The organism is Actinoplanes sp. NPDC049118 (assembly GCF_040648555.1).
Lineage (GTDB): Bacteria > Actinomycetota > Actinomycetes > Mycobacteriales > Micromonosporaceae > Actinoplanes.
Window position 1 is genome coordinate 1 of the sequence record NZ_JBEZDY010000029.1, and the last position, 56,830, is coordinate 56,830.

General features: G+C 70.3%; 49 protein-coding genes and 1 tRNA gene (1 of these 50 cut by a window edge). 23 read left to right on the forward strand and 27 right to left on the reverse strand.

Features of this window, described 5'->3' with window-relative positions:
- Positions 1–299 precede the first annotated feature (299 nt).
- Both AB0B58_RS34155 and AB0B58_RS34160 read right to left on the reverse strand, forming a co-directional pair.
- Entirely contained in the window at positions 300–1,055 is a 756-nt protein-coding gene (locus AB0B58_RS34155) for an acyltransferase (protein WP_360232441.1), read from the reverse strand.
- A 113-nt stretch (positions 1,056–1,168) separates the two neighbouring features.
- Entirely contained in the window at positions 1,169–2,095 is a 927-nt protein-coding gene (locus AB0B58_RS34160) for a hypothetical protein (RefSeq protein ID WP_360232444.1), read from the reverse strand.
- Positions 2,096–2,590: 495 nt separating this feature from the next.
- On the opposite strand from AB0B58_RS34160, the gene AB0B58_RS34165 reads away from it, so the two are divergent.
- From AB0B58_RS34165 to AB0B58_RS34175, 3 genes are all read left to right on the forward strand, one after another.
- Positions 2,591–2,663, forward strand: a tRNA-Arg gene (locus AB0B58_RS34165).
- 302 nt (positions 2,664–2,965) lie between these two features.
- Positions 2,966–3,169 (forward strand): Uma2 family endonuclease, encoded by a 204-nt coding sequence (locus tag AB0B58_RS34170; RefSeq protein ID WP_360232447.1) that lies wholly within the window; start codon positions 2,966–2,968, stop codon positions 3,167–3,169.
- Positions 3,170–3,178: 9 nt separating this feature from the next.
- A complete protein-coding gene (locus tag AB0B58_RS34175; protein ID WP_360232450.1) occupies positions 3,179–3,550 on the forward strand; it encodes a Uma2 family endonuclease in 372 nt (123 codons plus the stop codon).
- Positions 3,551–4,347: 797 nt separating this feature from the next.
- Here the strand turns inward: AB0B58_RS34175 and AB0B58_RS34180 are convergent.
- Positions 4,348–5,535 carry an acyltransferase gene (locus AB0B58_RS34180; protein ID WP_360232762.1) on the reverse strand — a complete coding sequence of 396 codons (1,188 nt, stop codon included), beginning with the start codon at positions 5,533–5,535 and terminating at the stop codon, positions 4,348–4,350.
- A gap of 690 nt (positions 5,536–6,225) precedes the next feature.
- On the opposite strand from AB0B58_RS34180, the gene AB0B58_RS34185 reads away from it, so the two are divergent.
- Positions 6,226–7,398, forward strand: coding sequence for a calcium-binding protein (locus tag AB0B58_RS34185; RefSeq protein ID WP_360232453.1), 1,173 nt, complete (start codon positions 6,226–6,228; stop codon positions 7,396–7,398).
- Positions 7,399–7,719: 321 nt separating this feature from the next.
- Here the strand turns inward: AB0B58_RS34185 and AB0B58_RS34190 are convergent, their stop codons facing one another.
- Positions 7,720–8,586, reverse strand: a complete 867-nt coding sequence (locus AB0B58_RS34190; RefSeq protein WP_360232456.1) for an AraC family transcriptional regulator — start codon at positions 8,584–8,586, stop codon at positions 7,720–7,722.
- 168 nt (positions 8,587–8,754) lie between these two features.
- Here AB0B58_RS34190 and AB0B58_RS34195 point away from each other — a divergent pair, with 168 nt between their 5' ends.
- Positions 8,755–9,669: an aldo/keto reductase gene (locus AB0B58_RS34195; protein ID WP_360232459.1), complete on the forward strand. Its 915-nt coding sequence runs from the start codon at positions 8,755–8,757 to the stop codon at positions 9,667–9,669.
- Positions 9,670–9,880: 211 nt separating this feature from the next.
- Here the strand turns inward: AB0B58_RS34195 and AB0B58_RS34200 are convergent, their stop codons facing one another.
- The gene (locus AB0B58_RS34200; RefSeq protein WP_360232765.1) at positions 9,881–10,159 is read right to left on the reverse strand and encodes a helix-turn-helix domain-containing protein; all 279 of its coding nucleotides are present in this window, start codon (positions 10,157–10,159) and stop codon (positions 9,881–9,883) included.
- A 62-nt stretch (positions 10,160–10,221) separates the two neighbouring features.
- A complete protein-coding gene (locus AB0B58_RS34205) occupies positions 10,222–11,178 on the reverse strand; it encodes a hypothetical protein (protein WP_360232462.1) in 957 nt (318 codons plus the stop codon).
- 702 nt (positions 11,179–11,880) lie between these two features.
- Here AB0B58_RS34205 and AB0B58_RS34210 point away from each other — a divergent pair.
- Positions 11,881–12,999, forward strand: a complete 1,119-nt coding sequence (locus AB0B58_RS34210; RefSeq protein WP_360232465.1) for a calcium-binding protein — start codon at positions 11,881–11,883, stop codon at positions 12,997–12,999.
- Between the two features lie 91 nt (positions 13,000–13,090).
- On the opposite strand, the gene AB0B58_RS34215 is transcribed toward AB0B58_RS34210, so the two are convergent.
- The 3 genes from AB0B58_RS34215 to AB0B58_RS34225 all read right to left on the reverse strand — a co-directional run bounded on the left by AB0B58_RS34215 (position 13,091) and on the right by AB0B58_RS34225 (position 15,593).
- On the reverse strand, positions 13,091–14,212 hold the full coding sequence (locus tag AB0B58_RS34215) for a hypothetical protein (protein ID WP_360232468.1): 1,122 nt from the start codon (positions 14,210–14,212) through the stop codon (positions 13,091–13,093).
- Between the two features lie 14 nt (positions 14,213–14,226).
- Entirely contained in the window at positions 14,227–14,583 is a 357-nt protein-coding gene (locus AB0B58_RS34220) for a hypothetical protein (protein WP_360232471.1), read from the reverse strand.
- A 230-nt stretch (positions 14,584–14,813) separates the two neighbouring features.
- A complete protein-coding gene (locus AB0B58_RS34225; RefSeq protein ID WP_360232474.1) occupies positions 14,814–15,593 on the reverse strand; it encodes an NUDIX domain-containing protein in 780 nt (259 codons plus the stop codon).
- Between the two features lie 147 nt (positions 15,594–15,740).
- On the opposite strand from AB0B58_RS34225, the gene AB0B58_RS34230 reads away from it, so the two are divergent.
- Positions 15,741–16,271, forward strand: coding sequence for a TIGR03086 family metal-binding protein (locus tag AB0B58_RS34230; protein ID WP_360232477.1), 531 nt, complete (start codon positions 15,741–15,743; stop codon positions 16,269–16,271).
- Between the two features lie 6 nt (positions 16,272–16,277).
- Here the strand turns inward: AB0B58_RS34230 and AB0B58_RS34235 are convergent, their stop codons facing one another.
- Entirely contained in the window at positions 16,278–16,739 is a 462-nt protein-coding gene (locus tag AB0B58_RS34235) for a VOC family protein (RefSeq protein ID WP_360232480.1), read from the reverse strand.
- 81 nt (positions 16,740–16,820) lie between these two features.
- Between AB0B58_RS34235 and AB0B58_RS34240 the strand changes: the two genes are divergently transcribed.
- The 4 genes from AB0B58_RS34240 (at position 16,821) to AB0B58_RS34255 (ending at position 20,383) form a co-directional block, all read left to right on the forward strand.
- The gene (locus tag AB0B58_RS34240; RefSeq protein WP_360232483.1) at positions 16,821–17,609 is read left to right on the forward strand and encodes a TetR/AcrR family transcriptional regulator; all 789 of its coding nucleotides are present in this window, start codon (positions 16,821–16,823) and stop codon (positions 17,607–17,609) included.
- A gap of 66 nt (positions 17,610–17,675) precedes the next feature.
- On the forward strand, positions 17,676–18,362 hold the full coding sequence (locus tag AB0B58_RS34245; protein ID WP_360232486.1) for an alpha/beta family hydrolase: 687 nt from the start codon (positions 17,676–17,678) through the stop codon (positions 18,360–18,362).
- Complete coding sequence (locus AB0B58_RS34250; RefSeq protein ID WP_360232489.1) at positions 18,359–19,105, forward strand: phosphoribosyltransferase family protein; 747 nt, start codon at positions 18,359–18,361, stop codon at positions 19,103–19,105. The genes AB0B58_RS34245 and AB0B58_RS34250 overlap by 4 nt, the downstream gene beginning before the upstream one ends.
- A gap of 111 nt (positions 19,106–19,216) precedes the next feature.
- Entirely contained in the window at positions 19,217–20,383 is a 1,167-nt protein-coding gene (locus AB0B58_RS34255) for a PQQ-binding-like beta-propeller repeat protein (protein ID WP_360232492.1), read from the forward strand.
- Between the two features lie 4 nt (positions 20,384–20,387).
- Here AB0B58_RS34255 and AB0B58_RS34260 read toward each other — a convergent pair whose 3' ends face one another.
- Positions 20,388–23,465, reverse strand: a complete 3,078-nt coding sequence (locus AB0B58_RS34260) for a DUF3427 domain-containing protein (RefSeq protein WP_360232495.1) — start codon at positions 23,463–23,465, stop codon at positions 20,388–20,390.
- Between the two features lie 119 nt (positions 23,466–23,584).
- Here AB0B58_RS34260 and AB0B58_RS34265 point away from each other — a divergent pair, with 119 nt between their 5' ends.
- Positions 23,585–24,421: a phosphoribosylaminoimidazolesuccinocarboxamide synthase gene (locus AB0B58_RS34265; RefSeq protein WP_360232498.1), complete on the forward strand. Its 837-nt coding sequence runs from the start codon at positions 23,585–23,587 to the stop codon at positions 24,419–24,421.
- Between the two features lie 77 nt (positions 24,422–24,498).
- On the opposite strand, the gene AB0B58_RS34270 is transcribed toward AB0B58_RS34265, so the two are convergent.
- Both AB0B58_RS34270 and AB0B58_RS34275 read right to left on the reverse strand, forming a co-directional pair.
- Complete coding sequence (locus AB0B58_RS34270; RefSeq protein ID WP_360232501.1) at positions 24,499–24,687, reverse strand: hypothetical protein; 189 nt, start codon at positions 24,685–24,687, stop codon at positions 24,499–24,501.
- Positions 24,684–25,010 (reverse strand): hypothetical protein, encoded by a 327-nt coding sequence (locus AB0B58_RS34275; protein WP_360232504.1) that lies wholly within the window; start codon positions 25,008–25,010, stop codon positions 24,684–24,686. The genes AB0B58_RS34270 and AB0B58_RS34275 overlap by 4 nt, the downstream gene beginning before the upstream one ends.
- 308 nt (positions 25,011–25,318) lie before the next feature.
- Between AB0B58_RS34275 and AB0B58_RS34280 the strand changes: the two genes are divergently transcribed.
- Positions 25,319–26,209 carry a helix-turn-helix transcriptional regulator gene (locus AB0B58_RS34280; RefSeq protein ID WP_360232507.1) on the forward strand — a complete coding sequence of 297 codons (891 nt, stop codon included), beginning with the start codon at positions 25,319–25,321 and terminating at the stop codon, positions 26,207–26,209.
- A 52-nt stretch (positions 26,210–26,261) separates the two neighbouring features.
- Here AB0B58_RS34280 and AB0B58_RS34285 read toward each other — a convergent pair whose 3' ends face one another.
- Positions 26,262–26,498 (reverse strand): DUF397 domain-containing protein, encoded by a 237-nt coding sequence (locus AB0B58_RS34285; protein ID WP_360232510.1) that lies wholly within the window; start codon positions 26,496–26,498, stop codon positions 26,262–26,264.
- A gap of 250 nt (positions 26,499–26,748) precedes the next feature.
- Here AB0B58_RS34285 and AB0B58_RS34290 point away from each other — a divergent pair, with 250 nt between their 5' ends.
- Positions 26,749–26,973, forward strand: coding sequence for a hypothetical protein (locus AB0B58_RS34290; RefSeq protein ID WP_360232513.1), 225 nt, complete (start codon positions 26,749–26,751; stop codon positions 26,971–26,973).
- Positions 26,951–27,322, forward strand: a complete 372-nt coding sequence (locus AB0B58_RS34295; protein WP_360232516.1) for a hypothetical protein — start codon at positions 26,951–26,953, stop codon at positions 27,320–27,322. The genes AB0B58_RS34290 and AB0B58_RS34295 overlap by 23 nt, the downstream gene beginning before the upstream one ends.
- Positions 27,323–27,537: 215 nt before the next feature.
- Here the strand turns inward: AB0B58_RS34295 and AB0B58_RS34300 are convergent, their stop codons facing one another.
- The gene (locus tag AB0B58_RS34300; protein WP_360232768.1) at positions 27,538–28,308 is read right to left on the reverse strand and encodes an SAM-dependent methyltransferase; all 771 of its coding nucleotides are present in this window, start codon (positions 28,306–28,308) and stop codon (positions 27,538–27,540) included.
- A 174-nt stretch (positions 28,309–28,482) separates the two neighbouring features.
- Positions 28,483–30,075: a GGDEF domain-containing protein gene (locus AB0B58_RS34305; protein ID WP_360232519.1), complete on the reverse strand. Its 1,593-nt coding sequence runs from the start codon at positions 30,073–30,075 to the stop codon at positions 28,483–28,485.
- 196 nt (positions 30,076–30,271) lie between these two features.
- On the opposite strand from AB0B58_RS34305, the gene AB0B58_RS34310 reads away from it, so the two are divergent.
- Positions 30,272–30,943 carry a TetR/AcrR family transcriptional regulator C-terminal domain-containing protein gene (locus tag AB0B58_RS34310; RefSeq protein WP_360232522.1) on the forward strand — a complete coding sequence of 224 codons (672 nt, stop codon included), beginning with the start codon at positions 30,272–30,274 and terminating at the stop codon, positions 30,941–30,943.
- Positions 30,944–31,061: 118 nt separating this feature from the next.
- The gene (locus AB0B58_RS34315; protein WP_360232525.1) at positions 31,062–32,489 is read left to right on the forward strand and encodes an MFS transporter; all 1,428 of its coding nucleotides are present in this window, start codon (positions 31,062–31,064) and stop codon (positions 32,487–32,489) included.
- Positions 32,490–32,671: 182 nt separating this feature from the next.
- Here the strand turns inward: AB0B58_RS34315 and AB0B58_RS34320 are convergent, their stop codons facing one another.
- The gene (locus tag AB0B58_RS34320) at positions 32,672–34,117 is read right to left on the reverse strand and encodes a cellulose binding domain-containing protein (protein WP_360232528.1); all 1,446 of its coding nucleotides are present in this window, start codon (positions 34,115–34,117) and stop codon (positions 32,672–32,674) included.
- A 169-nt stretch (positions 34,118–34,286) separates the two neighbouring features.
- Between AB0B58_RS34320 and AB0B58_RS34325 the strand changes: the two genes are divergently transcribed.
- Positions 34,287–35,048: a dienelactone hydrolase family protein gene (locus AB0B58_RS34325; protein WP_360232531.1), complete on the forward strand. Its 762-nt coding sequence runs from the start codon at positions 34,287–34,289 to the stop codon at positions 35,046–35,048.
- 10 nt (positions 35,049–35,058) lie between these two features.
- Here the strand turns inward: AB0B58_RS34325 and AB0B58_RS34330 are convergent, their stop codons facing one another.
- Both AB0B58_RS34330 and wecB read right to left on the reverse strand, forming a co-directional pair.
- Positions 35,059–35,424, reverse strand: coding sequence for a hypothetical protein (locus AB0B58_RS34330; RefSeq protein ID WP_360232534.1), 366 nt, complete (start codon positions 35,422–35,424; stop codon positions 35,059–35,061).
- Between the two features lie 11 nt (positions 35,425–35,435).
- Complete coding sequence (gene wecB / locus AB0B58_RS34335; RefSeq protein WP_360232537.1) at positions 35,436–36,626, reverse strand: non-hydrolyzing UDP-N-acetylglucosamine 2-epimerase; 1,191 nt, start codon at positions 36,624–36,626, stop codon at positions 35,436–35,438.
- A gap of 525 nt (positions 36,627–37,151) precedes the next feature.
- On the opposite strand from wecB, the gene AB0B58_RS34340 reads away from it, so the two are divergent.
- Genes AB0B58_RS34340 through AB0B58_RS34350 form a run of 3 tightly spaced genes read left to right on the forward strand, consistent with a single transcriptional unit; the run spans position 37,152 to position 44,691 of the window.
- On the forward strand, positions 37,152–37,733 hold the full coding sequence (locus AB0B58_RS34340) for a hypothetical protein (RefSeq protein WP_360232540.1): 582 nt from the start codon (positions 37,152–37,154) through the stop codon (positions 37,731–37,733).
- A 20-nt stretch (positions 37,734–37,753) separates the two neighbouring features.
- Positions 37,754–39,826 carry a flotillin family protein gene (locus tag AB0B58_RS34345; protein WP_360232543.1) on the forward strand — a complete coding sequence of 691 codons (2,073 nt, stop codon included), beginning with the start codon at positions 37,754–37,756 and terminating at the stop codon, positions 39,824–39,826.
- Entirely contained in the window at positions 39,823–44,691 is a 4,869-nt protein-coding gene (locus AB0B58_RS34350) for a DNA repair ATPase (RefSeq protein WP_360232546.1), read from the forward strand. Before AB0B58_RS34345 ends, AB0B58_RS34350 begins: the two co-directional genes overlap by 4 nt.
- Before the next feature lie 52 nt (positions 44,692–44,743).
- On the opposite strand, the gene AB0B58_RS34355 is transcribed toward AB0B58_RS34350, so the two are convergent.
- From AB0B58_RS34355 to AB0B58_RS34390, 8 genes are all read right to left on the reverse strand, one after another.
- Positions 44,744–45,472, reverse strand: a complete 729-nt coding sequence (locus tag AB0B58_RS34355; protein ID WP_360232549.1) for a hypothetical protein — start codon at positions 45,470–45,472, stop codon at positions 44,744–44,746.
- A gap of 95 nt (positions 45,473–45,567) precedes the next feature.
- Complete coding sequence (locus tag AB0B58_RS34360) at positions 45,568–46,200, reverse strand: ATP/GTP-binding protein (protein WP_360232552.1); 633 nt, start codon at positions 46,198–46,200, stop codon at positions 45,568–45,570.
- Positions 46,178–46,696: a DUF742 domain-containing protein gene (locus tag AB0B58_RS34365; protein WP_360232555.1), complete on the reverse strand. Its 519-nt coding sequence runs from the start codon at positions 46,694–46,696 to the stop codon at positions 46,178–46,180. Before AB0B58_RS34365 ends, AB0B58_RS34360 begins: the two co-directional genes overlap by 23 nt.
- Positions 46,693–47,163 (reverse strand): roadblock/LC7 domain-containing protein, encoded by a 471-nt coding sequence (locus AB0B58_RS34370; RefSeq protein WP_184998476.1) that lies wholly within the window; start codon positions 47,161–47,163, stop codon positions 46,693–46,695. The genes AB0B58_RS34365 and AB0B58_RS34370 overlap by 4 nt, the downstream gene beginning before the upstream one ends.
- Positions 47,160–49,877 carry a nitrate- and nitrite sensing domain-containing protein gene (locus AB0B58_RS34375; RefSeq protein WP_360232559.1) on the reverse strand — a complete coding sequence of 906 codons (2,718 nt, stop codon included), beginning with the start codon at positions 49,875–49,877 and terminating at the stop codon, positions 47,160–47,162. The genes AB0B58_RS34370 and AB0B58_RS34375 overlap by 4 nt, the downstream gene beginning before the upstream one ends.
- Positions 49,864–50,991: a hypothetical protein gene (locus tag AB0B58_RS34380; RefSeq protein ID WP_360232562.1), complete on the reverse strand. Its 1,128-nt coding sequence runs from the start codon at positions 50,989–50,991 to the stop codon at positions 49,864–49,866. The genes AB0B58_RS34375 and AB0B58_RS34380 overlap by 14 nt, the downstream gene beginning before the upstream one ends.
- Before the next feature lie 489 nt (positions 50,992–51,480).
- Positions 51,481–53,151, reverse strand: coding sequence for a DUF885 domain-containing protein (locus tag AB0B58_RS34385; RefSeq protein WP_360232565.1), 1,671 nt, complete (start codon positions 53,149–53,151; stop codon positions 51,481–51,483).
- Positions 53,152–53,189: 38 nt separating this feature from the next.
- A complete protein-coding gene (locus AB0B58_RS34390) occupies positions 53,190–54,257 on the reverse strand; it encodes a PHP domain-containing protein (protein WP_360232568.1) in 1,068 nt (355 codons plus the stop codon).
- A 114-nt stretch (positions 54,258–54,371) separates the two neighbouring features.
- Between AB0B58_RS34390 and AB0B58_RS34395 the strand changes: the two genes are divergently transcribed.
- Both AB0B58_RS34395 and mtnA read left to right on the forward strand, forming a co-directional pair.
- Positions 54,372–56,213, forward strand: a complete 1,842-nt coding sequence (locus tag AB0B58_RS34395; protein ID WP_360232571.1) for a M48 family metalloprotease — start codon at positions 54,372–54,374, stop codon at positions 56,211–56,213.
- Positions 56,214–56,243: 30 nt separating this feature from the next.
- On the forward strand, positions 56,244–56,830 hold the 5' portion of the coding sequence (gene mtnA, locus AB0B58_RS34400) for an S-methyl-5-thioribose-1-phosphate isomerase (protein WP_360232574.1). It continues 376 nt past the right edge of the window; the window shows 587 of its 963 coding nt (coding positions 1–587); the start codon lies at positions 56,244–56,246; the stop codon falls past the right edge of the window.

Here is a 56,830-nt window from a genome sequence, read left to right on the forward strand (position 1 = left end):
CACAGGTCGTCCGGCGCCCAGGTACGGACCATGTCTTCGATCACGAATCAGAGATCATGCCGCAGATCCATGACCATCCAAATGAGACACGCCCTTAGTCGAGGTCACCGGCGCGGATGCCGAGCGGGATGTGGCAAAGGCATGCCGATGTCCTACCGGCCCGTCGATGCCGGTGGAGGAATCAGGCCGGTCGGACTCTGCCATGGCAGCGATCGGCCACGGCCCGGCTCGGGATCGCGTCGCCACGAGCCAGTGTCACGCCGGCCGTCGCCGTTGCCACCTCGGCGGATCGGCGGGGATCAGCTGCGAAGAGCCCCGAGGAATGAGCGCGCCCAGCGGCGGACCGGCCGCCGGCGGACGGTGTGGGCGGCGCGGGCGGGACGCACGTCGTCCGCGCTGAACACCGACGGGATCGAGTCGGGGATGTCGTCGCTTACCTGCAGGTGCTTTCTGGTCCATTTGATCTTGGTGCGCTGAACCCTGGCGGGTGCGCCGATCGCGATGCAGTGCGCCGGCACGGGACGCGACTTGGTCACCATGCTGCGGGCGCCGATGACGCTCCCCTTGCCGATGCGGGCGCCGGGCATCAGGAGCGACTCCTGGCCGAGCCAGACGTGGTCCATGACGGTGATGGACGCCGACGGGTTGATACGGTTGCCGGTGACGCCGTCGTAGATCGGGTGCGAGTCGTCCGACCGGATGACGCAGTTGTTGGCGATCAGCAGGTCGTTGCCGAGGGTGACGCTTGTGGCTTCCGCGGTGGTGATCTGCAGGTTGAGCCCGCAGTAGACGGAGTCTCCGAAGGTCACCGAGCAGTCGAGGCCGAGGCTCATCAGCCCGCGGAAGCTGGAGCGCCTGCCCATCCGGACGGTGCCGTTGTCCCTGCGAAAGCTGATCTTGCCGTGCAGGGTGAACGTGTCGTCGAAGGTTACGTGGCAGTTCGATCCCATGAACTCGATGACCGCATTGTTGTTCGTGATCGGCGTTCCGGTGATCGTGTTGCCGTTTGCATCGCTATAGGTAGTAATGTCCGATCCGCGCAGCGTCGTCACCATCGGTCGAACCTCCTCGCCGGTCCTGTGCGCGGGAGATCTTTCCGTGGCGCGGCGCGATCATATATGCCCCTTGACCAGGCACTTCGACCATGGGTGGCCCGGCCGCTCGGCCGCTAATCGACTTCGATGCGCGCCTTGGCGTTGTACTGATTCATCAGCGACCTCCACTCCTCGAGCACCCTCGGCTTGGTCGGCCGGTAGTCGAACTGGCCGTCGGCGTTGCACCAGAATCCGACCGCCTCCACGCCGGCCCCGTCCAGGTACGCGCACGCCTCGCGGTACCAGGCGGCCTGCCAGGTGCCGTCGGTGTCCCATCGGGTCGGGTGTGTGCCGAACTCGGTGATGTGGGTGCGCACGCCGAACTCGCGCCGCGCCGCGATCGGCAGGCCGAGCAGCGTCTCGGGCGCCTCGTACGCGTCGACGCTTGCGGGCCGGTAACAGTCCCAGCTGTCGACGTCCGCGAGGTCGGGCACCATGAACCGCCGCCAGTCCATCTCCCGGCGCTTGTACCGCGAGGCGTACAGGGTGTGCACGTTGATCAGCGTGACGTACGGCCGGGCCGGATGGGCGTCGACCGTCTCACGCAGCAGCTTCCAGTAGCCGACGTAGCCGTCGACGTCCCCGGCCCAATCGATGTCGCCCTCGTGGTACCAGGTCAGCCACACCCGGGTCCCGGCCGGAATGGAGTCGAGGAACGCGGTGATCGCGGCCGGGGCGACCCGGTCCTTGTAGCTGATGTGCCGGATCGTGCCGGCCGGCAGCCCCGAGATCGCGACGTTGCCGGTGTACGCCGGCAGGCCCTTGCCTCCGGAGTGGAACACCCGCGTGAACCACGGGGTGGGCAGCTTGGACAGCCACAGCTTGTAATCGGCGGGAGTCGGGTGGAAGCCGATCCGCAGCGCCGTGCCGGGCGTGGCGTGATCGGGCAGTAGCTGAATCTCGACGGTGCCGTCCTCGAAGAGCCTGGTCTTCCACTCCCTCGCGCCGCGAGCGGTGACGGTGGTGCGTTCGGCGCCGACGAGTTCGAACTGATCGGTCATTGGGGTTCTCCCCCGCATATATGGTTTTGTGCCTTCTATTCACAACGATAACGACGAAGCGGACAGGGTGGGACAGTGGACACTCAGCGGATCGGCGGACGGGGGTGTCCCCCGTCCGCCGATTTTGGTGTCCGACCGTGCTGACCGGCGCGGCTACCGGCCTGATCCGGACTCCGGATCACGGGCGCGGTCCGCAGGGATGGGTAGGTGGAGGTCCACCCTGTCGCCCCGCGACGGCGACGGCCGGGCCGGGGCGCTGGGCTGTGCAAACATGGCCAGGGCGTTCGGCCGGCACGAAGGGAACCCTGCTGGTGATCGGAGGCTGGGCCGCTGCGCGGCCCGGCGCGCCACCCACCAGCACGCGGGCCGGACTCGTCGGCATGCTAGAGTCGTCGCCTAGATGGTTCAGCGCACCACAAGGCCTGGACCAGCGGAAACGTAACCGCGACCCGCTGGACGCATCACCGCGCGCCAGTACGGAGAGTAGTTATGTGAGCGCCCGTAGCTCAATGGATAGAGCATCTGACTACGGATCAGAAGGTTAGGGGTTCGAGTCCCTTCGGGCGCACAGAGCCTTCAAGGCCGTGACCAGCGCAAACGCTGATCACGGCCTTGTGCTTTCCCGTATCCGGCTCTCGGAATCCCGCCTGGTGGGACCGTGGTGATCGGATGGTGATCGCGTGTCGACGGCGTGTCCATCCATCCTCGAACCGGGCTTGTCGCCTCGCCGGTCGCGGCAGATTTTCGGCCAGCGTGACGCTGGCCGTGGCGTCGGCGCTTCGGATCGCGGATGCCAGCCGGAGGCACGATGAGTGCTGCGGTCGTGGGTGCGGCGATGCCGACGCAGGTAACGCTGGAAGACTCGCCGCGATGGCGGCGGCGGACGAGAACCACCGTTACGAGCTGAGCCCTGAGGGCGTTCTCACGGTTGTGCCGCCCGCGGATCCTGAGCACGCGCTGCTGGTGTCCCGGATCTTCGCCTGGTTGCTGGCCAACGGTTTCGGTCCGGAGCAGGTGGTCACGGACTGCGGCATTGACGTCGGCGGTGGGCGAGTGCCGGACCTGACGGTGTAGGCGCAGGGTATGCCGCCGCGTGCGGCCCGCTCGAGTTACGCCGGCACGGCCGGGCTGCTGCTCGCCGTCGAGGTGGTGTCCCGAGGCTCCGAGGTGACCGACCGGATCGTCAAGAAGGTGGAGTACGCCAAGGCCGGGATCGGCCGCTACTGGATCATCGAGCGCGACGGCGTCGCCGCCGTACACCGGCACATTCTCAACGGCGAGACCTGCGAGTACGAGTCGGGCCCTGAAGAGGGACCCGTTCAGGGCAGAAGCCGAGTCCGTGACGCTCGCCCCAGACGAGGTCTCGAAGGACTCCCGCGCCGGTCCAGACGTCGGGGACGGGTTCATCACGTACCGCCTGGAGAACGCGCATCATCCACGGGCTGGAACGGATGAGGCTGATCGGTTCATCCTTCACGTTGCCCTCCTCGCTGGCGGAAATTTGCATGACTTCGGGGTGCGGTTGGCTGGACTCGGGACGCGATCCGAGTAACCGCAGCCCTCTTGCCGCCCATTTCATCACCATGCAGCGATCAAGGCTGCGGGCCTGAATTCGCGTTGTGGAGGCGTTGCGGTTGCCGACTGCGTGGCGCCGACCGCGCGGCAGTTGCGGCGGGCTCCGCTTCGCTGGCCGGGTCTGGTTCGCGGTCGTCCGGCGCGGTCGAGGCGCCGTTCCCGGCGGGCGAATCCTCACCGGCGCCGTCCGGGATGTCGACCCGCCGTGCACGGTTGCGTCCCAGATCGTCCAACTCGGACGCCGCCGCCCGGGCAGCCGGCTCGATCTGCCCCCTGTGGGAGCGCGCCGACCGCACGAAGTAGCCAGCTCGCGAAGCCGCGCCAACCCGTCAGCGGTGAAACAAAGGATCGTCTCGGAGCGCGTCGAACGCCGTGACCGCGTCGCTCTCCAGGGCGGTCAGCGCGTTCAGGTCGGGACCATCGAGGGTCTCAGGAAATTCGAACTCCACCGGTGGCTCTCCTCGGCACGGTAGGGGACAACAGTCCCGACCGGGCCGCAGCCAGCATCGGCAGTCACAGCTCCAAGCGTATCGAACCCCCTGCCGAATCGGATGCCCGGTGCGCGGCAGGTTAGGGCACCTACTGCGTCTGCCGACCAGTACATCGCCGGGAGCGCACCGTCCGCGTGCAGGTCACCCGCCGCGCGTCCCTGTTCGGCGAACCCAGAGCGATCATGGTCAGCGTGATACGGGTACGTGTCCCGGCCGAAGCCGGATTTCGTCATCCGAGGGCTGGGCCAGGGTCGAGTTCTGATCGTGTGAGGCAGGGTCACCGGGGTGCGGGGTGAGTTTGGCCCTGAGCCAGCCGGCAATCGGCCTTTCCAACAGTCGATGCAGCAGCCAGGCGGCACCGAGCATGAGCAGAAGGACGCCCACCAGGATCACGTAGCGCGGTGCCAGGTCACGGGTGGCGTGGATGATCGTCCAGCCGATGTTCTCGTGGATCAGGTAGAAGGGATATGTGAGGATTCCGGCGGTAGTGAGCCAGCGCCACCGGATCCGGTCCGTCCAGCCCAGGGCGATCACGGCAAGGGCGGCGAAGAAGAGTGCGACGACCAGCATCCCGATGTGCGGGTTGAGGTCCCGGTTCGTCATTCGTACGTTGACCGCATTCATGGCGAGGGCGAAGGAGAGGCCGGCCAGGCCCCATAGCCGGATGTCGGGGCCGAAGCGGTGGATCAGGTAGAAGGCGATGCCGGCGACGAAGTAGGGCGCGTAGACCGGCTGCAGGATCTCGGTGAGCACCGGCTGCTTGGCGTTGACGGTGAGCGTGGCGGCGATCAGCCACCCGTACCCGAAGAGGATCGTGTTTCGCAGTGTGAGGCCGCGGCCGCGCCAGAGCAGCACCACCGCGAACAAGAGGTAGAACTTCGCCTCGGCCCAGAGCGTCCAGTAGGCCTCGTCGACCCGCTCGGCGTTCAGCGGGTCGTTGAGCATGGTCAGGTTCACCAGTACGTCTTTGACGCTGGCATGCTGCTGCACGGTCGGCCAGAGCGTGACAACCGCGGTGGTGATCAACACGGCGGGCCAATAGGCGGGGAAGAGCCGGACTATCCGGGAGCGGGCGAACGCCTCCGGGGTGCGGCCCCAACTACTCATGCAGATGACGAACCCGCTGATCATGAAGAAAAGCTCGACACCCAGCCACCCGTACGCCCCGGCCCGGCTCAGGACCGGGAAGACCTCCCCGCGGGGCACGTCCCAGACCGGTCCCATCGCCGTCTTCAGGGCGGTGTAGTGGTACAGCGCTACGATCAGCGCGGCGAACAGCCGTAACCCATCGATGACCGCGATCCGTCCGGTGTGGAGTCCGCCGGGAGTCGGCGCCGTGGCTGACTCGGCTGGCTTCGGACGTTGCTGGGTCATCGTCACGGTGCCAGACAGTATCGGGCGTCCCATAGCACTGTCGTGACAGGGTGACGGCCATTACTCGGCTCCGCGCAGGATGGCGGCGGGTTGTGGCGAGGGTGGAACACGCCGGATTCTTGGGGCTGTCGCCTTCCCTGGCCGACGTCCCCAGGAGGCCAGCTACAGGCATGTGTCTATTTCCTGCGCGACCACCGGGCCCTTCGGGGGGGGGCATCCATTGGGCGCAAAGGCAAATGAGAACGACCAGCCGAACGGCCATTTCTCAACAGTCCTATGTGTACAGATAGCGGCACGTGTTCCTGCGGCCTCAGCGCCAAAGCTCGTGGTAGCACGGGCGGTTCCCGCGGCTCGACATAGCCTTGCCACGCGTGCATCCCGGTGTCCGCTCCACCAGCGCAGGTAGGGAACGCCGTACTCCGGCGCGGTGTGAGCGCCATGTCGAGTGATCGAGCGGAGTCCGGATTCGTGCAGCGCGCCGCTCTCCCGAGGATCGACCTATCTGTTCGCCGGCCCGCACACCGAGATCGACCGTCTCGCCAGCGATGACCATGGCTGGGCTAGCCGCGCCGCGAGCTTGTGGGCGCAGGCTTGTGCCCGGGGCGCTCAACAACCCGCCGCCACCTGACGCCCCGTTCGACTTCGATGACCCCTAAGATGCAGGCGATATCTATATCGGGGGATTGTTCGATGTTGCGCAAAGTCTGTTCGGCCCTGCTTCTCTCGGCCGCCACCACCATTGCTGCTACGGCCGTCGCCGGCCCCGCCGCGGCGTCGAGCTACGGATGGGTGTCCGCGGGTGCCACCACGGTCTCGTTCTCGGCCGACACCAAGGTCAAAAATAGGATCGTGATCACCCGCTCCGGGCGGACCGTGACGATCGACGATCGGGTGGCCGTCAAGCCCGGCAAGAACTGCAAGCAGGTCAAAGGCGACAAGACCCGGGTTCGCTGCAAGACCACGAAGACACCCGCCAAGGTGATCGTGAAGCTCTACGACCGGGACGACTCGGTAGTCAACAAGAGCGACCTCAAGATCGTGGCGTACGGGGGCTCGGGCAACGACACGCTCGTCGGCGGCCCGAAGGCCGATGTCTTGCACGGCGAGGACGTCTGCGACCGGGCGGCCGGCAACGACAAGATCTACGGCGGGGGCGGCAACGACCTGATCTACGCCGGTGATGGGTCCGACTACGTCTCCGCGGGTGACGGCAACGACCGGGTCCTCGGCGACAGCGACTGCATCAACGCGCCCGACCGCGCCGGCAACGACGTCATTCGCGGCGGCAACGGCGCCGATGACCTGTTCGGCGACAACGGCAACGACAAGCTGTACGGCGATAACGGCAACGACTTCCTCAACGGCTGGTACGGCGCCGACCGCATCGAGGGTGGCGCCGACCACGACCAGCTGTACGGCGACCCCGACGACCGCAAGGTCTCCGCCGACGTGCTGCTCGGTGGCGCCGGCCGGGACCTGGTCGAATACCAGGGCTACAAGAAGCCCCTAGCCGTCTCCCTGAACGGCGTTTCCGGTGACGACGGCGTGGCTGGCGAGCACGATACCGTCGGTGCCGACGTTGAACTGCTCAGCGGTGGCTCGGGCAGCGACCGCCTGGTTGGCAACGCGGCGGCCAACGAGATCAGCGGCTTCGACGGCAACGACACCATTCTCGGCGGCGGCGGCAACGACGATCTGCGCGGTGACGACGGTGACAACAAGCTCTACGGCGAGGCGGGCGACGACGTCCTCTTCGTCTACTACGGTGTCGGCCTCCTCGACGGTGGCGCGGACAACGACGTGTGCAACGGCCGATACGAGACCGTCACCCTCATCTCCTGCGAGACGTTCCAGCCCTGGTAACACTTCGCGAACAGCCACTACTCCAGGCCTGCATGATTTACGGATCAGAAGGTTAGGGTTCGAGTCCCTTCGGGCGCGCCAACGTGAGGCCCTGAGCAGCGGGAACGCTGGTCAGGGCCTCCTGTTTGTTTTGGCGGATATGAACTGTCCCCCGAAACCCCCCCCGATAACACCGGTCGGCGGATCAGGTTCGGGGTCCGTTGCCGCGGTCGCGTGGGCTGGGCCGCCGGCGGGCGCCCGGCACTCCTCCGTCGGCGGCCGAACGAGACGCATTGACCGCGCTCACCGGCCGGAACGCGGAGATCACCACCGACCCTACGATCACCCGGGAGCCAGATCCTGGCTCGGGGGAACCCCGAACTTGCGGGCGTACTCGCGGCTGAACTGGCTCGGGCTCTCGTAGCCCACATCAAAGGCGGCTGCGGTGACCGAGGCGCCGCCTGTCGTGAGGAGTCGCCGTGCCTCCAGCAGGCGAAGCTCCTTCTGGTACTGCAGCGGGGTTGTGGAGGTGATCGTCCTGAAGTGCTTGTGGAATGACGACGCGCTCATCCTGACTCGTCTTGCCAGATCCGGGACGGCGATCGGCGAACGGATGTCATCGCGGATGAAACCGATAGCGCGGGCGATGGCGCTCGCGTTGCTGTCGTGGCGGATGAGACTGCGCAGCATGCCACCGAACGGAGCCATCAGCAAACGGTAGTGGATCTCCTTCGAGGTGAGCGAGCCGAGTACCTTCGCGTCCACCGGCGATTGGGCGAGTGCCACGTATCGACCCAGTGCATCCAGCAGCCCGGGATCCGCCCGATGTGTCTGCGCCGAGCGCGCGCGTTTGCTGTCGAGCGCTGAGTCTGCGATCTTGTCGTAGAGTTCCCTGACGGTGGCGATGTCAACCTCGACGACCAGCGCGAGGTACGAAGCCTTTGTGATTCTGGATCGCACGGGCATGCCGTGACTCACCAGGAGGCACTCGCCCGGGCTGAGCGAGAACGTCTGCTCGCCGATCGCGACCTGCTTGCCGCCTTCGAGGACCAGGCACAGGACGGGCTCGTACAACGAGGCTTCGAACGTACTCGGGACGTGGTGTCGGACGATCTGCAGACCGTCGATCGGCTGGGCGGTTTGTTGCTGGCCGTTTGGGGCTGCCGGTAGGTGACGGGAAGCCTGTTCGATGAGTCGTTCCAGGTGCATGCGTCGGCCTCCCGCGACTGTCTGGACCGGCGCGCCGCACTAGCCGGGGACCCGGCGCATTCTCCTGGCATGTGTAGGAATAGGCAAGCGGTCTGGAGGAGTTGGCAGGCGCCACGGCCCCAGCGGTCGGTAGGTTTTCGTCACCTGTCGAGCTCCAAGGAGAAATGCATGAAGACCCGAGCGCTGACCGCGGATGTCGAGATCCCGTACCTCGGCTTCGGCACGTACCTCATCGCGGACGACGAGGCCGCCGCAGCGGTGGGTGAGGCCATCCGCGCCGGCTACCGGCACATCGACACCGCGGAGGGCTATCAGAACGAGTCGGGCGTCGGGGCGGGCATCAGGCAGGCACTCACGTCCGAAGGGCTGCAGAGAAGCGACCTGTTCGTCACCACGAAGCTCTGGCCCGGAAACCCGGCGTGGGGGCAGCCGGCGAAGACCATCGAGTCCACGGTGGCGTCGCTCGACGCGAGCCTCGAACGGCTGGAACTGGACTACGTGGACCTCTACCTGATTCACGCCCCGTTCGAACGCGACCAGCGACTCGCCCAGTGGCGAGGGCTCGTCGAGCTGCAGCAGAAAGGCAAGGCGCGCGCGATCGGTGTCAGCAACTTCAGCGCCAAACACATCGAGGAGCTGAAGACGGCGGGCCTGCCCACGCCGGACGCCAACCAGATCGAGCTCCATCCGTGGTCGCAGAAGCCCGACCTGGTTCGGTACCTCAACGACAACGAGGTCACACCCATCGCCTACAGCAGCCTGGTGCCGCTGTCCACCTGGCGAACCGCCGAGGGGCAGGACAGCGCGAAGACGGACCAGATGAAGGCGGACGGCGAGCAGGCGGACGCCCTGTTCAAAGTCATGGCAGAGAAGTGCGGCGTCAGTGAGGCGCAGATCCTGCTGCGCTGGGCCGTCCAGCAGGGGTACCCGGTGCTTCCGAAGAGCACCAACCCCGAACGCATCCGGAAGAACGCCGACATCTTCGGCTTCAGCCTCGACCACGAGGACATGGCGGCAATCGAGAAGATGGACCGCGGCGACGGGGTTGCCTGGCCCATGGGGGATCCCACCAAGGCTCCCTGAGCCCTGGCCGCTGCGTGCTGCCCGGTTCGTGGTGCCCCTGGCCAGGGCACCAACCTGCGGCCCGCCGCCGGGCGCCGGGAGGCCCCCGTTTACCCCCCCCCCCGAAAACCACTGCCAAGCGTTGAGTACCACCGCAAGCTTTGATCGCGCCATGGCGCTGTTTGTGCAGCTCAGCGCGGGGTTATGACGACCAATGACAAGCCGGGGATCGTTACGGTCGGTAACTTGAGTTGATCGCCGTCAACCTCGGCTTGGGTCGGCGAAGTGCCTCGACGGCGCTGCGTTCGACCCTGCGGTGCTTGCCGACCATGACGAACGGCAGGTCCCCTCGCTCGCAGAGGTTCACCCCCTGCTGGCGGGAGACGCCCAAGAGCTTGGCAACCTCGCCGGTGGGCAAGAGTTCGCCACTGGTCGTCACCATGGTTCGAAGTACCGCAAACGCCAAAAACACAAACGCATGCTTTGTGTCAACGCGGCAAGGTCTGTCCATCTCCACGGTGTGGCCGTCGAGGCGGTTGAGTAGTGGCTCTATCGGAAAGCGCAGTAGGCGGGCTACGGGCCGGCCGGGCGGATCCACGGGTCGAGGATCAGGTGGTCGAGGCCGATCGCGGCAAGCTTGTCGTACAGCGGCTGCGTCAGCTGGACCATCATCACCCGTATCTTGCCGTCCTTCGAACTGGCCATGTAGATGCCCGACCGCCCTGTCCCGTCCATCAGCGCCGCGACCGCTTCGCCGGTGGTGGCCTGCAGCCTGTTCTCAGCGGCGATGCTGTGCCCGCCGGGTGCGGCGACCACGCAGAGGTTGTCGGTGTAGATCGCGGTCAGCGCCGCCCGGGCCTGGTCCACGTCGCCGCTCACGACCTCGACCACCAGGATGCGGGCGTTCCCGACGTGCGTCGCGAACGGCTCCGCGAACTGGTCGGCATGCGCCTGCAGATATTCGTGGACCTGGTCGTCGACCCAGTCCTCGCCGTCGCGCCAGCCACCGGCCGGCGCCGGACACGGCGGGGTGTCCGGCAGATCGGATTCCTCGAGTGTGCCGGCCGACGTGGGCGCGTACGGCATCCGCCGGATGTTGGACAGCCAACCCTGATGCCACCGGCCGCGCAGCGTCGCGCCGCCCGTCGGCCAGACGCCCGGAGCCCAGATGCCATACGGGCAGGGATCGCTGAAGACCGGGGTCGGCGCGCACAGCTCCCCACCCACGACCGAACCGCTCGCCTCCACGAGATCGCCGTCCCGGACGATCAGCTCGGCCCGCCCCGCTGGAACGGTCACCGTTGCCGGTGCGGGTTCTGGCGGTGGTGGTTGGTGAGTGGCGAAATCCTGCGCTCCCAAGGCCAGGATCGCGGCCGTTACGGCACAGACCGGCACCAGCCAGCCCCGCCGCTGCGGGGTCGCCGACCGGCTTTCGTCCGAGTCGAGCGGCGGTGGCTGGGTCGCCTGCCCGAGCTCGCCGGCCGCGGCGCCCGGGTCGTCGCTCAGGCCAGGGTCGCGATCACCAGGCACGATCGTTCTTCTGCCAGCTCCGAGTCCGCGCACCGGTCAGACGCTAGGCGCTGATCAACTCCCATGGCGTCCCCCGAGCCAGCCGACCGCACGGCCGAACGGAGGAGGACCGTCCGCCAGGCTCCGCAGTGAGGCCGGCGGGCGCACTCACGTGCGAAGGGCTCTCTCGTGCTTACGCCTCCGCTCACCGAGCGCCGTCGGAGCACCGGCATCTTGGGAGCACTGCGGGCCCCGCAGCGTCAGAGGCCGTAGGCGAGTCGCGGCTACTGCATCTCATGCGGGCGCTCCGGGCTCCGGGATGGCGCGCGCCACCGTCACCCTCGCCAGGGCAAGCCGAGCAGACGCGCCGGGTGTCAAGGCCGCCTTGACGCGGCGGGCACCGGCGGGTGCCCGCTCCTGAGTTGGGGGGTCGAGGGCGACGGGATGGCTGGCTCGGGTCCCGGTCATGGCCCGCCGGGGTCCAGTGACGTCGGCGTAGATCGGGCCGCGGCCCGAAGGTCGCCGGCGTGGGTTGTGCGGTGGCGGGTCCTCGATGACGGAGGCCGCAGCTGCGGCGTTCCGGGCGCTGGACGATCCGGACGAATCCGTCCGTGCGGTATCGCACGCGATCTGCCCAGCTCAGGTTTGCGCATTGTCCATTCTGGACTGGACGTTGCGACACTATGCTGCGGGCACCTTGAAACTCCAGCGGGAAGGATCCATATGCCACCGGCTCCATGGCGGCTGCGTGCCGCTGTGACCCTGACCGCGGCCGTCGCTGTCTCCGCGTCGCTCTCCTTGACCGCTTTGCCGGTGCAGGCTGTCGGCAAGGCCGGTCTGCTGGCCGTCGTCGACGGCACGGTCGTCGAGTACAAAACCGCCAAGGGGAAGCAGAGCAAGATCACGCTGACCCGCAAGGGCAACACGATCACGGTCGACGACCGGGTCGCCATCAAGGTCGGGGCCGGCTGCAAGCGGGTCAAGGGCGACAAGACCAAGGCGCGCTGCACGCCGGCCGCGGCGCCGACCCGGCTGCGCGTCTACGCCTACGACCGTAACGACACGATCGTCAACAGCACCGACCTGCCGATCACCGCCGATGGCGGCACCGGCCACGACAAGCTCACCGGCGGCCCGAGCCACGACCGGCTCTACGGCCGCTCCGGCAATGACGTCATCAAGGGCCGCGGCGGCAACGACGCCCTCTACGGCGAGGCGGGCAACGACAAGCTTTACGGCGGCGCCGGTGACGACGGGCTCGACGACGGCACCGGCACGGACGTGGCCTGGGGCGCAGCGGGCAGTGACAGCTTCACCAACGGCCCCGGCAACGACAAGTTCTACGGCGAGTCCGGCGACGACTACTACAACTCGCGACAGCACGCGGGCAAGGACGCCGACCTCTACCTGGGCGGCCCGGGCGTCGACTCGGCCGGATACACCCACTACAAGAGCGCGGTGAGCCTCGACCTCGACGGCAGGAAGGGTGACGACGGCCGCAAGGGCGAGGGCGACACCATCGGCGCCGACGTGGAGAACCTGCTCGGCGGTCGCGGCAACGACCGGCTCGTCGGCAACGGCAAGGCGAACGACCTCGACGGCCGCGAGGGCAACGACGCCATCCACGGCAACGGCGGCAACGACACTCTGCTGGGCCACAGGGGCGTCGACAAGATGTACGGCGGCGCCGGCGACGACTGGCTCGACGGCAACGACCTGCCCGGTGTTTACGACCAGTTCGACGAGGTGACCGACCTGCTCGACGGCGGCACGAACACCGCCGTCGGCGACACCTGCGTCGTGCTCGTCCTCGCCCGCACCACCGGTTGCGAGAAGCACTGACGGTCGACTGCGAGTCCACCGGCCGACGAGCGGGAACGCGGCCCCACCGGTATGCCGGTGGGGCCGCTGTGACCGGGTCGGGAATCAACCGCTACTGGTTGGCGCAGATGGCGACGGCATCCACCCGCCAGTTCCCCCCGAACGGGTCCTCCTCCACGGCACGTACCTCCACGCTCCCGCCGAGGCCGGCAGGGCGGACGCTGTCGATCGTCAGCTCGCCGCCGACGCCGCTGGTCGCGATCGTCAGGTAGCCGGTGCCGGTCAGGATCTTGCCGGTCGGGCACTTCGCGGTCGCGCTCTTGGTCTGAGTCGAGTCGAAGGCGCTGCTCTGCTGCGCGACCTGTACCAGGCCCGGCAGCGGGTTGGCGCAGACGGCGAACGCCTGCACGCTCCAGGAGGCGGCGACGGGGTCCGACTCCGTGGCGTGGACCGAGACGGCGGTCGGTGCCGCGGACGGGCCGTTGTTGGGCTGGACGCGTTCGATCACGATCTCGCCGGCGGAGCCGTTGATGCTGTACCCGGTGCCGGTCAGTTGCTTGCCCGCCGGGCATTGCGCGGTCGCCGATTTGGAGTGATTCGAGTTGAAGGCGCTGTTGGCCAGGACCCGCTGCAGTCCCGGCAATGGGTCGGAGCAGATGGCGCTCGCGGAGACGTTCCAGCTCCGGTCGGCGGTGACGTCCGACTCTGCGGCGCCCACCCGGGCGGATGTCGGCGCCGCGTCCGGGCTACCGACAGGGATGACCTCATCCACCGCGATCTCATTGCCGAGGCCGGAAGAGGTGGTGTATCCCGTGCCGATCAGTCTCTTGCCGGTCGGGCAGGCCGCGTCGGGTGCGGTCTTGAAGTCGGTCGCGTCGAAGCCGCTCGTCGTGACGACCACCCGATGGCCGGGGACCGCGGCCGAGGCTGGCGCGGCCGCACCGGCCAGCACCGCCGCCACCGCCCCGCCGACGATGAGCAGCCGTCGCACCGTCGATTGTGGATACTCATTGGGCTTGGCCGCGTTTTCGAACCCCATCATTTTCTGCCTTTCGTTCCGGCCGATGGTGCTGGCTTGCCCATCCGCGTACGCGGGGGCGGAAACCGCGCGGCGAGATATAGCCCGGGCAGGCGCTATCGACGGCAAGGACAGCAGGGTCGCCAGTAGGGCGCTGAAAGCGTTGAGCTCGCCGGCAACGCTAGTGCTGAGAGACCCGTGGCAGGGATAGGGCAAACGGCATATTCAGCTCAGGTACCCGCCGGCGGAACCGGCGGGTCGGTCACCGCCACGGACCGGTCGCCCGCCAGGGTGGCCTGCTGCGCCTGCCGGAGCAGATCCACGATGTCGGCCAGCAACCTCGGCGACCCGGTCAACGCCTTGCCGACCTTCACCCGCAAGGCCGCGTGCGTGTCGGGGTTCTCCGGGTCGGCCAACACGTCATCGACCGCCTCCACCACCACGAAGCCGGCACCGGCGGAGTCCTCGGCGCGAAGCCTGAGCGCCAGGCGCGACCCCCACCCGGCGACATCGTCGACCGCGGCGTCCTCCGCCTTCGACCAGAGCCGCCCGCCGAACGACCGCACCGCCGCCACGATGTAAGGCACGACCGCCTTCGTCACCGCAGGTACCGACTGCGGATCAAAACCCAACCCGAACGGATCCACGACCCGACCCCTCACCAACGACGACCATCGCCAGAAACAGTCATTGTCGCAGCTCAGCGCGGGTGCCCGCAGGTCGATCGACGTTTGTTTACGCCGCACCCGCGGGGCAGCGCGTGCACCTCCTGGAACCCGGCCCGCGCCGGCGCCGCCGAGACGGTCCACAAGGGTCATCACGCGACGACGTCGATGTCCGGGCTGAATCCGAACGTCGAGCAGGCGACGCCGCGCCGGCCTCGCTGAATCCCGGCCGCCGGGTACGCGATCGTGTCGGCCGGCAGGTCGTGCGGTTCGGCCCAGACGAGTTCGGAGCACTTGTGGGGTTCGGCGTTGTAGGGCTCGCCGGTCCAGGCCGCCGCCGCGAAGAAGAACCCGATCCGGTCGGGGCCGCCTTCGCCCGCGCGGTGCATCACGTGCAGGAATCGCAGGTCGCCGGGGGCGACGTCGATGCCGGTCTCCTCGCGGGCCTCCCGGATCACGCCCTCGGTGATCGACTCGCCCTCCTCGAGGTGCCCGGACGGCAGGTGCAGCCGGCCGTCGCCGTAGCCGGTGTTGGCCCGCCGCAGCAGGAGGATCCGGCCGCTATCGGCGCGCTGGACGACGAGGTGCAGGTCGACGATGCTGAGGTGCCGGTCGGTCATGAGGACTCCAGCGGGGCGGGGCGCGTCAACGCGGCGGTGAGCTTGGCGGCGAGCCGGTAGGCCTGGTGCGGTGTCGGGGCTCTGCGGCGCCCAGGTGGCGGCGGCGTCGAGGCGGACCCACCGCACGGCGTGGATCTCGGCCGGATCGGGTTTCAGGGTCGCGGTGCTGTCGCCGATGAGGACGAACCAGAGGGTGACGTCGGTGTGGGAGTCCCTCAGGCCGTTGGTCTGGCTCTCGATGAGCAGCAGCAGCGGCCGCCGGCCGATCGTGGTCCGCAACGCGTCTTTCAGGGCAGGGCCGGCGGCACTCACCGATGTCCTCCTCGGGTCGTTCGGCACGCCCGACCGTATCGGCGGGGTATGACGGTGCCCGCGTTTGCGGACGTGTGGCGTGTGTCATGGGTTGCGCCGTACCCGGGGGTTCTATGCTCCGAACACGTCCACAAGGGAGGCAGCAGCATGAGCGAGCCCACCGTCGACCAGCTTGCCGATGTCGTCGAGCGGACCGGCCGCCTGATCTCCGGCATCGCGCCGGACCAATGGACCGAACCCACACCCTGCGCGGAGTGGGACGTCCGCGCCCTGGTCGATCATGTCGTCGCCGGCAACGCGCTGTTCACCGCGTCCCTGTCCGGGCAGGGCGGGAAGCCCGACGGCTACGTGGACAGCGCCGAGCGGATGCTCGCCGCGTTCCGCGCGCCGGGCGCGCTGGACAAGGTCGTCGAGGTGCCGTTCGGCCGGGTTCCCGGCATGGTCGCGCTGCACCTGCGGATCGCCGACGTGGTGGTGCACGGCTGGGACATCGCCCGCGCCACCGGCCAGCGTGCCGACTACCCCGACGACGTGGTGGAGCAGGCCCTGGCGTTCAGCCTGGCCGCGCTGCCGGCGGTGCGGTCGGACCGCAGCCCGTTCGCGCCGCCGCAGCCGGTCGACGACGACGCGCCCGTCCTGGAACGCCTGGCGGCCTGCCTGGGCCGCAAGGTCAGCTGACCGGGGTCATTCACCCCCGAACCACTTTTCCTGCACGGCCGCGAAGCCGTCGATGGGCGGCCCGTCTGCGATCGGCTGGGAGAACTCCCAGACGTACCCGAACGGGTCGACGCACTCGAACACCCGGTCTCCCCACGCCTCGTCCATCGGTTCGCTGGTGATCGTGCACCCGGAGCTTCGGCAGTACGCATAGCTGGCCGGAAGGTCGTCCACGCCAAGGCCGATGGCCACCCCGAGGCCCCGTGGCCCCGTCCGGGTCTGGCGTTCGCGTTCGCTGTCGGGAAACGGCATGCCTACCAGGGCGTCGACGATCAGGTGCACGCCTCCTCGGTCGAGGATCGTCATCACCGGACGACCCTCGGCATCCGGGACGGTGCCCACCTCGGCGAATCCGAACCCGCGGTAGAACGTCGCGGCCGCCTCGACGTCGGCGACCCGCAGACCCACCCGGAATGCTGCTGCGACCATGTCGCGCCCCCTGTCCATTCATTTGGGTATGCTGTACGCAAACTGATTTGGGTACGCTATACGCAAACAAGGGAGATGTCTATGGTCGATGACCGCAGGAACCCGGTGCGGACCCTCGAGCTGCTGTGGAACCTCCGCGCACACTCCGGCCGGGGCCGCCGGGCGGGGATCGGCATCGACCAGGTCACGGCCGCCGCGATCGAGGTCGCCGACGCCGACGGCATGGATGGGCTGTCCATGCGGAGCGTCGCGGACCGGCTCGGCGTCGGCACGATGTCGCTGTACCGGCACGTGTCCAGCAAGGAGGAGCTGCTCGACCTGATGGTCGACAGCGTCAGCGCCGAGGTCCGCTACGACGACGCCGGCCACGGCGACTGGCGTTCACGCCTGGAGCGGGTGGCCCGATCCAACCGGTCGATGTTCGAGCGCCATCCCTGGCTGCTGAGGGCCTTTCCCCGGCGCCCGCCCCAGGGCCCGGGCGTGATCGGGAAGTACGACGCCGAACTGCGCACCCTCGAGGGGATCGGCCTGACCGACGTCGAGATGGACTCGGCGCTCACGCTCGTACTCGGGTACGTGCGCGACGCGACCGCGAACCTGCTGGAGTGGACGACCATGTCCGAGCGGACCGGGCAGAGCGACGACGAGTGGTGGGCCGAGCTCGCGCCGCTGCTGGACCGGGTCCTCGACAGGGAGCGCTACTCCCTCGCCGTACGCGTGGGAACCTCGGCCGCCCGGTACTACGAGGGCCTCCACGACCCGGAGCACGCGTTCGAGTTCGGTCTGCAACGCGTGCTCGACGGCATCGAGTCGTTCGTGACCGCCGCCCGCCTGAACACGGTTTCAAAACCGGACCAAGAGGGCACATAATCCCTGGTCGCAGGCGTTCCCATCCCTCCGGAGTCCGAGCCAACGACGAGACAGGGGGAGAGGCAGATGGCCACGTGGACGACGGCCGCCCGGATCGCGGCGGCGGGCGTGGAACTCGACGGGGATCTGAGCCTGCCCGACAACGCCGGCGGGCTGGTGCTGTTCGCGCACGGCAGCGGCAGTTCGCGGCAGAGTCCGCGCAACCGCGCCGTCGCCGAGGCGCTGAACCGGCGGGGACTGGCGACGCTGCTGGTTGACCTGCTCACCTCCGACGAGGGCGAGGCCGACGCGCGTACCCGGCGGCTGCGGTTCGATATCGGGCTGCTCGCCGACCGCCTGGTCGGGATCATCGACTGGCTGCGCGGGCGGCCCGGGACCGAGACGCTGCCGATCGGTCTGTTCGGGGCGAGCACCGGTGCGGCCGCGGCGCTGGTCGCCGCCGCCGCGCGGCCCGGCGCGGTCCGGGCCGTGGTGTCCCGCGGCGGCCGTCCCGATCTGGCCGGTCCGGCCCTGGCCGAGGTCACGGCGCCGACGCTGTTGATCGTCGGGGAGCGCGACGCGGAGGTCCGCGAGCTGAACGAGCAGGCCCGGAACTTCCTGCGGGCACCGACGGAGCTGCGGATCATCCCCACCGCGACGCACCTGTTCGAGGAGCCGGGCACGCTGGAGCAGGTCGCCGAGCAGGCGGGGCGGTGGTTCGGCGACATCCTGCTCCGTCCCCGGCGGGCGTCGGCGACGGGAGCGCAGCGATGATCTTCGCGAATCGCGACGCGGCGGGCAGGGCGCTCGCCGAGCAGGTTGCGCGTCAGGTGCCGGCCGACGCCGGGCCTTTCGTGGTGCTGGCGCTGCCGCGTGGCGGCCTGCCGGTCGCCGTCCCGGTCGCCCGGCGGCTCGGTGCCGATCTGGACATCGTGATCGCCCGCAAGATCGGCGCCCCCGGCCGGTCGGAGTACGGGGTGGGCGCGATCGCCGAGGACGGCCCGCCGATCTTCGACCAGGACGCCCTGCGGTACCTCGGCCTGTCCGAGGAGGACTTGGCCGGCACCGTCGCCGCCGAGCGCGCCGAACTGGCCCGGCGCACCGTCCGCTACCGGGCCGGCCGCCCGGCACCGGACGTGACGGGTCGCAGCGTCGTCCTGGTCGACGACGGCCTGGCCACCGGCGTCACCGCGCGCGCCGCGCTGCGATGGCTGCGCGCTCAGCGCCCATACCGACTGGTTCTGGCCGTGCCGGTCTGCTCCCCGGAAGCCCGCGACCTGCTCGCCGACGACGCCGACCTGGTGGTCTACCTGCACGCGCCCGAACGGTTCTGCGCCGTGGGGCAGTGGTACGCCGACTTCGGTCAGCTCGACGACTCCGACGTCGAGCGGGCGCTCGGCCAGGCGACGCGGGTTCCCGCCCGCTCGGGCGAGCAGCCGCCCGGCGAGCGGAGGCAGGCCGAAACGACCGAGGCGGCACGCCACGTTCGGCGGCCGCTGAGAGGACGTCACCGGTAGGAGGCGATGGGTCGTCCTTCTGTCATTCCCTTTGCGGATTTGTCGCCCGACGCCCGGGTGTAGCGGCTTACCTTACATCTACAAATGCCGCAAAAGCCCCGTGGAGGAACCATGCACGCCCGACTCTCTGCCGCCGCGCTGCTGGCCGCCGCGATGCTGTCCGCCCCCGCCGCTGCCGCCGCGGCCCCCGCGACGGCGCAGTGGGCGCAGCCCGGCTACGGCGCCGGGAACACGTACTACAACCCGGGCGAGTCGGTGATCAACGCCGGCAGCATCAACTCCGTCAAGCTCCGCTGGACGTCGGCGTTGGCGTCCTCGCAGGAGTGGTCGTGCTCGGGCCCGTCGGAACCGCTGGTCTCCGGCGACCGGGTCTTCGTGACCGACGGCACGGGCATAGCCGCGTACCAGGCCAGGACGGGCAGGTTGTCCTGGCGGCACACCTGGGCCAACCCGGAGGACGAGAGCACGCCGCACCTGGCCGTCGCCGGCGGGCTGGTACTCGCGGCAAACCACGGCTGCCAGTCCCAGAGCGACCCGAACGGCGCGATCATGGCGCTGAACGCGGTCTCGGGCCGGCAGGCGTGGCGCACGAGCACGTCCATTCCGCTGGAATCGCTTGTCGTCGACGAGGGGACGGCGGTGGTGTCCGGCGCGTCGATGTCCGACACCCCGCAGGTGATCGGCTTCCGGGTGAGCGACGGCCGGGAACGGTGGAGCCTGGACGACTACCGGTCGTCGGGAGTCTCGGCGGGCGGACGCCTGCTGATCGGCAGCACCTCGCGCGTGGAAACCCGGGCGGTGTCGACGGCGACGGGCGGGACACTGTGGAGCAAGTCGGTCGCCTGGAACGCGGAGGCGGCGACACCGGCCGGAGACCGGTTCTACGCCTCCGGCGCCGGGGGCGCGATGATCTGCATCAACCCGGTCAACGGGTCGGTGATCTGGACGGCGGCGGGGCGGGCCAGCAACCTGATCGCGGCCGACGGCCGTCGGGTCTACCGGGTGATCACCAACGGGATCGAGGCGCTGCACGCCGGAACCGGCCGGCGCGCATGGACGGCACAATTCGAGGGCGACACCGGCCAGCCGGTTCGGGCCGGCGGACTGCTGTACACGGCCGTCGACGCGGGCGAGCCGCTGGGGATCGTGAACGCGGCGAACGGGAAGGTGGCCTCGCCGGGCCGGCAGTTCGGCGGCATGGACGGCGGAAATGTCGTCGTCGCGGCCGGCTGGATCTACCTGACCAGGGGAGAGTCCGTTTTCGGATACGCACTCTGAGGGATCAGGCGGCGATCACCCGCGCGGCATGGAAGACGTCGGCGGGCAGGGCGTGCTCAAGCTGCCACTGGATGCGCATGGGCCGGTCGCCGGTGTGGCTCACATACGTCATCGGGCCCGCGTAGAGGTACGGCGGCACCCCCAGGTCGCCGTCCGCGTCCTTGACGTCCCGGACGAAGAGATGCACCGACGAGCCGCCCCGGACGTGACTCGTGTAGCGACGGCCGGTTGGCGACGCCGAGGAGGTCGTGCTCTGCGACTCCCACTGGAACAGCGTCGGGGTGATCGCGCGGTCCTGGTACATCGTCGTGGGCGAGTAGTGCTCCTCGGTCTTGGTGAGCGTGACGAAGAAGATGTCGGCGTTCTCGTCGGACAGCCATTTGACGCCCTCACGGATGTTTGCGGGGTCGGCCATCCCGAAGGCAGCGCCGATCTCGTTCCGGGAGTAGCGGGCGTGGATGCGCAGCGGATTGGCACCGGTGGGATCCACCGGGACCGTGACGCGCGCGATGCGGGATTCGAGCACGTCAGCGATCTGGCGTAGCTCCGCGCGACGCTTGGGAAATGCTGCGAGACGCCGCGCGCTGTCCTCGTGCGGGTCGCCGCACAGGGACTGGTTGAGCATCGCACCCAGCCGGCCGCCGACCGCCTCGCCGTCGGCCAGCCGGCGCATGGCCCTCAGTCGATCCGGGTCGTCGACGTGCAGCATCCGTCCGATGGCCGTGCTGAGTAGGAGGTCATCGCCCGCGCCCGGGTCCTCGAGCCCGGCCTCCTCACGAAGACCCGTCCAGCCCCGGCCGTTCTTGCGGCGGTAGAGGTCCTCGACCTCGAAGCCGGTCTCCGCGAGGAACCCTGCGAGCGTCACGTCCCGCAGTTGGCGAAGCTCGGCCACGAGTTCCCTGCGCTGGAGCCGCAGAGCCGTCCGGATGTTGTCGAGAACGATCTTCTTGGCCACCCGGTCCAGCTCGATGTGGCAGCCGGCCGGCAGCGTCGGGAAGTCATGCTCGACGTCGTGGGCGAGGGTGCGGCGGGTCGCGCCGGTGAGAGCGCGGTAGCGCAGGTCGAATCGGAACTGGCCGTGCTGACCGCCGATGAAATCGAGCACGGTCAGGCACGGCTTCTCGTCCGACAGCCGCAGACCTCGTCCCAGCTGCTGCAGGAAGATGGTGGCGCTCTCGGTCGGGCGCAGCATCAGGATGGTGTCGACCCTGGGAAGGTCGACGCCCTCGTTGAAGAGATCGACGGTGAACAGCATGCTGAGATCGCCGCGCTCGAGCCGACGGACCGCCTCGCGCTGCTCGGCCGCGTCGACCCTCGAGTGCAGGGCGCGGGCCGGAATGCCGACCCGATTGAAGCGCTCGGCCATGAAATCCGCGTGCTTGATGCTGACGCAGAAGCCGAGTCCCCGCATGCGCCCGACGTCGACGGTCCTGTTGACCGCCGCGATGACCAGACGCACGCGGGCATCGTCGCCGGTGTAGACGTTCTCCAGCTCGCCGATGTCGTAGCCGCGACCGCGCTTCCACCGAAGGCCCGACAGGTTGACCTCGTCGTGCACGCCGAAGTACTGAAACGGTGCCAGCAACTGGCGCTCGAGCGCCTCCCAGAGGCGCAGCTCCACGGCGGTGTGGCCGTCGAACCAGTGCCGGATGTCCTGGCCGTCGGCGCGTTCGGGTGTCGCCGTCAGCCCCAGCAGGATCCTCGGCCGGAGCCGCTGCAACAGGCGACGGTAGGTCGCCGCCTCGGCGTGGTGGAACTCGTCGACGATGACCATGTCGAAGCGTTCCGGGTCGAGTTCGTCGACGATCTGGTGCAGTGACTGCACCGAGGCGAACACGTGGTGCCACTGCTTGGGCCGGGCACCGCCGACGAACAACTCACCGAAGGTTCCGTCGCGGAGGACCTGGCGGAAGACCGCCTGGCTCTGGTGCAGGATGCGCTCCTGGTGCGCGACGAAGAGCAGGGAATCGATGCCGGCCCGCCGCAGACGCCGGTAGTCCAGGCCGGCGACGACGGTCTTGCCCGTGCCGGTGGCCATGACCACCAGGTTGTGCCGGCGACTGTGCACCGCACGCTCGGCGTCGAGCCGCTCGAGGATCTCCTGCTGGTAGGGGTACGGCCGGACGTCGATGCTGGTGACGTCGATGGGCAGATCGCCGGGCCGGGGACCGGCCGCCCTGGTGAGCGCCGTGTCGAGCCGCTCCCTGTCGGCGGGGTTCCGCGGGTCGTATGACTCGAATGCCGGGTCGTTCCAGTATTCGACGAAGGTCGCCCTGATCGTCTCGACCACCGCGTCCTGCTGAAGCTGCGACAGGCGGACGTTCCACTCCAGGCCGTCGATCATGGCGCTCTTGGAGAGGTTCGAGGAGCCGACGTACGCGGTGCCGGCGCCGCTGTTTCGCAGGAACATCCACGACTTGGCGTGCAGCCGGGTGGTGCGGGTCTCGTACGAGATCCGGATCTCGGCGCCCAACTCGGCGAGCCTGTCGAGCGCACGTTGCTCCGTGGCGCCCAGGTAGGTAGTCGTGATGATCCGAAGGCTGCCGCCGCGGGCGATGAGCCGGCGAACCGAGTCCTCGAGCAGGCGCACGCCGTGCCACTTGATGAAGGCACACAGCAACTGCACCTCGTCCGCGGAGGCCATCTCCTTGTTGACCTCGGTGCCGATGCGAGGCTGCCCGCGGCCGTTGGTGAGCAGCGCTCCTGAGGCGAGCGGGGTCTCCGGGCGCGCCGGAAACACCACCTCGGCCGGCGCCGCCGGACGCGGGACGATCGCGGTCAGCAGTTCGGCGGGCGTACGCAGGAGGTCGTCCGGCTGGACGGCCCGGGGCACCGCGGCCTGGATCGCCGCCGTGATGTGGTTGGCGAGGTCGAGCTGCGCCGCGAGCCGTGCGGGACCCTGACCGGGGACCGCCCTGAGCGCGCGCTCCGCGATGGCGGTGATGTGCCGCGCGAGCACCTCGTGCGAATCGACGGGGTCGAGCCCGATCCGATCGACGAGATCCCGGTCGACCAGGGTGAGCCTCCGCTCGATCCCGTGCGTGATGACGTGCTCGTACGCGCCCGCGGGAAGGTCCGTCACGCCGGCAACATAGCGTGAGGGTCGGACATCGCCGGGTAGCGCGTAGCCGTCGTCAGGCTTCCGGTGGACCGTCCGATAGCGTGACCGGGGTTGGAGTCAAACGCGGCTAAGGGGAACTCGTGGAGCTGTTGCACTCGGGGAAGGTTCGGGATGTCTACGCCGACGGCGACGACATCCTGCTTGTGGCCTCTGATCGGGTCTCGATCTACGACGTCGTCCTGCCCACCGCGATCCCCGACAAGGGGAAGATTCTCACCCAGCTCTCGCTGTGGTGGTTCGACCAGCTCTCCGACGTCGTGCCGAACCACATCATCTCCGCCACCGAGGTACCCGCCGAGTGGGCCGGGCGCGCGGTCCGCTGCGAGCGCCTCGAGATGGTCATGGTGGAGTGCATCGCGCGCGGCTATCTGGCCGGCTCGGGCCTCAAGGAGTACGAGAAGGACGGCGCCGTCTCCGGGGTGGTGCTCGAGCCCGGGCTGATCGAGGGGTCCCGGCTCGCCGAGCCCGTCTTCACGCCCACCACGAAGGTCGCGCCGGGTGAGGGGCATGACGAGTTCATCACCTACGGTGACGTCGAGGCTTCGGTCGGGCCGGACGTCGCGGCCGAGCTGCGGCGGATCACCCTCGAGGTGTACCGGCGGGGGTCTGAGGTCGCCGCCGCGAAGGGGATCATCATCGCCGACACGAAGATCGAGCTCGGGGTCTCCGGTGGGTCGTTGAAGCTCGGCGACGAGTTGCTGACCCCGGATTCTTCGCGGTTCTGGGCCGCCGACGAGTGGCAGCCCGGCGGCACCCAGCGGTATCTCGACAAGCAGTTCCTGCGGGACTGGTCGTCCTCGTTGACCGAGTGGGATCGCACCGCGCCCGGGCCGGAGATTCCGGACGAGGTCGTCGAGGCGACCCGTAACCGGTATGTCGAGGTCTACGAGCGGCTCACTGGAGATCGTTGGCGCTGACGCCGTCGCGCGGTCAGCCAATGTGGACATCCCGGCGGCGCTGTCGGTCCTTGCTGATGGCGCACCCGGACGGGGGCTCAGCTCGCGAGCGTCTCGGATTCGGTCGGCCGTGGCCAGGCGGCCTTGCTGCCGCAGCTCTCGCAGCTCAACTGGTCGCCGCAGTGCGCGCACCAGTCGTTGGTGCGGCGGAGGTACCAACCCAGGGCCACGCCTCCGAGCAGGCTGGCCAGCCCGATCAGGGCCGCGAGCGCGACGGCTCCCGTCACGAGGCCGAACCGCCCATGGCGAACGCGCCGTCATAGCCGATCCGTGGGCGGCGCATCGCCAGCGCGTCGGTGTCGCCGTGGTCGAGGGTCGGGTCCTCGTCGGCGCGGGACGTGACGTGGGAGGCCGTGAACGTGTCGACTCCGGTGCCGCGGTGCGAGCCGGGCCGGTAGGTGACCGTGACGGCGCGGGGTGAGGCCGCTTCGATCACGCCGGCTCGCCAGCCGTCGCGATAGACCCAGACGGGGTCGGCCTTCCGGTAGCTGTCGGCCGGTGCTACGTCGGCCGGATCGCGTTGCGGCGGGGCGATGGACGGGGTCGACATCGAGAGCCTCCTGGTCCTGGGACTCGGGTCGTCGGACGGGCCGTGGCGTCTGCCCGGCGAGTCGACCGCGCGCGCTCTCCGAAAGTCCCAAACTTTCAGCACGCTCCGTCAGCACCCCGGCAACCGCCTGTCAGATATCATGCTCGGGATCCAGTGCGTCCGCAAGGCCGTCTGCACGTGCATCCGGCACGTGCGCGCGTTCGGGGTGTCCGATCGATCGGTTTCCCGCCGAACGATCTCCCCCTTAGGATGCTCTGGGGCGAAGGGGCTGCAACTTGCATCCCAGGAACCCGACCGATAGGAGCAAGGTGAGCGCCGGTACGCAGGAGGAGTCGCCGAACAGCGGCCCCACCGTGCTGCGCATCCTGCTCGGTGCCCAGCTGAGGCGGCTGCGCGAGGGCAAGGGCATCAGCCGGGAGGACGCGGGCTACGAGATCCGCGCATCGGGTTCGAAGATCAGCCGCATGGAGCTGGGCCGCGTCAGCTTCAAGGAGCGTGACGTCGCCGACCTGCTGAGCATGTACGGCGTCCGGGACATCGCCGAGCGCGAGGCCCTGCTCGGCCTGGCCCGGCAGGCCAACAACCCCGGCTGGTGGCACCACTACGGCGACATCCTGCCGCCCTGGTTCCAGTCCTATCTGGGCCTCGAGGCCGCCGCGTCGCTGATCCGGACGTACGAGATCCAGTTCGTGCCCGGCCTGCTGCAGACGCCGGAGTACGCCAGGGCCGTCATCCTGCTGGGTCACGCGGGCGCGAACGCCGACGAGATCGATCGCCGGGTCGAGCTCCGCCGTCAGCGCCAGCAGATCCTGGACCGCATCGAGCCGCCGCAGCTGTGGGCGGTCATCGACGAGGCGGTGCTGCGCCGGCCCATCGGCGGCCCCGACGTCATGCGCGCCCAGATCGAGGCGCTCATCGAGGCGGCGAAGAAGCCGAACGTGCGACTGCAGATCATCCCGTTCAACGCGGGTGGCCACGCCGCGGCGGGCGGACCGTTCGCGATCCTGCGGTTCCCGGAGCCGGAGCTGCCCGACGTCGTCTACGTCGAGCAGCTCACGAGCGCCATCTATCTGGACAAGCGCGACGACGTCGACCACTACGCGATCGCCATGGAACGCGTCTGCATCGATGCCGAGCCGCCGAACCACACCCAGGAGATCCTGGGCAAGCTGCTTCACGAGGTGGGCAGGCTGGCCTGACCCATCCGGGTCGCTGCTTGCTTACCTTGAGTGAATCGCCCGTGCGGGTGACTCAGCGGAGCAGGTTGTCGAAGTCTCCGTCGCGGACGCCGCCGAGGAAGGCCTCGATCTCGGCAGCCGTGTAGATGAGCGCGGCTCCCTCCGGGTCGCGCGAGTTCCGCATGGCGATGCTGCCGTCCGGGAGTGCGGCGCACTCGACGCAGTTGCCGCTGGGGTTGCTCCGGCCGCTCTTCTGCCAGGTCACACCCACCAACTGCCCGGCGGGTATGCCATTAACAATGCGCGTCATTACTTGGCTCCCTAACGGTTTGACCGGTCGCGGGACCGGCGATGTGTGTCACGCCGGCTACCTGCTGTGCAAATGCACGTGCATTCGGCCTTGCGTTCTCACATGATTGTGAGCATGATAACGCACGAGCCCCACTGAAAGTGGGTCACGGAGGGTGACATCTTTGAGTGACGGGTCGGTGGCGGAAAAGGCCTCCGCGACCCTCGACGCGAGGCTCCCTGGCGGGGGCGCCCGAGCGGGAGGAAAGAGCATGACTGTCCCGAACGCCGGCCCGCACCATCCGGACCCGACCGAACGTGGAAATCCCGCCTACCGGGAGGAGCGCCTGACAACAGACATGGAGGCCGCCTCCACCCGGGCAACCACCGTGTCCCAGCGCTTCGGCGGGGTCCGCTATGCGTTGACCCGTTCCGAAGGTATTCCCCCGATCGAGCAGGAACCAAACGACGGCGGTGATCCCGACGCGAATCACTGAGCACGTTCACTGCGCACGCAGGCGGCGCGCCGGAGCGGCGCCCGGCCGCAAGGTCTGGTCGCTGGCCGCCCCGATCATCCGGAGTGGACGCATCCAGCTGGCCGTTCCTCGCTGGCCGGTGCACGTCTTCGCCGAGACGGACTACTGCTACGGGATCGGGCCGCTGACGTTGCGGGTCGACCGCGTCGAATGGGCGAAGCCGATCCCATACGAGGGCGACACGTGGCTCGAGGTCGAGGGCATGGTGATCGACCAGGCGGGCCGGGAGCGCGCACGCCGGCAGGTGCTGGTCCGGGCCCGCCGGCTGCCGCATCCGCCGTCGCGAAAGCGGCCACGTCTGCGGCCCTGATCGCATACCCCAGGAGCGACGCCGGTCAACGGCGTCGCTCCGAGCGCGCGTCACAGCGCGCCGCCCGACTCCGGCCGGGCGGTCCGGTTCCCCCGTGCCGGATCGCTCGGCCGGTTAGGGTGAGCGTCCCCCTGGCCCGCGTCGCTTCCAGCGATTGGTGGGAAACAGGAAACGCCGCCTCGACCCCGAACGGGTAAGACGGCGTTGCCGGTGGGTCAGGGTTTGCGGGCCACGCCGGCCCAGTAGTAGGCCGCCTCCGGGTTGTCGACCTGCTCGTCGGGGCGCCAGCTCGACACCGGCACCAGGCCCGGATCGAGCAGCTCCCAGTCGCCGAAGAAGCGCCGGACCTCCTCGCGGGTGCGGGCCACCAGCGTCATGCCCGCGCCGGTCGCCGCCGCAACGGCCTGGCCCATCTCGGCCGGGTTGAAGTCGGCCGTCGGGTGGGTGATCGCCAGGAGGCTGCCCGACGGCATCGCGTCGCGCAGCTGCGCCACCAGCGCCCAGGGGTCGTCCGCGTCGGACAGTAGCATCAGGATCGCGATCATGGTCAGGCCCACCGGCTGGGTCAGGTCCAGCGTCTCCGCCAGGACCTGATCCGACAGGATCGACTGCGGCTCGCGGATGTCCGCCGAGATGTACTCGCTGCGGCCCTCTTCCGTGCTGATCATCAGGGCACGGGCATGCACCAGGACGATCGGGTCGTTGTCGACGTAGACGACCCGGGCCTCGGGGGCGATCTGCTGGGCGATCTCGTGCAGGTTCGGGCGGGTCGGAATGCCGGTGCCGATGTCCAGGAACTGGCGAACGCCTTCCTTGGCGACCAGGTCGCGGGCGGCGCGGTGCACGAACTTGCGGTTCTCGCCGGCCATGTAACGCATGCCCGGGATGGCCTGCACGATCGCCTCGGCGACCGCGCGGTCGACCGCGAAGTTGTCCTTGCCGCCCAGCCAGTAGTCGTACATGCGGGCGGAGTGCGGAATGTTGATGTTGACACCGGGCGGCGCTACCTCGACCGGTGGACTAGCCTCGCTGCCCTGCGTCACGACCGCCTCCTGATCTAGGCCACCCCTGGCCGTGAAGAGTCTCGGGGCCAGCCTAGCGGCAGAGCACGATCAATATCGATCCTGTCGCTCGATCGAAACCACTGAGCGCGGCGGGCGTCAGGCCGCGGACGCACTGTCGCGATAGGACCGGTCGCAGGCGTCGCGCTGCGGGCCCGAGACGACCCGGTCGCGTCCGGCGTGCTTGGCCACGTAGAGGTTCCGGTCCGCTGAGGACAGCAGGTTTGCCTGGGTTGGTGTGATCACGTCGCCGAGGTCTGCCACCCCGATGCTCACGGTGACGGGCAGTCCCTGAGTCAGCTCCGCCCAGTCGTACCCGGACACCGCACGCCGGATGCCGTCGAGCTGCCCGGTCGCCTCCAGCGCGCCGATGCCGGGCAGGACCGCCAGAAACTCCTCGCCGCCCATCCGGGCCACGAAGCCGTCCGCGGACACCGCCGCCAGCTCGGTCTCCAGCAACTTCGCCACCAGCACCAGGACCTGGTCGCCGACGTCGTGCGAAAGCTGGTCGTTGACCCGCTTGAAGTGGTCCAGGTCGACGATCGCCACCGTCAGCGGCCCGCCGGCCTCGATCAGGTCCGGCAGCTGCTCGTCGAGGTAGCGCCGGTTGCGCAGGCCGGTCAGCGGGTCGCGGCGGGCCTGCTCGCGGAACCGCGCGGCCTCCTGCCGGGCCTCGGTCGTCTCGAACATCGCCTGCCGGGTGCGGGCCTGTGCCTCCCGCTGCGACGAGTGCAGCGCGTTGTGGGCGGCGAAGAAGGTCTTGTGTACGGCGAAGGCCTCCGCGAACTCGCCGCGGGCGGCGTGCAGCTCGGACTGCTCCTGATGCACCCGTACGAGAACGTCGCCGAGGCCGCGCTCGACGCAGAGCGCCCGGGAGGCGTCCAGGCTGTCCTGGGCACGGTCCGTCGCCCGCAGGAAGCGCTGCGCACGCGCGAGCGTGAGCATGTACTCCGCCAGCGCGTCCGCGTCCTCGTAGCCGCCCGAGTGGTGGCGCCGGACGGCCTCGCACAGGGTCTGCTCGGCCGCCAGGTAGTCGCCGTTCTCGATCTCGATGACGCCGATGGTGTCCAGCACCGCGGGATCGAGCTCGAAGTCGTGGCTGTCGGCGAGCTCCTGGAGCCGTCGCGCGACGACCTGGGCCCGGGCGTTCTCGCCGAACGCGTACTCGGTGTATGCGTAGTTGTTGAGCATGCCCATGAGCAGCTTGGGCAGGCCGAGCTCGATCGAGAGTTCCTCGGCCTGCGCGTAGCGCATGCGGGCCGCGTCCATCGAGCCGGAGCGGCCGAGGGCGTCGGCCAGCTTGGCGCGGTGCCACACCTGCATGTGCGGGGTCGCGGTGTCGTCGAGCAACTCCACGGCGAGCACCGAGTGCTCAAGCGACTGGGCGGCGTCGCCCAGGTGGCGGTGGATGTTGGCCCAGACCAGGTGGGCGCGCGCCTGCACCATGGTGTCGCCGTGGTCGGTGGCCCACTTGTGGATCATCCAGATCTGCCGGGCCGCCGCGGCGACCTCGCCCTTGCGGTTCAGCATGTTGGCCTGGCAGAGCCGGGCGCGGGTCACGAGCCGCTCGTCGCCGAGCTCGTGTGCCTGCTCCTCGTACGCGATCGAGAGTTCGAGGGAGGCGCCGGCGTCCCAGAGGTACCGGTCCTCGAGCTCGGTGAGGGCGGCCGACAGCTTTTCGGCGTCGATCACGCGTGGCTCCAACAGGCTCACCCCTCTCGTTGTCACCGCGATCATCGACACCGGCGGCCTGTACTTGAGCGCAAATTCGAAATCGCTCTCTGTTTCCAAAGGGTAGCGATGCGTGACCACTGATCCCAGAGTGGCGGACGTGATCCGCCTCGCCGCCGCCGTCGGTGCCGTCTCATGTACGTCGTACAGTTGTCGAATGGCCAAGCGGAGCGACGTGACCCGGACGCGCCTGAGCCGGGACGCGATCATCGTCAGCGCGGTGTCCCTGGCCGACGCCGAGGGGCTCGAGGCCGTGACCATCCGCCGGCTGGCGCAGGAGCACGGCGTCACGCCGATGGCCATGTACTGGCACTTCAACGACAAGGACAGCCTGCTCGACGGCCTTGCCGAGTACCTGATGACGGCGGTGCGGCTGCCGGCGCCTGGCGACGGCCCCTGGGACGAGCGGCTGCGCGCCGTCCTGCACGCCTTCCTGGAGGCGATCCGCCCGCATCCCGCGTTCGCGGGCCTGGCGCTGCGCCGGATCCTCGCGGCCGAGGCCGGGCTGCAGCTCGCCGAGCGGGTGCTCGACCTGCTGCGGCAGGCGGGCTTCGCGGCCGGCAAGGCGGCGGAGGTCGGCACGTTCCTGATGTGCGCGATCGTCGCGCTCGTCGCCTCCGACCCGACGCCTGGCCCGTGGCCGGCGGATGACGACAGGGACCAGCTGGTTCGCGACAAGCGGGCGCGGCTGGCGTCGTTGCCGCCGGAGCGCTACCCGAACGTCATCGCGGCCGGGCCCGCCCTGGTGGTCTGCCGCGACTCCGACGAGTACTTCGCCCTCAACCTCGATCTCCTGGTGCAGGGCGTCCGCGGCATCCAGCGCGGCTGATTTCGCGCGTTCTTCGTCACACCCTTTCGGCCCGATGGCCGCTTGACGCACCTATACGGCGTACATCTACGGTGTACATGTACGCCGCATAGGGCGGCGCGCGTGGGAGGTGGGACTGGTGCAACGCAATCCCTGGTCGACCCTGGCCGTGCTGGCGCTGGCCCAGTTCATGGTCGTGCTCGACGTGACGATCGTGAACGTGGCGCTGCCCGACATCCAGCAGGACCTCGGCTTCTCGGCGGCCGGGCTGCAGTGGGTCGTCAGCGCGTACACCCTGCTCTTCGGCGGCTTTCTGCTCCTCGGCGGCCGGGCCGCCGACCTGCTGGGCCGCCGCCGGCTCTTTATCATCGGTCTGCTGATCTTCGGGGTGACCTCGCTGAGCGCGGGCCTGGCGCAGAACCCCGAGCAGCTGGTCGTGCTGCGCGCCGTGCAGGGCCTCGGCGGCGCGATGCTGTCGCCGGCCGCGTTCGCGATCCTCACGGTGACCTACGCGAAGGGCCGCGAGCGCAACATCGCGATGGGTGTCTGGGGCGGCCTCGCCGGCCTCGGCGGCACCCTGGGCGTGATCGCCGGCGGCGTGCTGGTCGACTCGCTGGGCTGGCGGTGGATCTTCCTGGTCAACGTCCCGATCGCGATCGCGCTGGCGGCGGTCGTCCCCCTCTTCGTCCGCGAATCCAGGACCACTTCCACGGGTACGCGCACCTTCGACGTGGCGGGCGCGCTGCTGAGCACGGCCGGCCTGCTGTCGATCGTGCTCGGCGTGATCCGGGCCGAGCCCGAAGGCTGGACGTCGTTCCAGGTGATCGCGCTGCTCGCCGGCGGGCTGGTGCTGCTGGCCGCCTTCGTCCGGGTCGAGGCGCGCTCGGCGGCGCCGCTGGTGCCGCTCAGCCTGTTCCGCTCGCGGGGCCTGACCACGTCGGTCCTCGCGCTCGCGCTCAACGGCGCGGCGTTCCTCGCGATGTTCTTCCTGACCGCGATCTTCCTGCAGCAGGTCCGTGGCCTGACCGCGCTGGAGACCGGCGTGCAGTTCCTGCCGATGGGCGTCGCGGCGATCGCCAGCGCGGTGGTGTCGGCGCAGCTGGTCACCCGCTTCGGCACCAGGCCGGTGCAGTTCGCCGGCGTGGCGCTCAGCGTGATCGGCCTGCTGCTGCTCTCGGGCGCGGACGCCACCGGCTCGTACGCTCTGACGATCATGCCCGGCCTGATCCTGTTCGGAATCGGCATCATCGCAACGGGCACGCCGGCGTCGATCGCGGCGGTGTCGGACGTCGAGCACGAGCAGGCCGGTGCGGCGTCGGGCGTGGTCAACGCGGGATATCAGGTCGGTGGCGTGCTGGGGCTGGCGGCGATCACGACGCTGGCGACCTCGCACGTGGAGGGCCTGCTGGCCGCGGGAGCGGTTCCGCAGGACGCGCTGGTCGGCGGCTTCGAGCGCGGCCTGCTCGTCGCGGCGCTCTTCGCGGCGGTCAACATCGTGATCGCGCTGGGTGCGCCCAGACTGCGGCCGACCACCGATCAACTGGCCGGCGCCGCCGTGGCGGCCTGACCCGGCGCCCCGACGGGCCCCGCCGAGCTCGCGCTGCACGACGGGCCGTCGCCCTGATCGGGGCGACGGCCCGCGGTCGCGCTACCGGCTGACCGCTTCGGCGGGGATCGCCGAGCGGGCCGGGCGAAACGGGGCGCGGCGCCGAGAGTGGGGGCTCTCGACGCCGCGCGGCCGGGAGGGCCTCAGCCCTTGAAGGCGGCGAAGATCTTGCTGAACTCGAACGGGGACTGCGCCACGTTCGTGCACTGGAACAGCGCCCCGGTGCAGGCGTTGCGGTCGCGGTTGGCCTCCCAGAAGGAGACGAAGCCGACGTGGTTGGCGGTGGCGAAGGCGACCAGGTCGCGGGCGTCGCTCTGGCTGAAGGTGCCGTTGTCGTCGTTCTTGCCGAGCATCGGCGTGACGCCGACCATCTTGAAGGCCGCCGCGTCGCTGTTGCCGTAGATGGACTTGATCTGGTCCTTGGTCGACTTCACCGCGCTGATCGCGAGGTCGCCGTAGTCCTGTCCGGCGCGGCCGTAGTCCATCGCCATGATGTTGACCAGGTCGAGGTCGACGCCGGCGTCCTTGGCCGAGCGGACCACGTTGAGGCCGTCGCCGGTGAGGCCCTCCGGCAGCACCGGCAGGGTCAGCGAGATCTTCAGGCCGGGGTTGGCCTTCTGCAGCGCGGCCAGCGCCGTCGAGCGGCGGGCGATCGTGGTCGGGTCGGCGACGGCCGCGCCCTCGATGTCGAGGTCGATGTACTTCAGGTCGTACGCCGAGACGACGGCCTGGTACTCGGCCTGTAGCGCCTTCACGTCGGTGCACGCGGTCGCCAGCTCGATGCCGGTCGCGCCGCCGAAGGACACCTTCACGTCGCCGCCGGCCGCCCGCAGCGCCTTGATCTGGTCACCGAACTGCCCGCTGCGCGGGTCGAACGCGTTGAACCAGCTGGCCTTGCACCCCGCGCTGGTGACGAACGCCAGGGTGTAGGACTTCACGTTGCCGGCGGCGGCGAGCTGCGCCAGCGTGGTGCCGCCGTTGGAGAGCAGGCCCATGTCCACGTATGGGGCCACCAGGACGTTGCCGCCACCCGAGGCGGGCGGGGCCGTGGTGGCCGGCGGTGCGCTCGTCGTCGGTTTGGTGGGAGGCGTCGTGGCCGGTGCCGTGGCCGGCGGTGTCGTCGCCGGCGCGGTGGTGGGACGGGTGGTCGCCGGTGCGGTGGTCGGTGCGATGTCGCCACAGCTGACGCCGTTGATCGTGCAGCTGGTGGGTGCGCCGCGGCCGGCGACGATGAAGCCGAACTCGGTGCTGGCACCGGCCGGGATCGTGGCGTTGTAGCCGCGGTTCGCGGCCACCGAGGTGGGGCCCGAGGTGGTGATGTCGGCGTCCCAGAAGCTGCCGAGCTTCGCGCCCGACGGGAGCCCGAAGGCGAGCTTCCAGCCGGAGACGGCGGTGCTGCCGGTGTTCTTGATCGTGTACCGGGCCTGATAGCCCGAGTCCCACTCGGAGTCCGTGCTGAACGTGGCCGTCAGTCCACCGCCGACCGGGCCGGCGGGTGCCGTCGCCGCGACCGCCGCAACGGCGCCTCCGCCCACGGCGAGTACCGCCGCGGCCATGTAGATGGAGAGACGAAGACGGTTGCGTTTCATGGATGACTCCGATCGAAGGGGTTGCCGACGGAGTTGATCCTGACCCTGGGTGCATTAAAGAAAGAGGGGAAAGTCCTTAAGTTTCCCTGAAGCGCCGCAGGATGTCGCAGAGAGTTAGCAATCGGAGCGACCCTTCCCAAGGGGTCGATCACTCATCAGGAGGCAGTGCATGCGCGGGACGATGGTGGACGTGCGGACCGACGACGGGGTCGCCGACGCGTACCTCGTGAGCCCGGACGGGGCCGGCCCCTTACCGGGCGTGCTGTTCTACATGGACGCGTTCGGCCTGCGCCCGCGGCTGTACGAGATGGCCGACCGGATCACCGAGCGGGGTTACGCCGTGCTGGTGCCCAACCTGCTCTACCGCGGCGGCCGCGCACCCCTGGCCGATCTCGCCGGCCTGGCGGATCCCGAGCAGCGCCGCGGGATCATCGGCCGGATGATGCCGCTGATGCGGGCGCTGGACACCGCCGCGATCACCCGGGACACCCGCGCCTACCTGGACTTCCTGACCACACAGGACGGCGTCGCGGCCGGGCCGGCCGCCATCGTCGGGTACTGCATGGGCGGCACCAATGGGCTCAGGGCGATCGAGGCGTACCCGGAACGGATCGTCGCGCTGGCCAGCTTCCACGGCGGGAACCTGGCCACCGACGAGCCGGACAGCCCGCATCTGTGGGTCGGCCGGATCACGGGCGAGGTGTACTTCGCGCACGCCGATCGGGACCACGCGATGCCGCGGGAGCAGATCGACCGGCTCGAGGCGGCCCTCGACGCCGCGGACGTGCGTTTCCGCTCCGAGGTCTACTCCGGCGCCGCGCACGGCTTCACCATGTCCGACGCCGCGGCCTACTCCGCCGAGGCGGAGCGGCGGCACTGGGAGAAGCTCTTCGAACTGCTCGGCAACGCGCTGCCCACGCCCGCGGGCTGACCCGCGGCGGTCAGTCCTGGTCCAGCAGGCCGGGGAAGTAGCGACGCAACGCCACCACGTCGTACACCTGCCGGATCTCGCTGAGCGTGCCGCCGGCGACCGTGACGAACTCGGCCACGCGCACCGTCCCGAAGGGGGCGGCGCAGTCGTAGACGAGCGAGGCACGGTCGCCGGCGCAGGTCGTCGAGACGACGGTGACGGAGTCGGCGAACGCGGCGATCCGATGCAGCGTCTGCACCAGTTCCTCGTCGTCGACCGCGGCCTCCAGGTTCCATTCGATCTCCGCGTCCGGGGCGATCATCCGGCGGGCGGCGACCCGGTCGCGGTTGATCCAGGACCGGGCGTAGAACGCGACCGACTCTGCCGTGCCTGTCATGTTCCGGCTCCTTAGTACGACGCGCCGTACGCGGCGGCGTGCGACTCGAGGGCGGGCATCGGGTCGGGGTGGTCGGCGAGGCCGAGCAGGGCCGCGGTGGCCTGCGCGGCGCGGCGGGCCGCGAGGCCGTCGCCGTACGGGTTTCCGCCCGCGGTCATCGCCTCGCGGCGAACCCGGCTGTCGAGCAGCGCGGACGCGTGCTCGACGATGACGTCGGTGTCGGAGCCGACGAACCGGGCGCAGCCGGCCCGCAGCGACCCGGCGGGCTCGGTGACCTCCCGCAGCACCAGAGCGGGTACGCCGAACGAAGGCGCCTCCTGCTGTATGTCGGCGGAGTCGGTGAGCACGAGGTAGGCCTCGGAGAGCAGCCGGGACAGGTCCGGGTACGGCAGCGGGCCGGTGATCGTGACCCGGTCGACGCCGCCGAGCCCGGCGTGCACCTGGGCGCGTACGGCGGGGTTGGGGTGGGTCGGAAGGATCACGTCGATGTCGGCGTACCGCTCGACGAGCCGGCGCACCGCGGCCAGGATGCGGTCCAGCGGCGCGCCCCACGTCTCGCGCCGGTGCGCGGCCACGACGACCAGCCGGCGACCCGCCGCGGCCGCCCGGACGGCGGCGACCTCGGTGTTCTCGAACGGCAGGCGGCGCGCGGCGACCGCGAGCGCCGCGTCCACCACGGTGTTGCCGGTGATCAGCACGTCGCCGGTGGCGATGTTCTCGTCGAGCAGGTTCATCGCGGCGAGCGGCGTCGGGGTGAGGTGGAGGGCGGCCACCTGCGCGATCAGGCGGCGGTCCGCCTCCTCGGGGAAGGACGATCCGAGATCATCCGAGCGCAGCCCGGCCTCGAGGTGCACGAGGGGGATGCGCCGCCAGGACGCGGCGAGCGCGCCCGCCAGGCTGGTCGTGGTGTCGCCCTGCACGAGGGCCGCTGCGGGAGTCCGCTCGGCCCACAGCGCGTCGAGTCGCCGGATCATCTCGGTGCGCAGTTCGGGCCGGCTGCCCGCGCCGCGTTCGACCCGAAGCGTGACGTCCGGGGCCAGGCCGAAGGCGGCGAACGCCTGGCCGACCATCGCCGGGTACCGGCCGCCGGCGACCAGGACCGGCGCGACCAGGCCGGCCTCGCGCATCGCCACCGCGACGGGTGCGAGCCGGACGGCCTGTGGACGGGTGCCGCAGATCAGGTGTACTTCGGGAAGCGACATTGGGAGGCCTTCTTCCGGGAGGTGACCTTCAGGCGGAGCCGTCGCCGGCCACCGGGGCGCCGGGAAGCCGAGGCCCGCGCTCTCGGACGTAACAGGACATTAGTCGTTACCCAGCGTGATGCAAGGTCGGCGACCGCGGCGCCGCCCCGAATTGGCCTTTCGGGCCATGCCAGACATCTCAGGCGTCATGCAATCGGGTTAAACCGTCGAAAGGGTCGGTCACGCAGCGTTGGGACGCCGACCCCAAACAGGGCTGTCCAGCGCGGGTAGACGAGGATTTGATAACGCTCAGTGTTTTCGAGCTTCGTGGGCCGAATCTCGTGACGCTGGGTCAGATCGACTGACGCAGAGTCATATTCGATCGTCGGTGGGCCGGGATCCGGCCGAATAGGTGACGGATTGTCGTCTCAGCGGGGGCCGCACGAATTGACAGGTGCTGTCATCATCGGTGTCACCGCAAGGGAACAGGTCGCCGCCTCCGGCGACGGGTTGCGGTCGCGTTGACACGGGGAACGGGGCGGATGCATGGGCGGGTTCCTGGATGCTGTGCTCAGCTTTCCCAGCGTCGTCCTCACCCCTCTCCTGGTCGTCGTCATCGGGTACTGGATCGTGGTCATCGCCGGCGGCGCCGACCCGGAGGGCGACGGCGGGGACGGCGGCTTCCTCGGCTTCGTCGGGCTCGGCGGGGCGCCGGCCTCGATCGTTCTCTCCCTGTTCATCGCCGTCGCCTGGTTCGCCGCCCTGGCCGGCGCCGAACTGCTCGCCGCGATCCCGGCCGCGCTCGTCCTGGCCGGCTCGCTCGTCCTCGCCTGGGTGATCGCCCGTTTGGCCGTGACGCTCCTGCGGCGGTTCATGCCGGCCGGCAACGAGCCCTCCCGCGCCGACTTCGTCGGCCTCACCTGCGTCGTTCGCACCGGCCGGGTCACCGCGACGTTCGGGCAGGCCGAGGTGCACGCACCCGACGGCTCGTCCGCGATCGTCCAGGTCCGCACACCCGGCGACGACGACCTGCGCGCGGGCACCGTCGCCCTGATCTTCGACTTCGATGCCGACGGCGAGTTCTTCTGGGTCGTTCCGGCCGACATCGCCTCGAGCCCTGACCAGTAACGACAACAAAGGATTCACACATGGACGTGATCTCCACCGGTTTCGGTGTGCTCATCGCCGTCGTGCTGCTCGTCGTCCTCGGAGCCGCATTCTTCTTCGGTCGCATGTTCCGCAAGGTGGAACAGGGCAAGGCCCTCATCGTGTCGAAGGTGCGCCGGGTGGACGTGACCTTCACCGGCGCCGTCGTGCTGCCGGTGCTGCACAAGGCCGAGTTCATGGACATCTCGGTGAAGACCATCGAGATCGCGCGGACCGGCCGTGAGGGCCTGATCTGCCGCGACAACATCCGTGCCGACATCCGGATCACGTTCTTCGTCCGGGTCAACAAGACCACCGAGGACGTCATCAAGGTGGCGCAGGCGATCGGCACCACCCGGGCCAGCAGCGAGCAGACGCTGCAGGAGCTGTTCAGCGCCAAGTTCTCCGAGGCGCTCAAGACGGTCGGCAAGCAGCTCGACTTCGTCGACCTCTACACCAAGCGCAACGAGTTCCGGGACCAGATCATCGAGGTGATCGGCACCGACCTCAACGGCTACAGCCTCGAGGACGCGGCCATCGACTTCCTCGAGCAGACGCCGATGATCTCGCTGGACCCGAAGAACATCCTGGACGCGCAGGGCATCCGCAAGATCACCGAGCTGACCGCGATCGAGGCGGTCCGCACCAACGACTTCCGGCGCAACGAGGAGAAGGAGATCACCCGGCAGAACGTCGACGCCCGGGAGGCCATCCTCGAGCTGGAGCGCCGGCAGGCGGACGCGGAGATCAAGCAGCGCCGGGAGATCGAGACCATCCGGGCCCGGGAGGAGGCGGAGATCGTCCTCGCGCAGGCCGAGGAGCGGCTCCGCGGCGAGGGCGCGAACCTGCGTACCGCCCAGCAGCTGGGTGTGCAGCAGGAGAACAAGAACCGGGAGATCGCGGTCGCCGAGAAGAACCGCGAGCGGGTCATCGCGATCGAGACCGAGCGCATCGAGAAGGACCGGATGCTCGAGGTCATCGGCCGAGAGCGGGAGACCGAGCTCTCCACGATCGCCAAGAACAAAGAGGTCGAGGGCGAGAAGCGGGCGATCGCCGAGGTGATCCGCGAGCGCATCGCGGTCGAGAAGACCGTCGCCGAGCAGGAGGAGAACATCAAGCGCCTCCGGGTCGTCGAGGAGGCCGAGCGCACCCGCCAGGCCATCATCATCGCGGCCGAGGCCGAGGCGCAGGAGCACCTGGTCAAGGACATCAAGGCGGCCGAGGCAGCGGAGACCGCCGCCAAGTTCAAGGCCCGCGAGGAGCTGCTGCTGGCGGAGACCCGGCAGCAGACCGCCGAGCTCGACGCCCGCGCCAAGATCCGGCTCGCCGAGGGTACGCAGGCCGAGGCGGCCGCCGCCGGCCTCGCCGACGTCCAGGTCCGCGAACGCAACGCCGACGTGCTCGAGAAGACCGGCCGCGTCGAGGCCGACGTGCTCGAGAAGACCGGTCGCGCCGAGGCCGCGGTCGAGCGGGAGAAGGCGCTGGTCGCCGCCGAGGCGATCCGCGAGAAGCTGAAGGGCGAGGCCGAGGGCCTCACCGAGAAGGCCGCCGCGATGGCCGCCCTCGACGACGTCACCCGCGAGCACGAGGAGTACCGCATCCGGCTGGAGATGGAGAAGGAGATCCGGCTGGCCGGGATCAACGTGCACAAGGAGATCGCCGAGTCGCAGGCCATGGTCATCGCCGCCGGCCTGGAGAAGGCGAACATCGACATCGTCGGCGGGGACTCGGTCTTCTTCGACAAGCTGCTCGGCTCGATCACGATGGGCAAGAGCCTGGACGGCTTCGTCGAGCACTCGAACGTCGCGCAGGGCCTCGGCGCGCGCTACCTGAACGGGGAGGCGTCCATCGCCGACGACCTGGGCCGGCTGCTCGGCTCGGTCTCGACCGGCGACGTGGCGAACCTGACCCTGGCCGCGTTCCTCACCCAGCAGATCAAGGCCGGCGGCACCGACGCCGGCAAGCTGCGCGAGCTGCTCGCGGCGGCGAAGAAGCTGGGCGTCGCGGACACCGAGGTCTCGGCCCTGACCGGCGCGCCGGCCCCGGCCAACGGCACGGTGGTGGCCCAGCGGTGACGGCCGTCCTCGACGCCGGCGCCCTGGACGCCGGCACCTATGAGGTACTGCGCGGCCGGCTGGGCAACCAGGCCAAGGAGCTGGCCGAGCGCGCGGAGGAGCTGAACGCCCGCCGGGTGGAGACCTTCGGCGGGCAGCAGATGCGGCTGCTCGGCGCCGAGCGCATCCGCACCGAGAACAACTGCGTCCCGCGCGACATCGTGCAGGTCGGCGGCGCGATGCTGTTCGGCTACAACGTCTTCATCGGGCTGAAGACCGAGACGGCGATCTCGGACGTGTTCGCCGTGCACGGCTTCAGCCGCGACGGCGACGCGTTCCGCTTCGACGCCGCCGCGACGCTGCCGGGCCTGCTCGACGACCCGGGCTTCCAGCGCGACTTCGCGGAGCTGTACCGCTACTACCGCGAGACGCACCTGCTGCAGCTGCGCCGGCTGGAGGGCATGGTCCTGGCCGTCTTCCAGACCGGCGCCCGGGTCGACGATCTGAAGGTGCTGCGCTGGAAGGTCGGCGCCGACCGCGTGTCCTACGTGGACAGCCGCGGCGAACGCGACCACGTCTTCCCGCCGTCGCACGACTTCGAGTGGGTGCTCACCACCCGGGAGCAGCACGTGCTCGGCCGGCACCCGCACGTCACCATCGAGGACGAGGTCTTCGTGGAGACGGTGGGGGGAAACCTCACTGTGAAGGTCGAGAACAACACCGAGGACGGCGAGGGCGTCTACTCCGAGCCCGTGGACGAGCCGCTGCAGAGCCTCGCCGACGCGGAGATCGCGTACGCCCGGATCGGTCCGCTGATCCTGCTGCGGGTGCTGCCGTACAAGGAGACCCGGCACCGGTACCTGATCTTCAACACCCGCACCAGGGACGTGCGGCGGCTCGACGGGATCGGGCAGGCCTGCCAGCGGCTGCCCGAGGACCAGGGCGTGATCTTCCCGGGCGGCTACTACCTGGCGACCGGCGTGGCCAAGACGTTCGACGCGGACGTGGCCGACCTGGAGTTCGAGCGGGCCGTGCGATCGGTCAACGGCGAGGACGTGCTCTACGTCTTCCACGCCCGGGCCGCCGGGCGGTACCTGCTGCTGCCGTACAACGTGATCCGCAAGGAGGTCGCCACCCCGATCGCCTGTCACGGGTACTCGCTCTTCGACGACGGCACGCTGATCGCCTTCCGGCACCTGACGGACGAGCCGTCGCGGGTGCACCCGATGCAGGTGTGGCAGACGCCGTACGTGTCGGACACGTACGCGGCGGCGCAGCCCGTCGGAAGCGGGCCGCTCGACCGGGTCGGCAACGCGGACCTGGTCCGCGGCATCGCCGACGCGCTCTCGGTGGCCCGGATGGTCGACGAGATGACCCCGTCAGCCGCGGTGTTCGAGGCGATCATCGCCGCCTGCACCCGGCTCTTCGACCACTACCACTGGCTCGGCGAACGCGACCTCGGTGACCTGCGCACCCCGCTGTCCGAGGTGCGCGCGACCGCCGAGCAGGTGCTGGACGAGTACGAGTCCGTGCAGGCGCTGACCGCGCAGGCCACGGCCGCGGTCGACGAGGCCGGCACGGAGACGACGTCGCTGATCCGGCGCGCCCGCGGCGAGGTGCCCACCACGACCGACGCCTGGATCGGGCAGCTCGCCTCGCTGCGGCAGGCGCAGGGCCGGATCGTGACGCTACGCGAGCTGCGCTACGTCGACCTGGACCGGCTCGACGGCCTCGAGCACGAGCTCGCCGCCGAGGTCGAGTCGACCGCGCGCCGGGCCGTCGAGTTCCTGCAGCGCGAGGACGCCTTCGCCAGCTACCAGCAGTCGGTCGAGCAGCTGGTCGCCGACGCGGCCGGCATAGCCACCGTGGCCGAGGCCGCGCCCGTCGCGGAGCGCCTCACCGAGCAGGCCGACGGTCTGCACGTCGTCACCGACGTGGTCGGCGGCCTCGACATCGCCGACGCGACCGTGCGGATCGCGATCCTCGAGCGGATCGGCGAGGTCCTCGGCGGCGTCAACCGGGCCCGGGCCACCCTGGACTCCCGGCGCCGCGAGCTCGCCGCGGTCGAGGGCCGGGCCGCGTTCGCCGCGGAGTTCGCCCTGCTCGGCCAGTCGGTCACCGCCGGACTCTCCGCCGCCGACACCCCGGAGCACAGCGACGAGCAGGTCGCCAAGCTGATGCTCCAGGTGGAGGCACTGGAGTCGCGGTTCGGCGACTTCGATGACTTCGTCGACCAACTCAGCACCAAACGCTCCGAGGTGTATGAGGCGTTCGCGGCCCGCCGGCAGGCGCTGCTCGACGACCGGGCCCGGCGCGCCGACCGGCTGGTCGACTCGGCACAGCGCACCCTCGCCAGCGTGCAGCGCCGGGTCGCCGGGCTGGCCACCCTCGACGAGGTCAACACCTACTTCGCCACCGATCCGATGGTCGGCAAGCTGCGCTCGGTCGCGGGCGAGCTGCGTACCCTCGGCGACACCGTCCGGGCCGAAGAGCTGGACGGGCGCGTCAAGGCCGCGCGGCAGGAGGCCGGCCGGTCCCTGCGCGACCGGCTCGACCTGTACGGCGAGGGCGGCGCCACCATCCGCCTGGGCCGGCACACGTTCGCGGTGAACACCCAGGCCATCGACCTGACGCTGGTGCCGGACGGGCCCGACCTGGCGTTCGCGGTCACCGGCACCGACTACCGCGCCCCCGTCCGGGACGCGTCCTTCGCGGCGACCCGGCCGTTCTGGAACCAGACCGTCGTCTCCGAGACGCCGTCGGTCTATCGCGGTGAGCACCTTGCCGCGGCGCTGCTCGCCGACGATCCCGCCGGGGTCGCGGCGGCCGCGGCCGGCGGCACGCTGCTCGCCGTCGTGCGCCGGGCCGCCGAGGCCCGGTACGACGAGGGGTACGAGCGTGGCGTGCACGACGCCGACGCCGCCCTGATCCTCGAGGCCCTGGTCCGCCTGAGCGCCGCCGCGGGCCTGCTGCGCTACCCCGGCTCGGTACGCGCCGAGGCTCAGCTGTTCTGGGCCTTCGGCGAGGGCGACAAGCAGGCCTGGGCGCGCCGCGCGTCGTCGCTGGTCCGTGCCCGGGAGATGTTCGGCTCGGCCGGCTCCGCGCTGCCCGACCTGTGCGCGGAGCTCAGCACGGCGGCGGGAGCCCATCCGCTGGTCGGCGAGTACCTGGTGGAGGAGTTGGCCAGCACGCCGGCCGGGTTCGTCACCGGCGCCGGCGCCCGCACGCTGGTCGAGCGCTTCCACCGCGCCCTCGGCAGCGGCCCGGCGGCGGCCGCCCGCGACTACGCGGACGACCTGCGCGCCCTGAACGACGACGTCGGCGCGCGGCGGCAGCTCGTGACCGCCTGGCTGACGGCGTTCCTGGCCGCGCAGCCGGAGGCCGGCGCCGCGGACGACCTCGCCGAGGCCGTCGCCCTCGAGCTGACCGGGACGGCGCTGACCCGGCACGACTCGGCGGCGGCGCTGACCGCGACCGTGGTCGGCCTGCTGGGCACGCATCCCCGCATCGTCGATCGCCGGCTCGACCTGCGGCTGGACGAGGTGCTGACCCGCACCCGTGAGTTCCGGGCCGCCGCGGTGCCGGCGTACCGGGCGTACCAGAAGCAGCGGACGGCCCTGGCCGCCGCCGAACGCGAGCGGCTGCGGCTCGACGAGTTCAAGCCCGGCGTGATGAACGCCTTCGTGCGTAACCGGCTGCTGGACGAGGTCTACCTGCCGCTGATCGGCGACAACCTGGCCCGGCAGCTCGGCGCGGCCGGCGACGCCAAGCGCACCGACCAGTCCGGCCTGCTGCTGCTGATCTCGCCGCCCGGCTACGGCAAGACGACGCTGATGGAGTACGTCGCCAACCGCCTCGGCCTGGTGTTCGTGAAGGTCAACGGCCCGGCGCTGGGCCACGACGTCACATCGCTCGACCCGGCGGAGGCACCGAACGCGACGGCGCGGCAGGAGGTCGAGAAGATCTCGTTCGCCCTGGAGCTGGGCAACAACGTCCTGCTCTACCTGGACGACATCCAGCACACCTCGCCGGAGCTGCTGCAGAAGTTCATCTCGCTCTGCGACGCGCAGCGCCGGATGGAGGGCGTCTGGGAGGGCCGCACCCGCACGTACGACATGCGGGGCAAGCGGTTCGCGGTGTGCATGGCCGGCAACCCGTACACCGAGAGCGGGCAGCGGTTCCGGATCCCGGACATGCTGGCCAACCGCGCCGACGTGTGGAACCTCGGCGACGTGCTCGCGGGCCGCGACGACGTCTTCGAGATGTCGTACCTGGAGAACGCGCTGACGTCGAACACCGTACTGGCGCCGCTGTCGTCCCGCGACCGCGCCGACCTGCCGCTGCTGGTCCGGCTCGCCGAGGGCGACGAGTCGGTGCGGCCGGACCGGCTCAGCCATCCGTACTCCGCGACCGAGTTGGAACAGATCCTGTCGGTGCTGCGCAAGATGCGCCGGGTGCAGCGGATCGTGCTGAACAACAACCGGGCGTACATCGCCTCGGCTGGGCAGTCGGACGCCGGGCGTACCGAGCCGCCGTTCAAGCTGCAGGGCTCGTACCGCAACATGAACAAGCTGGCCGAGCGGATCGTCTCCGTGATGAACGACGCCGAGCTGGAGACGGTCATCGACGACCACTATCGCGGCGAGGCGCAGACGCTGACGACCGGCGCGGAGGCGAACCTGCTGAAGCTGGCCGAGCTGCGGGGGCGGCTGACCCCGGAGCAGGCGGAGCGCTGGGCGCAGGTCAAGGCGGCCTACGTGCGCGACCAGGCGCTGGGCGGCGCGGCCGACGACCCGATGACCAGGGCGGTCGGCGCGGTCGGCCTGCTCGCCGACCGGGTCGCCGGCGTGGAGAAGGCGATCGGGAGGCTGGGCCCGGAGAGCTGACCGGCGGGTCAGCCACGGGCGGAGGGCCGCCGCTTACTCTGGCGGCGGCCGCCTACTCCTGGGAGCGAAGCAGGGAGGGGTTGTCGCGCAGGAGGGCCGCCAGGCGCTTCGCGGCGATCTCCGTCTCCTCCGTGTCGACCCGCAGCGGGATCGGCTCCGGTAGCGGGGCCGGCATGCCACGCTGCTCCGGGACCTGCTGGTATGCGGCGCGCTGGGCCGCGCTCGAATCCTCCGGCGCGCGGTGCTGCTCCGCGTGGACGCGGCGGCTGGTCTGCGGCGGGACCGGGGGCGGCGGGGTCGCCGCGAACGGGTGCGGCGCGAACGTGTCCTGTGCGCGTGGTGCCGACGACTCGTCATAGCGGTCGTAGGACTGGTCGGCGGTCGGGTAGTCCGCCCGGCGCGCGTCTCTGCCCGGATCCGCCGGCTGCTCGAAGACGTAGCCGTGCGGCGGGGTGTACTGCTCGGGCTCCTCCGGGTCGATGTCGAAGTCCGCGTGCCGCGGCGACGTCGGCGCGGCCTCGGCCACCCGGTCGGCGACCGAGTTGTCCGCGCTGACCTGCACGATGCCGTCCTCGACCGCGAAGTGCAGCAGCACCGGGTCACCCGCGCCCTCGACACCCACCGTCACGCCGAGCTCAGGGTTGCGGCCGACGACAGCGGCGATCGCCTCGACCAGCTCCGTCACCGACGGCGGAGTGCCGTTTACCTCTCCCGCGGCACGACGACGCAGTTCGTCCCGGCGCGCCAGCTTGTCGAGCGCGTCGTCCAATCCGCCTCGCACGTCACCGTCCTCCCGTCACACGCAGTTGCCCGTACTTACTTTGCCCGCTCGACGGGCGGTTTGGGAACCGGGCACGGAGCGAGTCGGCGAACACCTTACGACGATCTCATCTTCATGGCCTTGTCGAGGGCCTGGTCGAGCACGACGAGCAGGGCATCGCGCACCGATCCCCGAAAACGCGCGTCGAACTGCACGATCGGCACCTCGTCACGTACGGCCAAGGCCCAGCGCACCTCGTCCAGGTTGTAGCCTAGCTGTCCGTTGAAGGTGTTGATGCCGACGACGAACGGAAGGCCGGCCCGCTCAAAGTAATCCACAGCGGGATAACAGTCGTCAATCCGGGTCGTATCAACCACCACGAGGGCGCCGAGGGCCCCGCGCACCAGGTCGTCCCACATGAACGCGAAGCGGGTCTGACCGGGCGTGCCGAACAGGTACAGCTTCAGCGTCTGGTCGATCGTGACGCAGCCGAAGTCCATCGCGATGGTGGTGGTGGTCTTCCCGGCCGCCTGGCCCGGATCGTCCACGCCGACGCCCGCCATCGTCATCTCGGCCTCGGTGGTCAGGGGTGAGATCTCCGAGATCGCGCCGACGGTCGTCGTCTTGCCGACGCCGAAGCCGCCGGCCACGATGATCTTGACCGGCACGGGGGGCTTGGCCCGCCGCGGCGCCTCGGGCACGCGCGCCGTGCCGAAGGCCCGGCGGTCAGGATATTGATCGAAGTCCACGGATAACTCGCATGATGGTCTCGGGGTCGGGGAAGTCGCTCTCCAACACTTGAACGTCAAGGTGCCCGGCGGCCCTCAGGTCGCCGACGAGGATCCGGGTTACACCGAGGTGCATCTGAAGCCGGGCGGAGATCTCCGCGACCGACAGCGGCTCGCCGCAGAGGTGCACGATCGCCCGCTGCTCGGGCGAGAGGCGCGCGGAGAGCGCGCCCGGGTGAGCGCTGACCTGGGTCTCCAATCCGATGTTCGGGTCGAGCCCGTCGACGCGGCCGGACGTGATGACGAACGGCCGCAGCGACGTGGTCTGCTCGCCGGGCGCGGGCGCGGGCGCGGGCGCGGGCGCGGGCGCGGGCGCGGGAGCGGGCGCCGGGTGCTGCTGCGGCACCGCCGGCAGTGCCGCCTGATGCCGCCCGCCGGAGACGGCGTTACGCAGGAACGGCCGGACACCTGGCGCCGCCGGGTGTGCCGGGTCGTCGGGGTCGGCCGAATGCCTCATTGCTGAACGGCGTTCTTCAATTCAGCGATGAGGCGCGGGCTGAGGGCACCGCCTGCGCGGGTGGCGAAGAGCGTCATCTCGTACGCGAGGGTGCCGAGGTTTGCGGTCCGGTCCGCGATGACGCCGAGGACGGAGCCGGCGCTGATCGCGGTCACGAGCAGGTAGCCGTCCGCCATGTCGATGATTACACGGTTGAGGCTGCCCAGCGCGTACCAGCTGGCCGCGCCGCCGGCGAGGCTCGTCAGGCCCGAGACGACCGCCGCCAGGCGCTCGGCGTTGGGCCGGTCCTTGATCGCCGACATCGCCATCAGCAGGCCGTCGGAGGAGACGGCGATCGCTTCGACAACTCCCGCGGTGCCGGACGTGAACGAGTCCAGCAGCCAGTTGAAGGTCTTCGCCTCGGCGCTCAGCTGGGACTGCGCAAAGTCCTGACCGTTGCCGGTTTCGGTGGAGTAGGGGGAAGTCATCGCGGTTGTCCCTCTGGTAGTGGCTGCGTTTCACTCATGGCGCGTGCGACGCCGAATTCGAACTGCTCCATCGAGGCCCGGGCGGCTTCCGGGTCGAGCGGCTGCGGCGGGGAGGCCGCCGGCACCGGGTTCTTCGGGGAATCGGTGGCCGGCAGCGTCGCGCCCGGTACCCGGCGGGTCAGCGGCGGGTGCCCGGCGGCCGGCGGCGAGGACATGTCCTGCTCGATGACGTCCCACTTGGCGCGGGATACCCCCGCCTCGAAGGCTTCGAACGCCTCCCGGGCCGCGAGCGCGTCGTCGGACGTGGGCGTCGGCGCCGCCGTCGGCCGGTGCCCCGCCTCGATCGGCATCTGGTTGCCGGGCACGCGGCGGCGCAGCGGAGCCGCGGGGGCGGCGTTACGCGCCTCCGGAGCCGTGCGCTGCTGCGGCAGCTGGACGGCGTCGGAGGGTGTCGACATGACGATCGGTCCATCCACCACGACGGGGGGCTCGGGCTCGACGAACCGGCCCGCCGACGGAAGTTCCAGCGGGGGAAAGCGTCCGGCCACGGGCGTGCCGGCGATGTACGGGCCCGGCGCCGGGTAGGCCGGCTGCGCGGCCGGCAACTGCGGCACGGGCTGCGTCGGGTAGCCGCGCGGTGCCGCCTCGATCGCCGGTGCGCTTGCGCGGTCCGCCGCGAACGCGTTCCACGAACGGCCGGCCTGGAGCGTCTTCGTGGCCCGCTGCAGCACATTGGCGTCGAACGGCTGGGCGCTGCCCGGCACCGACCGGGCCGACGTGCCGGCGATCAGCGGCGCGAACTCGGTGTGGTAGCTGGGCACGGTCGCGTGGATGGGTCCGACCGGAGTGCTCGGCAGCGGCTCGGGGGCCGCCACGAGATGCGACGGGTCCAGGTCGACCCAGGCGGTGATTCCGCCGTCGGGGGTGTCGGCCAGGGTGACCTCGATGCCGTGCCGCCGGGCGAGGCGGCCGACCACGAACAGGCCGAGCACCTCACTCGGCGCGAGGTCGAGGCGCTCACGGCGGGTCAGCCGGGCGTTCTCCTCGGCGAGGCGCTCGGGCGTCAGGCCGAGGCCCTGGTCGATGACCGCGAGCCGGGCGCCGCCGCGCAGCTCCGCCGCGGTGACCCGGACGCGGGTGTGCGGCGGCGAGAACGACGTCGCGTTCTCCATCAGCTCCGCCAGCAGCAGCGTCAGGTCGGCCAGGACGGCCGGCACGATCACGATCTCCTCGGGCACCTCGACGTCGACGCGGGTGTAGTCCTCGATCTCGCCGAGGGCCAGCCGGACGACGTCGGAGAGCGCCAGCGGCGCCATGTGGTCGTTCGCGCCGACGGCACCGGAGAGCACGACCAGGCTGGACGCGTTCCGGCGCAGGCGGCTGGACAGGTGGTCGAGGCGGTACAGCTCCCGCAGGCGGTCGCTCTCGGTCTCGCGGCGCTCCAGGCTGTCGATCAGGGCGAGCTGGCGGCCGACCAGGTTCTGGGTGCGGCGCCCGACGTGACCGAACATCTGCGCGACGTTGCGGCGGCCGAGCACCTGCCGCTCCACCAGCCGGGCCGCGGTGATCTGCACCCGGTCGAAGGCGCGGGCCAGGTCGCCGATCTCGTCCTGTGCCTCCACGTCGACGGGGTCGAGGCGGATCGGCCGGGCGTGCTCGGCGTCGTCGTCGGCGACCCGCTCGAGCTCGGCCTCCGCGGCGCGGGCGATCCGGTCGGCGGAGAAGGTGAGGCGGCGCAGCGGCAGGGCGACCGCGCGGGCCATCATCAACGACAGCGCGACCACCACCAGCAGCAGGATCAGCGCGCCACCGCCGACGAGGCCGGCGACGCGGAGGGCGCTGCCCCGACTGTCCTCGACGGCGACGTTGACGTCCGCGGCGACCCGCTTCTCCACGAAGCCGCCGAGGACGATGACGGAACGCAGCGACGGGAAGAGCGTCTGGGCGCTCAGCAGCTTGACGGCCGACTCCGGGTCGGTGGCGGCCTCAGTGAGGAACCGGTTGCCGACCCGGGAGGCGAACGCCTCCTGCGCACCCAGGTAGAGCTTGTACTGGGCGTCCGTGAAGTACGGCCTGGCGGTGATGATGACCAGCCGCAGCTGCGCCAGCGTCGAGTAGAAGAGCCCGACCAGGGAGGCGTTCTTGGTCACCGCGGCGGCGCTCAGGTAGGCGATGGCCTGGCTGACCATGTCGTCGGTGCGCAGGGACTGCTCGAGGGCGTAGATCTGCCGGCCCGTCGAGGTGGTCAGGTCGGCGCTCTGCGCCAGCGAGAGCGCGTTGATGATCGGCGTGATCACCGTCGTGAACTCGGTGACGATCAGGTCGGGCCGGATGGTCCGGTTGATGACGTTGGCCCGGGTGCTGTCCAGCTGCTTCAGGCCGTCGACGGCCTCGAGCAGCTCCGCGGAGATCGGAGTGTCGAGGCGCTTGAGCCCCTGGATGCGGTCGGTCGCCTTGGCGCTCTGCACGAGCAGTTCCGGCGCCTGGATCAGGCCGAACAGGTAGCCGACGGAGAGCAGGCGCTCCTCCTGGAGCTCCTGCACCGCCGAACCGACCCGGTTGGCCAACTCGACCTTGTCGGAGATGGACTGCGCGTCGCGGGCGGCGTCGACGCGGTTGACGACGATCGGCACGGCGAGCGCGACGACGCCGATCAGCGGTACGAGGACGAGCAGCGTCAGCTTGCCGAGGATACGGAACTTACCGAAGAGCACCGGATCGCTCCCGCCATGTCGGGTTGTCCTCGCCGAACGCGGGAGCCGGGGCGGCGGGGTCGGAGCCGGCGGTGCCCACGGTCGTGTCGCGGGTCTCCTCGCCCGGCGCCCGGCCGGTCGCCCGGTGGCTTCCGCCGGTCATCGTCGTGACGAGCGCGGCGATGACGAGCAGGACGGCCGCGCCGCCCGCGGCCAGCGCCACCAGCGCCTGCGAGTCCAGGTCGTCGATCCGGTCTTCGAGCAGCGCCGTCATCTCGCGCGAGACGATGCCGGAGAGGTTCGAGAGGGAGACCTGCAGCTGGCTCTGCGCGGTGGCCATGGTGGCCGTGTTGGGTGCGCCGCCCGGGTTGGCGCCGCGGGTCAGCGACTCCACGCCGCGGCGGAACGAGTCCAGCCCGCTGACCAGCTCGCCGCTGAGGGTGGAGCTGCCGAGGTCGTCGACCGCGGCCTGCAGGTTGTCGGTCAGGCTGTTGACCGTGGTGTTGACGGACTGCACGGCGGCGCCGAACTGCGGGCTGAGCTGTGCCTTCAGCTGCGGGCTGGCCTCGGCGACCAGCTGGCTGAGGTCGCCCATGCGGCTGACCTGCACGACGGCGGCGGGCAGATCGACCGCGATGGCCTGCTGCAGGTGGGAGACGTTGTTGTCGGGGTCGCGGTTCAGCTCGGAGTTCTCGCGCACTGCGCTGTAGAGGGCGAGCGCGAGGTCGGTGACCTCGACGTGCGCCTGGAAGACGAGCAGCGGGCTGCTGGCGGTCTTCGGCAGCTTCTCGATCTTCTGGCGCAGGTCGGTCCAGCGTTCCCGCGTGCTCAGGACCTCGCCGAGGCGCTGGTCCACGGCGGCGACGCCGTTGACGGCGGCGTTCAGCGAACCCGGCGCGGCCGCGACGCCGGCAAGCGCCGAGGACTGTGCCTCGGCCAGGGAGCTGACCAGGGGTGCCAGGGCCGCTACGTACTCGACGCCCTGCTGCTCAAGCTCCGTGCTGCGTCGCTCGTCGGAGATGGTCCCCCAGACTCGCGCGAAGAGGATCGCCGCCGGGACGAGTATCAGGACCGTCAGAACCGCCGCGAGCGCCGAGCGCAGACGTGTTCGCCGGTTGTCCACCGAGACTGACATTGCCAATTCCTCCGCCATGCATCCGCGATAGACCGTTTTGGCGGCTACCCTCCGTAGCCGAGCGGGCGCACCGATCCGGGTCAATCTATCCGAGAAATATTCATGCGACCCCTTTCCAAGGGTCAGAGTTGGCTCGGCTGATCGGGGGATACGCCTACTGGGTGGAGTGGTTGTACTACGCGGCGGAAACCGGCCTCTAGCTGCGCCGGGGCGCGGGGAACGGCGATCGTCGTCGCCCACGCGGAAAGAGCGCTCCCCGGCCGAATTGCGTATGGCCGAGGTCACACAGAGCGTTCCACAATGGAATAGATCGGCAAGCGCCGCGATAGTCACCATTTGGTAACGAACGCATTACGTAGGGCTAAAATCCTACGCAGAGTAGTTGTTCGGACACGCCGATTGTCTCGCGATGCGGACGATTCCATGAGAATGCCCGCCCGGCGGAGGGCCGGGCGGGCCGTTGCGGTGTGACCGGTGCCGCTCGGGCACTCAGAGCCGGTCGAGCGCCTTGCGGAGCGGGTCCAGGCCCAGCGCGCCGAGGTTGAGCGCGTCGCGGTGGAACGCCTTGAGGTCGAAGTCGGCGCCCTTGCGGGCCCGCGCGTCATCCCGGGCCTGCAGCCAGATCCGCTCGCCGACCTTGTAGGACGGGGCCTGCCCCGGCCAGCCGAGGTAACGCTTCCACTCGAAGCGCAGCACCTCGGTATCCATCCGCGTGTGCGCCCGCAGGAACTCCCAGCCCAGCTCCGGCGTCCAGCGCTCGCCCGGGTGGAAGCCGAACGGGTTGTCGCGGGGGATCTCCAGCTCCAGATGCATGCCGATGTCCACGATCACCCGGCAGGCCCGCAGCGCCTGCCCGTCGAGCATGCCGAGCCGGTCGCCCGGGTCGGCGAGGTAGCCGAGGTCGTCCATGAGGCGCTCGGCGTACAGGGCCCAGCCCTCGCTGTGCCCGGAGCAGAAGCAGAGCAGCCGCTGCCAGCGGTTTAGCAGCTCGGCGCGGTAGATCGTCTGCCCGATCTGCAGGTGATGGCCCGGCACGCCCTCGTGGTAGACCGTGGTGGCCTCGCGCCAGGTGGAGAACTCGGTCATGCCCTCGGGCACGGCCCACCACATTCGTCCCGGGCGGCTGAAGTCCTCGCTCGGTGCGGTGTAGTAGATGGAGCCGTCGCTGGTCGGAGCGGTGCAGCACTCGATGGTCAGGACCGGCTCGGGAATGTCGAAGTGTGTGCCGTTGAGCTCGGACACCGCCTTGTCGGCCAGAGCCTGCATCCAGTCCCGGAACGCCTCCTTGCCCGCGATGCGGCGGGCGGGGTCGGCGTCGAGCGCCGCGACGGCCTCGTCGACGGTCGCGCCGGGGCCGACGATCTGGGTCGCGAGGACGCGCATCTCCCCCTCGAGCCGGGCCAGCTCCTCGAAGCCCCACGCGTACGTCTCGAGCTGGTCCACCCGCGCGCCGAGGAAGTACTGCGACGCGCGGTCGTAAAGCTCCGGGCCCGCCGCCTGCTTCTCGCGGCCGAGCGGCGCCAGCTCCGTACGCAGGAACTCGCCGAAGCCGGCCGTCGCCGCGGTCGCCGCGGCGGCGTTGCGCCGCAGGTCGGCCGCGAGGGCCCCGTCGACGGCGAGCCCGTCGGCGAGCCGGTGGAAGAAGTTGTCGCGGGCCGGATCGGTCCAGGCGGCACACTGCTCGCCGACCTCGACGAGCTGCACGCTCGCGCTGACGTTGCCCTTGGCGGCCTGCTCGAGCAGCGTGCGCCGGTACTGCTCAAGGGCCCGGGGGAAGGCGGCGAGGCGAGCCGAGATGTTGGCGATCGCCTCCTCGCCCTGTGTCGGCATGAGGTCGAAGACCATCCGCAACTCGTGCAGCGAGCTCGCGATCACGTTGACGCCGCTGGCGACGTCGCCGGCGTCGAGGCGGGCCAGCTCGAGACCGAGCCGCTCCTGCATCGCGTCCTTGGCGACGTTCTCCGCCTCGGTCTCCGGCTCGATCGGGTCGAGCTCGGCCAGCGTGCGCCGGGTCAGCTCGGCGTGCGCCTCGAAGCCCTCGGGCGAGAGATCATCGAGTTTGTCGTCGTAGCCGGGCACGCCGATGAACGTTGCGCCGGACGGGTTGAGCGGCGCCCAGTCGTCGACGTAACGGTTCGCGAGGTCATCAATCTGTCCCACGCGCCGACCCTACGGGAACCCACCGCCGCCACGCTGCACTAATTCGCCGGGGCGTGGCCCGCGGTCCACTCCAGCAGGCGGTCGGCCGACCACGTGTTGACCACCCGGTCCGCCGGTACGCCGCAGAGCGCCGCACGCTCGCACCCGTACCGCTGCCAGTCGAGCTGGCCCGGCGCGTGCGCGTCGGTGTCGATGCTGAACAGGCAGCCGGACTCGACCGCGACGGTGAGCATCCGCTTCGGCGGGTCGAGCCGGTCCGGCCGCGAATTGATCTCCACGGCCTTGCCGTGCTCGAGGCAGGCGCCGAGAACCGCCTTCAGGTCGAAGTCGCTCGGCGGCCGGGTCCGCCCGGCCCGGTGCCCCTTGTCGCCGGCGCCGCTCGCGGCGACCTTCCGGCCGGTGAGGTGGCCGAGGATGTCGAGGTGCGGATTGGCGATCGCGGCCACCATCCGGCGGGTCATCTTCGCCGAGTCGTCGCGCAGGTTGCTGTGCACCGACCCGACCACCACGTCCAGGCGGGCGAGCAGCTCGTCCTCCTGGTCGAGCGACCCGTCGGCGAGGATGTCGACCTCGATGCCGGTGAGGATGCGGAAACCGTCCGGCAGTGCGGCGTTCAGCGCGGCCACGTGGTCGAGCTGCCGGCGCAGGCGCTCGGCGGTCAGCCCGCGGGCCACGGTGAGCCGCGGCGAGTGGTCCGTGAGCACCAGGTATTCGTGGCCCAGCTCGACCGCCGCCAGCGCCATCTCCTCGATCGGTGAGCCGCCGTCCGACCAGTCCGAGTGCGCGTGGCAGTCGCCGCGCAACGCCTCCCGCAGAACCGCGGCCGCGCCCTGGAGGTCGGTGCCCTCGGTGGACTCGATGCGCCGCAGATAGACGGGGTGCTCGCCGTTCAACGACTCGGTGACGCAGCGCGCGGTGACCTCGCCGACGCCGGGGAGCTCGGCCAGCGTGCCGGCGGCCACGCGCTCCGCCAGTTCCGCCGCGGGAAGGGCGGCGACGGTCGCGGCCGCCGACCGGAAGGCCTTCACCCGGTATGTCGCCTCGTTGGCGCGTTCCAGCAGAAATGCGATGCGCCGCAGGTCAGCGACCGGATCACGGGATGCCATGCCGCCAGAGTAGAGCCGCGCGGCGGCCTGGAACGGGGTTGCCGGTGTGAATCTTGATCGGTATCTTCGCTGCGCTGTCCGGTGCTGCCGGGCGTTGCCACGGGAGGAAACGTCATGCTGCGCGCCGCCGCGTCCGTCTTCATGCTGCTCGGTTTCTACGTCGTCGCGCTGCTTCAACTGGTCGCCGTGCTGGCCTTCGTGGTCTGGGTCTCCGTCGAGTCGAACGCGACCATCGGCCTCAAGCTCGGCCTGCCCCTGCTGTTCGCCGTCGGCGCGACCGCGGTCGGCCTGTGGCGGGCGATCCGGACCCGTCCACAGCCGATGCACGGGCTGATCGTCGCGCCGCACGACGCCCCCGAGCTGTGGGGTCTCGTGCAGGCCCTGGCGACCGAGGTCGGCACGCGCATGCCGGACGAGATCCGGCTGGTGCCGGAGGTCAACGCGGCGGTCAGCGAGGACGCCAGGCTGCTCGGCCTCATCGGCGGCCGGCGCCGGCTCTACCTGGGCATGCCGCTGCTGCAGGCCCTCTCCGTCGACCAGCTGCGCTCGGTCGTCGCGCACGAGCTGGGGCACTACTCCGGGCGGCACACCCGGCTGGGCGCGGTCGCGTACCGGGGCCGGCTCGCGATCGGGCACACGATCGGCCGGATCGGGCGGTGGAACCCGGTCGGCTGGGTCTTCCGCGGCTACGCGCGGCTCTACCTGCTCGTCGACAACGCCGCCTCGCGGCGCCAGGAGCTCGACGCCGACCGCGCCTCCGTGCGGGTGGCGGGCCCGGAGGTCGCCATCTCCGCGCTGCGCGAACTGCCGATCATCGACAGCGCCTGGGACTTCTACTTCAGCTCGTACGTGGCGTGGGGCTGGGAGGCGGGCTTCGCGCCGGACGACATCTTCGGCGGCTTCGGCGCGCTGGTCGCCGCCCGCAACGAGGAGCTGGCGAAGATGCGCGACGAGGAGCCCGAGGAGCACCGGTCGCGCTGGGACACCCACCCGTCGAACGCCGAGCGGATCGCCGTGATGCGCGCCGCGCCGCAGGTCCCGCATCCCGCCGACGGCCGGCCGGCCGGGGCGCTGCTGCCCTCCATCGCCGTCGCCGGTGTCGCCCTGCAGCAGGCCGTGGTCGAGGTCGGCAGCCGGCAGGTGCTGCCCTGGCCCCAGTTCACCGCCGCGGTGGCCACCGCACGCCTGCAGCGCAACGCCGACCGGCTCTTCCGCTCGCTCGGCCGGCTCACCGGCGTGCCCGACCCGGGCCTCGGCAACCTCTTCGACCTGGTGGCGGCCGGCCGGCTCGGCGAGCTTGCCGAGGAGTTCCACCAGGACTCGACCCGTAAGGAGGCGGCGGCCAAGTTCGCCGCCACTATGGACATGCTCTTCGTGCTCGCCGCGGTCCGGTCCGGCGTCGCGTACTGGCGGCACTCGTGGTCGGAGCCGGTCACGCTGACCGACGCGGACGGCGCCGAGGTCGACTTCGAGGAGATCGCGAAGCTGGCGGTCTCGCCGGACACCGTCGAGCAGGCCCGCGCCCGGCTCGCCGAGGCCGGAGTCCGGGTCGAGGCGGCCGCGATCGTCGAGCGGGCGGCCACCGCCACCGGAGCGGGCGTCATCGGCGCCCTGGCCAACTTCAAGGTCGACGGGGTGCACACCGACGTGGTCCTGCTCGATCGCGGCTTCGTGTTCGTGCCCGGCCCCAAGTCCACTGACAACGGCAAGGACCGGCTGCACGCGTTGATCAACTCCGGGCCGGTCGAGGAGCTCGCGCAGCGCTACCACTTCCTGCCGTACGAGGAGATCGCAACGGCGACGATCACCAAGCGCAGCCCGGTGCGGGCCGAGCTGCGCACCCACGGCGGCACCGCGATCGCCCTGGAGGGGCGATGGACGGGCGAGGAGCTCGGCAAGAGCCAGGACGCCCTGCTCGCGGTGCTCGACCGGGTCGTGCTCCGCTCGACGGTCTGACCCGGGCCGGCCTGCAATAGGCTGCGCCGCATGCGGACGATCGACTGGGCGGACGGCGCCATCGAGATCATCGACCAGACGGCGCTGCCGGGGGAGCTGCGCGTCCTGCGGCTCGCCACGATCGCCGACCTGGTCGCGGCGATCCGGTCGCTGGCGGTACGCGGCGCTCCCGCGCTCGGCGTCGCCGGCGCCTTCGGGGTGGCGCTCGCGGCCCGGCAGTTCGCCGGCGACGACGCGGCGCTGGCCGGTGCCGTACACCTGGTGGAGCATGCCCGGCCCACGGCGGTGAACCTCGCGCGCGGAGCCCGGCGGGCCGCGGCCCGGCTCCCGGCGGGCCCGGACGCCGTGCTGGCCGAGGCGTTCGCGGTGCGCGACGAGGAGATCGCCGCCTCGGCCGCGATGGCCGCCCTCGGCGCCGACCTGATGGTCGAGCTCTGCGGCGCGCGACCCCGGCTGCTGACCCACTGCAACACCGGGGGCCTCGCGGCGGTGACCGGGGGCACGGCGCTGGGCGTGGTGACCGAGCTGCATCGCCGCGGCGCGCTGGCCGGGGTGATCGCCAGCGAGACGCGGCCGCTGTTGCAGGGCGCCCGGCTGACCGCCTGGGAGCTGCGCGA

What these genes read in the sequence shown, in the direction of transcription:
- AB0B58_RS34155 (WP_360232441.1), bottom strand. Translation starts at nt 1,055, where the DNA reads ATGGTGACGACGCTGCGCGGATCGGACATTACTACCTATAGCGATGCA.
- AB0B58_RS34160 (WP_360232444.1), bottom strand. Translation starts at nt 2,095, where the DNA reads ATGACCGATCAGTTCGAACTCGTCGGCGCCGAACGCACCACCGTCACC.
- AB0B58_RS34170 (WP_360232447.1), top strand. Translation starts at nt 2,966, where the DNA reads ATGGCGGCGGCGGACGAGAACCACCGTTACGAGCTGAGCCCTGAGGGC.
- AB0B58_RS34175 (WP_360232450.1), top strand. Translation starts at nt 3,179, where the DNA reads ATGCCGCCGCGTGCGGCCCGCTCGAGTTACGCCGGCACGGCCGGGCTG.
- AB0B58_RS34180 (WP_360232762.1), bottom strand. Translation starts at nt 5,535, where the DNA reads ATGACCCAGCAACGTCCGAAGCCAGCCGAGTCAGCCACGGCGCCGACT.
- AB0B58_RS34185 (WP_360232453.1), top strand. Translation starts at nt 6,226, where the DNA reads ATGTTGCGCAAAGTCTGTTCGGCCCTGCTTCTCTCGGCCGCCACCACC.
- AB0B58_RS34190 (WP_360232456.1), bottom strand. Translation starts at nt 8,586, where the DNA reads ATGCACCTGGAACGACTCATCGAACAGGCTTCCCGTCACCTACCGGCA.
- AB0B58_RS34195 (WP_360232459.1), top strand. Translation starts at nt 8,755, where the DNA reads ATGAAGACCCGAGCGCTGACCGCGGATGTCGAGATCCCGTACCTCGGC.
- AB0B58_RS34200 (WP_360232765.1), bottom strand. Translation starts at nt 10,159, where the DNA reads ATGGACAGACCTTGCCGCGTTGACACAAAGCATGCGTTTGTGTTTTTG.
- AB0B58_RS34210 (WP_360232465.1), top strand. Translation starts at nt 11,881, where the DNA reads ATGCCACCGGCTCCATGGCGGCTGCGTGCCGCTGTGACCCTGACCGCG.
- AB0B58_RS34230 (WP_360232477.1), top strand. Translation starts at nt 15,741, where the DNA reads ATGAGCGAGCCCACCGTCGACCAGCTTGCCGATGTCGTCGAGCGGACC.
- AB0B58_RS34235 (WP_360232480.1), bottom strand. Translation starts at nt 16,739, where the DNA reads ATGGTCGCAGCAGCATTCCGGGTGGGTCTGCGGGTCGCCGACGTCGAG.
- AB0B58_RS34240 (WP_360232483.1), top strand. Translation starts at nt 16,821, where the DNA reads ATGGTCGATGACCGCAGGAACCCGGTGCGGACCCTCGAGCTGCTGTGG.
- AB0B58_RS34245 (WP_360232486.1), top strand. Translation starts at nt 17,676, where the DNA reads ATGGCCACGTGGACGACGGCCGCCCGGATCGCGGCGGCGGGCGTGGAA.
- AB0B58_RS34250 (WP_360232489.1), top strand. Translation starts at nt 18,359, where the DNA reads ATGATCTTCGCGAATCGCGACGCGGCGGGCAGGGCGCTCGCCGAGCAG.
- AB0B58_RS34255 (WP_360232492.1), top strand. Translation starts at nt 19,217, where the DNA reads ATGCACGCCCGACTCTCTGCCGCCGCGCTGCTGGCCGCCGCGATGCTG.
- AB0B58_RS34275 (WP_360232504.1), bottom strand. Translation starts at nt 25,010, where the DNA reads ATGTCGACCCCGTCCATCGCCCCGCCGCAACGCGATCCGGCCGACGTA.
- AB0B58_RS34285 (WP_360232510.1), bottom strand. Translation starts at nt 26,498, where the DNA reads ATGACGCGCATTGTTAATGGCATACCCGCCGGGCAGTTGGTGGGTGTG.
- AB0B58_RS34290 (WP_360232513.1), top strand. Translation starts at nt 26,749, where the DNA reads ATGACTGTCCCGAACGCCGGCCCGCACCATCCGGACCCGACCGAACGT.
- AB0B58_RS34310 (WP_360232522.1), top strand. Translation starts at nt 30,272, where the DNA reads ATGGCCAAGCGGAGCGACGTGACCCGGACGCGCCTGAGCCGGGACGCG.
- AB0B58_RS34320 (WP_360232528.1), bottom strand. Translation starts at nt 34,117, where the DNA reads ATGAAACGCAACCGTCTTCGTCTCTCCATCTACATGGCCGCGGCGGTA.
- AB0B58_RS34325 (WP_360232531.1), top strand. Translation starts at nt 34,287, where the DNA reads ATGCGCGGGACGATGGTGGACGTGCGGACCGACGACGGGGTCGCCGAC.
- AB0B58_RS34330 (WP_360232534.1), bottom strand. Translation starts at nt 35,424, where the DNA reads ATGACAGGCACGGCAGAGTCGGTCGCGTTCTACGCCCGGTCCTGGATC.
- wecB (WP_360232537.1), bottom strand. Translation starts at nt 36,626, where the DNA reads ATGTCGCTTCCCGAAGTACACCTGATCTGCGGCACCCGTCCACAGGCC.
- AB0B58_RS34340 (WP_360232540.1), top strand. Translation starts at nt 37,152, where the DNA reads ATGGGCGGGTTCCTGGATGCTGTGCTCAGCTTTCCCAGCGTCGTCCTC.
- AB0B58_RS34345 (WP_360232543.1), top strand. Translation starts at nt 37,754, where the DNA reads ATGGACGTGATCTCCACCGGTTTCGGTGTGCTCATCGCCGTCGTGCTG.
- AB0B58_RS34365 (WP_360232555.1), bottom strand. Translation starts at nt 46,696, where the DNA reads ATGAGGCATTCGGCCGACCCCGACGACCCGGCACACCCGGCGGCGCCA.
- AB0B58_RS34370 (WP_184998476.1), bottom strand. Translation starts at nt 47,163, where the DNA reads ATGACTTCCCCCTACTCCACCGAAACCGGCAACGGTCAGGACTTTGCG.
- AB0B58_RS34380 (WP_360232562.1), bottom strand. Translation starts at nt 50,991, where the DNA reads ATGTCAGTCTCGGTGGACAACCGGCGAACACGTCTGCGCTCGGCGCTC.
- AB0B58_RS34390 (WP_360232568.1), bottom strand. Translation starts at nt 54,257, where the DNA reads ATGGCATCCCGTGATCCGGTCGCTGACCTGCGGCGCATCGCATTTCTG.
- AB0B58_RS34395 (WP_360232571.1), top strand. Translation starts at nt 54,372, where the DNA reads ATGCTGCGCGCCGCCGCGTCCGTCTTCATGCTGCTCGGTTTCTACGTC.